Here is a 41,734-nt window from a genome sequence, read left to right as displayed (position 1 = left end):
GCGTCCGGGGGCGCGGCGCCGGCTAACCGGGGCGGCCGGCCCCGGCCGGGGCCGGCCGCGTCCCGCTCATCCAGCATCAGGTCAGCCTATGCGGGTACCGGTCAGCCCGCCGTGCCACCGACGCGACGCAGCAGCAACTCCTGGAGGTGGACCCGCGGTTCCTCGGCCGTGCCGGTACGCCGGCTCCAGGTGCCGTCCGCCGCCAGCTCGAACGCGTCCACGTCGGGGCTCATCGCGGCGGTCAGCACGTGGTCCAGCTCGGCCCGGGCGACGGGGTCGCTCACCCGCACCAGCGCCTCCACCCGGCGGTCCAGGTTGCGGTGCATCAGGTCGGCCGAGCCCATCCAGAACTCGGCGTCGCCGTCGTTGCCGAACCGGAAGATCCGGGAGTGCTCCAGGAACCGGCCCAGGATCGAGCGGACCCGGATGTTCTCCGACAGGCCGGGCACCCCCGGGCGCAGCGTGCACATGCCCCGGATCACCAGGTCCACGTGGACGCCGGCCCGGGAGGCCCGGTAGAGCGCGTCCGTGATCTTCTCGTCGACAAGCGAGTTCACCTTGATCTGCACGAGGCCGGGCATGCCCAGCCGGACGTGCGCGATCTCCCGCTCGATGCGTTCGATGAGGCCGCTGCGGATGCCCTGCGGCGCCACCAGCAGCCGGCGGTACGCGGTCTGCCGGCTGTAGCCGGTGAGGACGTTGAACAGGTCGGTCAGGTCGGCTCCGATCTCCGGGTCGGCGGTGAGCATGCCGAAGTCCTCGTAGAGCCGGGCGGTCTTCGGGTGGTAGTTGCCGGTGCCGATGTGGCAGTAGCGGCGGATCTGGTTGCCCTCCTGGCGTACCACCAGGGCGGTCTTGCAGTGCGTCTTGAGCCCGACCAGGCCGTAGACGACGTGGCAGCCGGCGCGCTCCAGCTTGCGCGCCCAGCCGATGTTGGCCACCTCGTCGAAGCGCGCCTTCAGCTCGACCAGCACCACCACCTGCTTGCCGGCGGCCGCCGCGTCGACGAGCGCGTCCACGATCGGGGAGTCGCCGCTGGTGCGGTAGAGGGTCTGCTTGATGGCCAGCACGTCCGGGTCCGCGGCGGCCTGCTCGATGAAGCGCTGCACGCTGGTGGCGAACGAGTGGTACGGGTGGTGGACCAGGATGTCGCCGTCGCGCAGGGTCGCGAAGACGCTGCGCGGCACCTCACCCTCGGTGAGGCGGGGGTGGGTGGCCGGCACGAACGGCGGATCCTTCAGGTCCGGCCGGTCGGCCTCGTCGTAGAGCTGCCAGAGCGCGGAGAGGTCGAGCAGGCCGGGCACCCGCAGCACCTCCTGGTCGTGCATGTCCAGCTCGCGGACGAGCAGCTCCAGCACGTGGTCGGAGACCGAGGCGGCCACCTCCAGCCGCACGGGCGGGCCGAACCGGCGCCGGGCCAGCTCCCGTTCCAGGGCCTGGAGCAGGTCCTCGTCGCGGTCCTCGTCGACCTCCACCTCGGCGTTGCGGGTGACGCGGAACAGGTGGCACTCGACCACCTGCATGCCGGAGAAGAGCTGCCCCAGGTGCACCGAGATCAGGTCCTCCACCGGCAGCATCCGCACGCCCGGCAGGTCGCGGTGCACCCGGACGAAGCGGGGCACGTTGTTCGGCACCTTCACCCGGGCGAAGAACTCCGAGCCGCCGTCCGGGTCGCGGACCGCCACCGCGAGGTTGAGCGACCGCCCGGAGATGTACGGGAAGGGGTGCGCCGGGTCCACCGCCAGCGGGGTCAGCACCGGGAAGATCTGCTCCCGGAAGTACGCGCGCAGCCGTTCCCGCTCGGGGTCGTCCAGGTCGGCCCAGCGCAGGATCCGGATGTCCTCGGCGGCCAGCTTCGGCAGCACCTCGTCGGTGAAGCAGGCCGAGTGCCGGGCCACCAGCGTCGCGGCCTTCCCGGCGACCAGTTCCAGCTGGGTGCGCAGCGGCATCCGGTCCCCGCCGCGTACCGGCAGGCCGGCCTGGAGCCGGCGCTTCAGCCCGGCGACCCGCACCATGTAGAACTCGTCGAGGTTGCTGGCGAAGATGGCCAGGAACTTGGCCCGCTCCAGCAGCGGCGTGCGCGGGTCCTCGGCGAGCGCCAACACCCGGGCGTTGAAGTCGAGCCAGGAGAGTTCCCGGTTGAGGAAGCGGTCCTCCGGCAGCGGCGGCGCCGCGGGGGGCTCGTCGACGAGGTCGGGCGCCGGCGCCTCGGCGGGCGGCGCCGCATCCAGCACCTCCTCCAGCCCGGCGGAGGCAGCCGCACCGCCGGCGTCGGCGGCGTCGGCCGAGCCGGTCGCTGCGGACCCTCCGCCCGGGGTCGCTGCGGACGCTCCGCCGAGGGTCGCGGCCGGCGCCGCCTCCGGGGCCGCGGCGGACGCCTCGCCGGGGGGCGCGACCGGTGCGGCCGGCGCCGCCTCCGGGGTCGCGGCCGGCGGGTCGGCGTGGAAGCGGCCGTCGGCGCCCCGGGACCGGGCGCCGTTGCGGGGGGCGGCCGGGTCGGTGGACGGTCGGTTGGCGGGGGGCTTGCGAGGGGTGCTCACCTGCCCATAATCACCCGGATGCGGTTAACGCAAAATGAACTTCGACCAGCCGCTCAGGCCATCGTCGGCAATGTCACCCGGACCACCGCGCCGGTGTCGTCGGTCTCGACACGCAACCGCTGGCCGAGGCGGAGCAGGCGCAGGCCGGAGGCGTCGAACGCCCGGGCCGGGAAGGCCAGCTCGGTGCCGTCGTCGAGGAGCAGCGTCCCACTGCGGGTCGCCGCGTCGTAGGTGGCCACCGTGCCCTGCATGACCCGCACGCTACACGCCCTCAGGCCGGGCAGCCGGCGGCGGCCAACGCGGCCGTGCGGGGCCCCAACCCGAGCCGGGCCGCCGCAGCCAGGTCGGCGGCGGTGTCCACGTCCCGGCGCAGGCTCGGCCAGTCCCCAGTGAGGGCGAGCGCCCCGCTCGCGGCGTGCGCGGCGGCGGAGCCGACCCCGAAGCGGGGATCCAGGGCGACGCCCGGCGGCGCGGCCAGCAGCACGGTGCCCTGGCCGGGGGCGTCGGCCACGTACCCGCGTACGCCCGGGGGCGCGGCCTGGGCCACCCGCAGCGCCGCCGCCAGCTCGGCCGGGCGCAACGCGGGCAGGTCGGCGGTGAGCCCGGCCACCCAGCCGCCGCCCGCGACCGACGCGCCGTGCCGGAAGGCGGCGTTCAGCCCGGCGCCGGGGGCGTCGGGCAGCGCCCGGGCGCCCGCGCGGCGGGCGGCCTCGGCCACCCGGGCGTCGTCGGTGACGACCAGCACCCCCGCCACCGCCGGGCAGGCCCGCACCGCGGCGACCGTGTCGGCGGCCAGGGCCAGCGCCAGTTCCTCGTGCGGTACGGCCGGCAGCGCCCCCCGCAGCCGGCTCTTCGCGGCGGCCAGGCGCTTCACGGGCACCACCACGGTCCACCTCGGCTGACTCACACCGCCATCCTGCCAGCCGTCCGGCGGTACCCTCTCTGGCCGGACCCGGGTCGAGCAGGCATGATTTCCGCTGCGGGCGTCACCGGGTGCGGATCCGGTGCGGGGCGGGGCGGCACGAGGAGGCGCGGTGACACGGCGGAGGCTGGGGTTCTGGCAATGGTTCGCCGTGGTGCTGGTCAAGCCGGTGATGACCGTCTGGACCCGGCGCACCTGGCGCGGCATGGAGCACCTGCGCGGCGACGGCGGCGTGATCATCGTGCCGAACCACATCTCGCACGCCGACCCGCTCGTCGCGGCCCACTTCGTCTACGACTCCGGCCGTTGGCCGCAGTTCCTCGGCAAGGCCAGCGTGTTCCGGGTTCCGGTGATCGGCTGGATCCTGCACCGGTGCCGGCAGATCCCGGTCGAGCGCGACACCGTGGACGCGGTGCGGTCGCTGGACCACCTCGTCGCCGCGCTCGCCCAGGGCGGCGCGGTGGTGATCTACCCGGAGGGCACCATCACCCGCGAACCGGAGCTGTGGCCGATGAAGGGCAAGACCGGCGCCGCCCGCCTCGCGCTCGCCACCGGGGCGCCGGTGGTCCCGCTCGTCATGTGGGGCCCGGAGCGCATCTTCGACCCGCGCCGGTCCCGGCTGGACCCGCGCCCCCGGATCCCGGTGACCGTGGTCGCCGGACCCCCCGTCGACCTGGGCCGATGGGCCGGGTCGACCCCGACGAAGGCCGTCCTCGAGGAGATGACCGACACCATCATGCTGCGCCTTCGTGACATGCTCACCGAGATCCGGGGCGGCACCCCGCCACCACTGTGGGAACGGACGGCGCGCCCCGCCGTCGATCGGCGGCGGCCGGGGGCGGCGGCGTGAGCGGGCACGTCGCGGTCCTGGGTGCCGGCTCGTGGGGCACCGCGTTCGCCAAGATCCTCGCCGACGCCGGGCGGGACGTCACCGTCTGGGCCCGCCGTCAGGCGGTCGCCGACACGATCCGGGCCGAGCGGCGCAACCCGGAGTACCTGCCGGACGTGCTGCTGCCGGCGCGGGTCACGGCGACGGGCGACGCCGCCGAGGCGATCACCGGGGCCGAGCAGGTGGTGCTGGCCGTACCGTCGCAGACGCTGCGCGGCAACCTGGCCGAGTGGACCGCGCACCTGCACCCGGACGCCACCCTGGTCTCGCTGATGAAGGGCATCGAGCTCGGCACCACCAGGCGGATGAGCGAGGTGATCGTGGAGACCGCCGGGGTGGCGGCGGACCGGGTGGTGGTGGTCTCCGGCCCCAACCTGGCCCCGGAGATCGCCGCCGAGCAGCCCGCCGCCACGGTGGTCGCCTGCACCGACGCCGACCGGGCGACGCTGGTGCAGCGCTCCATCACCACGCCCTACTTCCGCCCGTACACCAACGACGACGTGATCGGCTGCGAGCTGGGCGGCGCGGTCAAGAACGTGATCGCCCTGGCGTACGGCATCGCCGTGGCGATGGGGTTCGGCGACAACACCCGGGCCATGCTCGTCACCCGGGGACTGGCCGAGACGGCCCGGCTCGGGGTGGCCCTGGGCGCCGACCCGCTCACCTTCGCCGGCCTGGCGGGGATGGGCGACCTCGTCGCCTCCTGCTCGTCGCCGCTGGCCCGCAACCGCACCTTCGGCGAGCACCTGGGCCGGGGCGCGACCCTGGAGGAGGCCCGCGTCGCCACCCGGCAGACCGCCGAGGGCGTCAAGAGCGCGCTGGCCCTGCGCGACCTGGCGCGGGCGCACGCGGTGGAGATGCCGATCACCGAGCAGGTCGAGCTGGTCTGCCACGAGGGGATGGACCCTCGGCTCGCCGTCGAGGCGCTGATGAGCCGCACCACCAAGCCGGAGTGAGCGACGTGACCGAGCACCACGACGGCACCCGCTGCGTCCGCGCCGGCCTGCCCGAGCCGGCTCCCGGCCAGCCGTTCCTGCCCGGGCCGGTGTTCGCCGCGCCGTACCACCTGGACCCGTGGGCGGGGCCGGCGGCGGCGCCCGACGGCTACGGCCGGCCGGACAACCCCACCCGGCGGCTGCTGGAGGCGGCCGTCGGGGAGCTGGAGGGGGGCGACTGCCGGGTCTTCGCCAGCGGGCAGGCCGCGATCACCGGGCTGCTGCTGACGCTGCTGCGGCCGGGGGACACCGTGGTGCTCCCGTCGGACGGGTACTTCGCCGTCCGGGCCTTCGCCGCCGACACGCTGGAGGGCATCGGCGTACGGGTGCTCCTCGCCCCGACCGCCGGCCCGCACCCGGCCTTCGACGGCGTACGCCTGGTGCTGCTGGAGACCCCGGCCAACCCCGGCCTGGACGTCGCCGACGTGGCGGCGCTGGCCGCCCGGGCGCACGCCGCCGGCGCCCTGGTGGCGGTCGACAACACCACGGCGACGCCGCTCGGGCAGCGCCCGCTCGACCTGGGCGCCGACGTCGTGGTGGCCTCCGGGACGAAGGCCCTCACCGGGCACTCCGACCTGCTGCTGGGCTACGTCGCGACCCGCTCGCCCGAGCTGCGGGACGCGGTCACCGCCTGGCGGAACGTCACCGGGGCCGTGCCGGGCGCGTTCGACGCCTGGCTCGCGCACCGGTCGCTGGCCACCCTCGACCTGCGGCTGGCCCGGCAGACCGCGAACGCGCAGGCCCTCGCCGGGCTGCTCGCGAGGCGCGACGACGTGACCGGGCTGCGCTGGCCGGGGCTGCCCGGCGACCCGGCCCACCCGGTGGCGTCGGTCCAGATGCGGCGGATCCCCGGGGTGCTCTGCTTCGACCTCGGCGACGCCGGGCGGGTGGCGCGGTTCCTCGACGCCGCCCGGCTGGTGGCCGCGGCCACCTCCTTCGGTGGCCTGCACACCACCGCCGACCGGCGGGCCCAGTGGGGCGACGACACCCCGCCCGGCTTCGTCCGGCTCTCCTGCGGGGTCGAGGACGCCGTCGACCTGGTCGCCGACGTGACCGCCGCACTGGACGCCAGCCGCTGAGCACCGGACACCGGCCCGGAGGTGCGCCGTGACCGTCTTCTCCTTCCGCCCCGACCGGCCCGCCCTCGTGCACCGGCTGCGCGCCGCCGGCTGCGTCTACGCCGAGGACGAGGCGGAGTTGCTGATCGCCGCCGCCGACTCGGCCGAGGCGCTGGCCGACCTGGTCGACCGCCGGGTCGCCGGGCTGCCACTGGAGTACGTGCTCGGCTGGGCCGAGTTCTGCGGCGAACGGATCGCCGTCGACCCCGGCGTGTTCGTGCCGCGTGCGCGTACCGCCCTGCTGGTCGACGTCGCCGTCGCGGTGACCGGCCCGGCGGCGGCCGTGGTGGACCTGTGCTGCGGCTCCGGCGCCACCACCGTGGCGCTGGCCCGCCGGCTCGCGCCGCGCTGGCTGGCCGCCGCCGACGTGGACCCCGCCGCCGTCGCCTGCGCCCGGCGCAACCTGGCCCCGCTGGCCGTGCCGGTCTTCGAGGGCGACCTGTACGACCCGCTGCCGGCCCGCTGGCGGGGCCGGCTGGACCTGGTGCTGGCCAACGCCCCCTACGTGCCGACGGCGGCGGTGGCGCTGATGCCGCCGGAGGCGCGGCTGCACGAGGCGCCGGTGGCCCTCGACGGCGGGCCGGACGGCCTGGCGGTGCTGCGCCGCGTCGCCGAGGGCGCGGCGCGCTGGCTGGCCCCGGGCGGGCACCTGGTGGTCGAGGCGGGGGAGGCGCAGGTGGAGGCGCTCCGCGCGGCGCTGACCGCCGTGGGCCTGCACCCCACGGTGACCCGGGACGACGACCGGGACGCCACCGCCGTCTCGGCCCGCCGCCCGGGCTGACCCCCGTCCGTCGCCGCGGCCTGGCGGGGGCGGGGAAGGGGAACTAGCCTCACGGCAGGCGTGGCGGCGGAAGGCGGTTGTCGTGGGTGGTGCGGACGTGCCGGTGGTCGTCGGGCTGGACAACGGAGGGACCAGCAACAACGCCACGGTGCTCACCGTGGACGGCCGGTTCCTGGTGGACGGCCTGGTGGAGAACCCGAGCGAGGTGCGCGCCGGCCCGGCGGCGGCGATCGAGGCGCTGGCCCGCGCGTTCGACGGGGTGCTGGCGCTGACGGGGGTGCCCCGCACGTCGGTGCGCGCGGTCGGGCTGGACACGCCGGGGCCGGCGAGCGCCACCGGGGTGATCTCGTCGCGCGGGTCGACCAACTTCTCCCAGCCGGCCTGGCGCGGCTACGACGTGCGGACGGCCCTGGAACGGCGGCTCGGCCTGCCGGTGCTCTACCACAACGACGGCAACGCCGCCGCGCTCTACGCCCACCACGCGCACTTCGGCGCGGAGGCGATGCGCCGCTCGTCGGTGTCGGCCATCGTCGGCACGGGGCTGGGCGGCGGTGTGGTCGAGGCGGGCCGGGTGGTCGCCGGGGCGGCCGGGATGGCCGGCGAACTGGGGCACGTGCACATCCCGCTGACCGGGCTGCTCGGGCCGGACCAGCCGGTGCCCACGTGCGCCTGCGGCTTCGCCGGTGACGCCGAGAGCGTCGCCTCGCTGACCGCCATCGGGCGGAACCTGCTGCCGTACTGGCTGGGGCGCTTTCCGGAGCATCCGCTGGCCGCCGAGCCGCCGGAGCGGGCGGCGAAGCTGGTCCGGGGCTACGGCGAGCGCGGCGACGCGTTGGCCCGGGAGGTGTTCACCCAGCAGGCGATGGCGCTGGGTCGACTCTTCACCGTGGCGGCCAACTTCACCGATCCGCACGCGTACTTCGTCGGGGGCGGGGTGGTGGAGGCGGCCCCGGAGTTCCGGGACTGGTTCCTCGCGACGGTGCGGGAGCACACGGTGCTGCGGGAGGAGCAGGCCGCGTCGGCCACCTTCGCCCTGGTGCCCGAGCGGGACATGGCCGGCGCCCGGGGCGTGGCCATCGCGGCGCTGGAGGCGCTGCGCGCCGGCCCCGCACCCCGCCCGGTCGTCGCGGGCTGACCGCCCGACTTCCCGCCGGGCGACGGCCCCACCGGCTCCCATCGGTGGGACCGCCGCCGGCAGGGCACCGGCGCGACGGGTCAGCGGCCGCGCCGGCGTCCCCGGAGGGAGGGGTCAGTGTCCGGGCGGTGCCCCGACGAAGGCGGCCCAGGCGGCCGGCGGGAAGAGCAGCGCGGGGCCGGACGGGTCCTTGGAGTCGCGGACGGCGACCGTGCCCGGGACCACCGCCATCTCCACGCACGCCCCCTCGTCGCCGCTGCGGCTGCTCTTGCGCCACCGCGCCACGGCCAGCGCCGCGCTGATCGTCGGTGTCATGGTCCTACCGTCCCTTCAGTAGTTGGAGGAGCTGGTCGCGGCTGTCCGCCGGGCTGAGCGCGACGGTCCGCAGGTGCTCCATGATCTTGGTGCAGGTACGCAGGTCGCCCGGTCGGTCGAGGACCATCTGCCCGGCCACCGTCTCGACCGAGGCGATGATCGGGTCCTCCGGGTCTGCGAACTCCAGGATGTGCAGCGAGCCCCGGGTGCCCCGGTGGTAGCCGGCGGCGAGCGGGATCACCTGGACCGTGATGTTGGGCAGCTCGCCCATCTTGACCAGGTGGTGCAGCTGCGACTCCATCACCGAACGGTCGCCGACGGGCCGGAGCAGTGCGCCCTCGTCGATGATGGCGTCCAGGATCGGCGGCTGGTCACTGATGAGCCGCTGCTGCCGGTCGAGCCGGAACTGGACCCGCTGCTCCACCTCGTCGTCGCGCAGGGTGTGCGGGCCGCCGCGCATCACGCCCCGGACGTAGTCGGCGGTCTGCAACAGCCCCGGCACCACCGAGGGCTCGAAGTTGGCGATGCCGGTGGCCTCGGCCTCCAGCGCGATGAAGTCGATGGTGCGCCGGTCGAGCAGGTGCGAGTACGACACCCACCAGCCGGGTTTGCGCGCGTCCTTGGCGAGCTGCACGGCGGCGGCCACCTCGTCGGCACCGACCCCGTAGAGGGTGAGCAGGGCGCGCACGGTGGCGGGGCTGACCAGCGTCTGCGCGTTCTCGTAGCGGGACAGGGTGCTGCGGGTGCTGCTGATCTCGTCCGCCGCCGCCTCCAGCGTGAGGCCGGCGGCTTCCCGGTGGGTGCGCAGCGCGATGCCCAGTCGCCGGGCACGGGCGGTCTTCGGAGCCATGCATCGATCGTCGCACATCTTCCCGGGAACGTGTAGATGAGAGAACGTCGATGAGAGTTGCATTCATGGCTGTAGACATGCCAATCTGTCATCGCGTCCTCACTGCCGGTTGTCGTGGCGACGGCGGTGGTGAGCGACCGGAGGGGAAGGGGCGCGCGGCGATCGGGTTTCTCCCCCGTACCCGATCGCCGCGTGCCACGCCCCGTGGCCCGTCAGCCGGAAGGGACCCGACGTGCGTACTGCCCGACAGGCCCACGCCGACCGCCCCGGCGGGCACCGATGACGCGGTTCCTGGTGGTGCTCACCGACGTGCGGCCGGCCGAGGGCGCCGGACGCGACGAACGCAACTGCCCCGAGCGCCGCCGTCAGGTGGTCGGGGCGAGCAGCCGCGAGGCGGCGGACCGGATCGCGGGCGCGTTCATGGCGCTGGGCATGGTGCGGGCCGGCCGGCAGCGGGTCAAGGTGATCGCCATCGGCCGGCGGCACGCGCGCGGCTGACGCCGCCGAGAGCGGTGCGGTCGCGGGAGGCGGCCCCGCCGGGTGGGAGGGCCGCCCGGCAGGCGGCCCGGCCCGGCAGGCGGCCCGGCCCGGCAGGCGGCCCGGCCCGGCGGGAGGCGCGGCCCGGCGCCCCGCCGGGCCGTCCGGCGTCACAGCATCCTGCGCCGCTTCAGGTAGGCGACCAGGTCGTCGTAGACGCCCCCCTCGTTGGCGAACATCGCCACGTTGCGGGCGGTGGCCATCCACGGCTTCGTCGACGGCCGGACCTCCTTGACCGCCCGCTCCAGGTCCCGGTGCTCGATCATCCGCACCTCGCCGCTGCGTACCGAGTCGGCCATTGCGAACTCGGCGGCCGTCTCGCAGAGGTGGGCCAGGTCGGCGCCCGAGTAGTCCTCGGTGGCCGCCACGATCTTCCGCAGGTCGATCCCCGCGATCGGCCGCTCCCGCAGGTGGTACTCCAGGATGGCGCGGCGCGCCTCGGCGTCCGGCGGCAGCACCAGCACCACCCGGTCGAGCCGCCCGGGACGGCGCAGCGCCGGGTCGACGTCCCACGGGGTGTTGGTGGCGGCCAGCACGAAGACGCCCTCGTTGCTGCCCTCCATCCCGTCCAGCTCCGCCAGCAGCTGGTTGCCCAGCGTCCGCATCGAGCTGGAGCCGACCTGCGAGCGCTTGTGCCCCAGCGCGTCGACCTCGTCCAGGAAGAGCACGCAGGGCGCGTTGCGGCGGGCCGCCTGGAACAGCTCGTGCAGGTTGCGCTCCGAGTTGCCCATCCACATGTCCAGCACATCCACGATGGACAGCGAGATGAACTTCGCGCCCATCTCCCCGGCGACCGCCCGGGCCAGGAACGTCTTGCCGCAGCCGGGCGGGCCGTAGAGCATCAGGCCGCCGCGGAGGCTCTTGCCGTACATCCTGCGCAGCTCCGGGTTGCGCAACGGGCCGAGGAAGGCCAGCTCCAGGCGCTCCTTGACCGCCGACATGCCGCCCACGTCGGCCAGCCGGATGCCGGAGGCCTCCACGTCGTACACCCGGTCGGAGTGGCCGGCGACCGGCTCCGGCTCGTCGCCGGCGCGGGCGAACCGCGGCGGCACCACGTCGGCCAGTTCCTGCTCGTAGGCGGCGAGGGGATCCTGGTCGGCGGTCGTGGCGGAACCGCCGGGCCCGGCCGGTGCCGGGCGCTGCGCCGGCGGTCGCGGGTCCGCCGGGGGCGGCGTCGGCGGCGGGAGTACGGAGCCGCCCAGCGCTCGCTGCATCAGCGCCTGCGCCTGGCCGTTGCCCGGATCCCGGGCGAGGGCCTGCCCGACCTGCGCGATCGCCTCCCCGGCCCGGCCGGCGTCCAGCAGCAGCGCGGCGAGGTGCAGGCGCAGCGGCAGGTCGTCGGGGCGGGCGTCCAGGGCCGCCGTCAGGGACTCGATGAGGGGATCAGCGCTCATAGGACGTGCAGCGTAGTGGGCGTCCCGTGCCGTCACCGTCCCCGTACGGCCGGTTACGGAACGTATATCCTCTGTTGACCGGTTGCTGCGGCGGTCCGGCTGTCGCCGGGTATCGGCATCCGGCGCCCGCCACGCACAGTAAGGTCAACCGGGTGAGCGCCACGACCGGAGCAGTCGCGTACGAAGAGGTGACGCAGTGACCACCCCAGGCAGGACCCGCGTGGCGATCGTGTTCGGCGGCCGCAGCCCGGAGCACGGCATCTCCTGCGTGAGCGCCGGCAGCGTGCTCGGCGCCCTCGACCCGGACGAGTTCGAGGTGGTGCCGGTGGGCATCACCCGGGCCGGCCAGTGGGTGCTGACCAGCGGCGACCCCGGCCAGTTGGCGATCAACGCGCGCCGGCTGCCGGAGATCACCGCCGAGTCCGGCACCGACATCGTGCTGCGCGCCGACCCGACCGGCAACGGGCTCATGGTGCTCGACCCGACCGAGGGTCCCCGGGTGCTCGCCGACGTCGACGTGGTCTTCCCGGTGCTGCACGGCGCGTACGGCGAGGACGGCACCATCCAGGGCATGCTGGAGATGGCCGGCATCCCGTACGTCGGGGCGAACGTCTTCGCCTCCGCCGCCGCCATGGACAAGGAGTTCACCAAGAAGCTCTGCGCCGCCGAGGGCATCCCGGTGGGCCCGTACGCGGTGCTGCGTAACGGCATGACGCTGAGCGAGGCGGACAAGGAGCGGCTCGGCCTGCCGGTCTTCGTGAAGCCGTCCCGGGCCGGTTCGTCGTTCGGCATCAGCAAGGTCGACGACTGGGCCGACCTCGACGCGGCGGTCGCCACCGCCCGGCAGATCGACCCGAAGGTGCTCGTCGAGGGTGCGGTCGTCGGGCGCGAGATCGAGTGCGGCGTGCTGGAGGGCGAGGCCGGCGGCGCGCCGGAGGCGTCCGTGCTGGCCGAGGTCCGGGTGGTCGGGGACTACGACTTCTACGACTTCGAGGCGAAGTACATCGACTCCGAGTCCGCCTGCGAGTACGACATCCCCGCCGGCCTGCCGGAGCGGGTGACCCGCCAGGTCCGGGAGTGCGCCACCCGCGCCTTCACCGCGCTCGACTGCGCGGGCCTGGCCCGGGTCGACTTCTTCGTCACCCCGGAGCTGGACGTCTACCTCAACGAGATCAACACCATGCCGGGCTTCACCCCGACGTCGATGTTCCCGCGCATGTGGGCGGCGTCCGGGCTGGAGTACCCGAAGCTGGTCAACCGCCTCATCCGCACCGCCCTGCACCGCGGCGTCGGCCTGCACTGAGGTGTGAGGAAGGGCACCTTCCTCACGCCTGGTGCATGGGAAGGTGCCCTTCCTGACCGTTGCCGGCCCACGCGAGGCGGGCCAGGGCAGGGCGGGGATCAGGTCCGGCAGCCGCTGGGGGTGTCGGCGGCGGCGACGGAGGGCACCGAGGCCACGATCGTGTCCGAGACGGGGGCGACCCACTGCAACCCCTGCCCGTAGAAGTGCGGCACGCGGACCGTGACGGCGGTCTCCCGGTCCATGGTGGTGAGCACGGTGGCGTCGCGTTCCTCGCTGGCGTACCAGCAGACCCGGTTGACCGTCCAGACGTGGTCGGTGTCGTCGACGGCCGGCTTGGCCCCGCCGCAGGCGACGGTGACCGCCGGGTCGCCGTACGCGGCGTTCTGCTCCGGGCCGGCCGTGACCGGGCGCTGGGCGAGGTCGTTGACCGTGGGCGGCAACTGGGAGAGCAGGGCGCGGCAGACCGTGGCGGGCCGTTCGGCCAGCGTCGGCGCGGCCATCTCGACCGGGGCGGTGGAGCGCGGTCCGGCGCTCGTGGCGGTCGCGCTCGGCGTGGCGGCCGGCTCGGCCCGCTCGTCGGGGGAGAGTTGGGCGAACGCGAACGCGCCCACCAGCACGGTGACCGGCAGTGCGATCAGCGTGGCGACCAGCGCCGCGCCGCGCGTCGTGCGGTCGCGGGTCGGCCGGTCGGGGGCCACCTCGTCCGGCTGGGCGGAATCGGTCACGGGAGAGTCAGTGATCTTGTCCACTTACAGGCGCACCACCGAACACGTGAGGGTGCGGGTGATGCCGGGCACCATCTGCACCTTGCTGACGATGAGTTTGCCGAGCTCGTCGACGGTGTTCGCCTCGGTGAGCACGACCACGTCGTACGGCCCGGTGACGGCGTCGACGCGTACCACGCCGGCAAGGTCCGAGATGAGACCGGCCACGTCACGCGCCCGGCCGACCTCGGTCTGGATGAGGATGTACGCCTGTACCACGACTCGACCTCCGTCCGTCGCCGCCCTGGAGCGGCCCGAAGGGAGAAAGTACCTTACGGACCAGGTCTGATCCCTATCGGTGGTCAAGGAGAAGCGGTGAGCGAGCAGCACGGCGGAGGAGCGGCATGAGTGTCGCGGGGATCGGCGAGTTCGGCCTGATCGACCGGGTGACCGCCCGGTTGTCGTACGGATCGACGGTACTGCTGGGCCCGGGGGACGACGCGGCGGTGGTGGCCGCCCCGGACGGCCGGGTCGCGGCCTCGACCGACGTGCTGGTGGAGGGGCGGCACTTCCGGCGGGACTGGTCCAGCGCGCGTGACGTCGGCCACCGGGCGGCGGCGGCGAACCTGGCCGACATCGCCGCGATGGGGGCGCAGCCGACCGCGCTGCTGGTGGCGCTCTGCATGCCGCCCGAGCTGGATCCCGGGTGGGCCGAGGAGCTCGCCGACGGGCTGGCCGCCGAGGCGGCGAAGGTCGGCGCGAGCGTGGTGGGCGGGGACATGTCGGGCAGCCCGACGCTGACCATCGCGGTCACGGCTCTCGGCGACCTGGGCGGCCGGCCGCCGGTGACGCGCTCCGGCGCGCGGCCCGGTGACGTGCTGGCCCTGGCCGGCCGCATCGGGTACGCGGCGGCCGGGCTGACCGTGCTCTCCCGGGGCTTCCGTACGCCCCGGCTGCTGGTGGAGGCCTGCCGGCGGCCCGAGGTGCCGTACGCGGCGGGGCCGCACGCCGCCCGGCTCGGCGCCACCGCCATGATCGACGTGTCGGACGGGCTGCTCGCCGACGTCGGGCACGTGGCGAAGGCGAGCGGGGTCGCCGTGGACGTGCGCCGGGACGCCTTCGAGGTGCCCCGGCAGATGCGCGACGCCGCCCAGGCGCTCGGCGTCGACCCGTACTCCTGGCTCCTCGCCGGGGGCGAGGACCACGCGCTGGCCGCGACCTTCCCGTCGGCGGTGGCGCTGCCGGCCGACTGGCGGCCGATCGGGCGGGTGACGGAGGGCTCGGGTGTCACGGTCGACGGGCAGCCGTACGACGGACCCGCTGGCTGGGACCACTTTCGGTAAGGGCCGATCGGCGTCGTACCCTTTACTCCGTGAGTGAGATCGAGATTCGGGCCGAGCGCTTCGACTCGCCGGTGGCGCAGGGCCTGATCCGCGCCGCGCTGGCCGACCTGGGTGCCCGGTACGGCGGCAGCGGCGACGAGACCCCGGTCGACCCGGGCGAGTTCGTGCCGCCCGCCGGCGCCTTCCTCGTCGCCCACCTCGGCGGCGAGCCGGTCGGCTGCGGCGGCTGGCGCAGCCACGGTGACGAGGGCGACACCGCCGAGCTGAAGCGGATGTACACCGCGCCGGCGGCCCGGGGCCGGGGCGTGGCCCGGGCGGTGCTGGCGGCGGTGGAGCGCTCCGCGCGGGAGCACGGGCGCAAGCGGATCGTCCTGGAGTGCGGCGACAAGCAGCCGGAGGCCATCGCCATGTACACGGCGGCCGGTTACGAGCGCATCCCGAACTTCGGCTTCTACCGCGACGCCCCGGGCTGCATCTCCTTCGCCCGCACGCTCTGACCCGCCTCGCGCGTGCCCTGACCCGCCTCACGCACGCGCTGACCCGCCTCACGCGCCTTGAGCCGTCTCGCGCCGGGGTCGTCCGGGCCCCCGGCGCCGGTGCGCCGCATGCGCGGGCGGGCGCCGGAGATGGGGAGTCGCCGGACACGACAGAGCCGGCGGACCGCAAGGGCCCGCCGGCAATGACGAGTGTGGAGCTGGGGCCTACCGCGTCAGGCGCGGGTGACCTTGCCCGCCTTGATGCAGGAGGTGCAGACCTTCAACTTCTTGGTGTTGCCGCCACCGGCCGGGGTACGCACCGACTGGATGTTCGGGTTCCAGCGGCGGTTGGTCCGCCGGTGCGAGTGGGACACGTTGTGGCCGAAGCCCGGTCCCTTGCCACAGACGTCGCACACGCTAGCCACGGGATACTCCTGGGATTGAAACGTTCATGAGGTCGCCGCCAGGCGCAGCCCGGGCAACCTGGCCAGGTTACCCGATGACCCGGGGCCCGACCAACCGGCCCCGGACGCCGGCCCAGGGTGGGGGGCGTGACCGCGCGACGCGGTCCCGGTCGCCCGGCCCGCGCCCGCCCCCCGCGGCACCGCCGCACCGGGGGACACGCCACGAGGGTAGTGGGTGTCGCGCGGCTGCCGGACACGCCGTGGGAGTCGCGTGGACCCCGGCGCGTGTCGGTGCGCGCCAGTAGGCTTCTCGCCGTGCTGGACACCCTCGACGCCGCCGCGGTCCGCCGTTGGTGCGCGGGCGGGCTGGTCGCGCTCAAGCGCCACCAGGGCGAGATCGACGACCTGAACGTCTACCCGGTGCCCGACGGCGACACCGGCACCAACATGGTGCTCACCCTCACCTCGGCCCAGCAGGCGCTCGCGATGGACCTCGGCACCCTCCCGGAGGACGGGCCCACCGCGCACGGGCACGCGTTGCGGCTGATGGCCCGGGGCGCGCTGCTGGGCGCGCGGGGCAACTCGGGGGTGATCCTGTCGCAGATCCTGCGCGGCTTCGCCGACGCCGTCGCCGCCGCGCCCGCCGTGCGGGGGCGCGAGCTGGCCGCCGCCCTGCGCGACGGCACCGCCGCCGCCTACGCCGCGGTCGCCCGCCCGGTCGAGGGCACGCTGCTCAGCGTCGTCGCCGCGGCGGCGCACGCCGCCGAGCGGGCCGACAGCGACGACCTGCGGGCGGTCGTCCGGGCGGCGGCGGGCGGGGCGGCGCACGCGTTGGCGCGCACCCCCGAGCAGCTTCCGGCGCTGGCCCGGGCCGGCGTCGTGGACGCCGGCGGCCGGGGCCTGTGCCTGCTGCTCGACGCCCTGGTCGAGGTCGTGACCGGCGAGAGCCCCGAGCGTCCCGCGCCCGCGCCGCGCCCGGTCCGCCCGCCGGCCACCGCCGTGCGCGAGACCGGTTCCGAGGAGTACGCGTACGAGGTGCAGTTCCTGCTCGACGCCGGGCCGGAGGCGGTGGCCCGGCTGCGGGAGGAGCTGGCGGCCCTGGGCGACTCGCTGGTGGTCGTCGGCGACGGCAGCGCCGGCACGGGCACCTGGAACGTGCACGTGCACGTCAACGACGTGGGCGCGGCCATCGAGGCGGGCGTGGTGGCCGGCCGGCCGCACCGCATCTCGGTGACCCGCTTCGCCGACCAGCTCGCACCGGTGTCGCCCCCCACGGCGGCGGACGGGCGGGCCGCCGTGGTGGTGGCCGCCGGCGCGGGCATCGCCGAGCTGTTCGCCGGCGAGGGCGCGACGGTGGTGCCCGGCAACCCGTCGATCGGCGAGCTGCTGGACGCGATCCGCGCCACCGGGGCGGCCCGCGTGGTGGTGCTGCCCAACGATCCCGACACGCAGGCGGTGGCGAACGCCGCCGCCCGGGAGGCGCACGGGCTCGGCGTCAAGGTCAGCGTGGTGCCGACCCGCTCGCCGGTGCAGGCGCTGGCCGCCCTCGCCGTACGCGACCCGGGGCGGCGCTTCGCCGACGACGTGATCGCGATGGCCGAGGCGGCCGGCGCGTGCCGCTACGCCGAGGTCTGCTACGCCCGCCGCGAGGCGCTGACCGTGGCCGGCCCCTGCCGTCCCGGCGACGTGCTGGCGCTGGTCGAGGGGGAGGTGCACCTGATCGGGTCCGACCTGACCGACACCTGTGCCGCCATGGTCGACCGGATGCTCGGCGGCGGCGGTGAGCTGGTGACCCTGCTCTCGGGGGCGGATGCTCCCGACGGGCTGGCCGACGCGGTCCGCGAGCACGTCGGGCGGCGCTGGCCGTTCGTCGAGGTGCAGGCATATCCGGGCGGGCAGCCGCACTATCCGCTCCTGGTGGGGGTCGAATGACGTCCGAGCCGGCGACGATGGACACGCCGCTGAAGAAGCTGGTCGGCGAGAAGACCGCGAAGGCCCTCGCCGGGCACCTCGACCTGCACACCGCCGGCGACCTCGTCTACCACTTCCCGCGCCGCTACGACGAGCGCGGCGAGCACACCGACATCCGGTCGCTCGACGTCGGCGAGCAGGCCACCGTGCTGGCCCAGGTGCAGCGCACCGCCGTACGCCCCATGCGCCAGCGCCGGGGCAACCTGCTGGAGGTGACGGTCGGCGACGGCTCGGGCGGCACCCTGACCCTGACCTTCTTCGGCAACCAGGCCTGGCGCGAGCGCGAGCTGCGCCCCGGCCGCTGGGGGCTCTTCGCCGGCAAGGTCACCGAGTTCCGGGGCAAGCGGCAGCTCAACGGCCCGGAGTACGTCCTGCTCGGGGAGGGCGGCGACGGCGAGGCGGCGGCCAACGAGGAGATCGAGGAGTTCGCGGGCGCGCTGATCCCGGTCTACCCGGCCGCCGCGGCGGTGCCCACCTGGGTGATCGCCCGCTGCGTCCGGGTGGTGCTGGACACCTTCACCGCGCCGGACGACCCGCTGCCCGCGACTTTGCGGGCGAGCCGCAACCTGGGTGGCATCGACACGGCGCTGCGCGAGATCCACAGGCCGACCAGCAAGGAGGCGCTCTACCGAGCCCGGCACCGGCTGAAGTGGGACGAGGCCTTCGCCGTGCAGCTCACCCTGGTGCAGCGCAAGCACCGCGCCGCCGCCTCGCCGGCCCGGCCCCGCCCGGCGAAGCCCGGCGGCCTGCTCGACGCCTTCGACGCCCGGCTGCCCTACGAGCTGACGCCCGGCCAGCACGACGTGGGCGTGGAGATCGCGGCGGACCTGGCCACGGCCCACCCGATGCACCGGCTGCTCCAGGGCGAGGTCGGCTCCGGCAAGACGGTGGTCGCGCTGCGCGCGATGCTCCAGGTGGTCGACGCGGGCGGGCAGGCCGCGCTGCTGGCCCCGACCGAGGTGCTCGCCGCGCAGCACCACCGGGGCATCCTCGACCTGCTGGGGCCGCTCGGGCGGGCCGGCGAGCTGGGCGCGGCCGACGACGCCACCCGGGTCGAGCTGGTCACCGGCTCGCTGGGCGCGGCGGCCCGACGGCGGGCGCTGGCCGAGGTCGCCAGCGGCGCCGCCGGCATCGTGCTCGGCACCCACGCCCTGCTCTACGAGGGCGTCGACTTCGCCGACCTCGGCCTGGTGGTGGTCGACGAGCAGCACCGCTTCGGCGTGGAGCAGCGCGACGCGCTGCGCGCCAAGGCCGAGCAGCCGCCGCACGTGCTGGTGATGACGGCCACCCCGATCCCGCGCACGGTGGCGATGACCGTCTACGGCGACCTGGAGACCTCCACGCTCTCCCAGCTGCCGCAGGGCCGATCACCGATCGCCTCGCACGTGGTCCCGGTCGCCGAGAAGCCGGCCTTCCTGGACCGGGCCTGGCGCCGGGTGCGCGAGGAGGTGGCCGCCGGGCACCAGGCGTACGTCGTCTGCCCGCGCATCGGGGAGGGGCCGGCGAGCGAGGAGGAGCCGCCGCCGGAGGACGACAACGGGCGGCGGCCGCCGATGGCGGTCACCGAGGTGGCGCCGCTGCTCGCCGAGGGGCCGCTGCACGGCCTGCGCATCGGCGTGCTGCACGGCCGGCTGCCGGCCGACGAGAAGGACGCGGTGATGCGCTCCTTCGCGGCCGGCGATCTCGACGTGCTGGTCGCCACGACCGTGGTCGAGGTGGGCGTCAACGTGCCGAACGCGACCGTGATGATCGTGCTCGACGCCGACCGGTTCGGCGTCTCCCAGCTGCACCAGCTGCGCGGCCGGGTCGGCCGGGGCTCCGCCCCGGGGCTCTGCCTGCTGGTCACCGAGGCGCTGGAGGGCACGCCCGCGCGGGAGCGGCTCGACGCGGTGGCCTCCACCACCGACGGGTTCAAGCTCGCCGAGCTGGATCTGGAGCAGCGCCGGGAGGGCGACGTGCTGGGCGCCACCCAGTCGGGGCGCCGCTCGCACCTGCGGCTGCTCTCGCTGCTGCGCGACGCCGACCTGATCCGCGACGCCCGGGCCGAGGCGATCTCCCTGGTCGAGGAGGACCCGGAGCTGGCCCGGCATCCGGCGCTGGCCGCGTCGGTGGCGGCCCTGGTCGATGAGGAACGCGCCGAATACCTGGAGAAGGGCTGATCTAGGCTCCGAAGGATGTCGGCATCCTATTTAGACAGTGGCGTGCTCCTGCTGGCCCGGGGCGACGAGATCCTGACCGAACAGGTCGCCGGGGTGGCCGATCGGAGCACCGGTGTCCACTGCGCTCCCGGGACCCGGTTCCAGATCGCCTCGATCAGCAAGCAGATGGCCGCCGCGGCGGTGCTGTTGCTCGCCGAGCGGGGTGCGCTGAGCCTGTCCGATCCGGTCGTGCGCTGGCTGCCCGGCCCGCCGCCGGAATGGTCCGGCATCACGCTGCACCACCTGCTCACCCACACCTCGGGCCTGGGCCACTGGGAGCAGTACCCGGCGGTCGATCTCGCCGACCCGGCCGAGCCGGACGACCTGCTCCGCTCGTTCGCCGCGGTGCCGCCGCTGTTCCGGCCCGGAGCCGGGTGGCACTACAGCAGCCCCGGCTACGTGCTGTTGGCCCGGGCCGTCGAGCGCGCGGCCGACCGGCCGTACGCCGAGTTCCTCGCCGAGGAGGTCTTCGCGCCGCTGGGCATGACGGGCAGCTTCGCCGGTGCGGGCGACGGACGGCCGGACGTGGCGGTCGGACACGAGGGCGGCCGTCCGGTGCCGTCCTGGGACCTGGCGACCGTGAGCATGGGCGCGGGTGACGTCTGGTGCACCGGGACGGACCTGCTCACCTGGCTCGACGTGCCGCGTCGGGGCCAGCTGCTCGCCCCGGCCTCGGTGACGGCGATGACCGCTGCACACGCGCCCACCGGCCGGCCCGGGGAGGCGTACGGCTACGGGTTCTTCGTCGGCCCGCTGGCCGGCAGACGGGCGCTGCACCACTCGGGGGACAACGGCGGCTACAAGGCGTTCGCGGCCTGGCTGCCCGACTCGGACCAGCGGCTCGTGCTGCTGACCAACCAGGCCGAGGTCGACCCGGTCACGGTCACGTCGGTGCTCGGTCCCCCCGAGGCGCGTTGACCGTGCGTGGACGCCGACCGGGTGGCGGACGCGCCCTCGGTGCGGGCCGGCGGGGCCGACAGGTCGTGGCGGGTCCGCCCGTCGCCTCGGGTGCTTCGTCCACGGCCCGGGCGGTCGCGTAGCGTCGGGGCATGGGCAGGGAGCGACGGTGACCCGGATCGTGGCCGGAACCCTTGGTGGGCGGCGGATCGCCGCGCCGCCCGGCGCGGGCACCCGACCGACGTCGGACCGGGTGCGCGAGGCGCTGTTCAGCGCCGTGCAGGCCGAGGTCGACCTGGCCGGCGTCCGCTTCGCCGACCTCTACGCCGGCTCCGGGGCGGTCGGCCTGGAGGCCCTCTCCCGGGGGGCCGCGCACGTGCTGCTGGTGGAGTCCGACCCCCGGGCGGCCCGGGTGGTCCGGGAGAACGTGGCCACGTTGCGCGCCGCGCCGGCCGCCCGGCTGGTCACCGGCAAGGTCGCCACCGTGCTGGCGGCCGGCCCGGACGGCGACCCGTACGACGTGGTCTTCGCCGACCCGCCCTACGCGGTGCCGGACGCGGAGATCACGGCGATGCTCGTCGCGCTGGTCGACGGCGGCTGGCTGGCCCCGGACGCCCTGGTGGTGGTGGAGCGGTCCAGCCGCACGGGCCCCGTCGGGTGGGTGCAGGGCATCACCGGCGAGCGCAGCCGGCGCTACGGCGAGACGACCCTTTGGTACGGTCGCCGATCATGAGACGTGCGGTGTGTCCCGGCTCGTTCGATCCGGTCACCAACGGGCACCTCGACATCGTCGGCCGGGCGAGCCGGCTGTTCGACGAGGTGATCGTGGGCGTGCTGGTCAACCAGTCGAAGAGCGGCCTGTTCACCGTCGAGGAGCGGATCGACATGCTCCGCGAGGTGACCGCCTCCTACGAAAACGTCCGGGTCGAGTCGTTCCGCGGCCTGCTTGTCGACTTCTGTCGGGCGCAGCAGGCGAGCGTGCTGATCAAGGGCCTGCGGGCGGTCAGCGACTTCGACTACGAGTTGCAGATGGCGCAGATGAACATCGGCCTGGCCGGCGTCGAGACCCTGTTCATGCCGACCAATCCGCTCTACTCGTTCCTCTCCTCCAGCCTGGTCAAGGACGTGGCGAAGTGGGGCGGCGACATCTCCGCCCACGTGCCCGACCGGGTCCGCGAGGAGTTGAGCGCCCGGCTCGTCCCGCCGTCGCGCGACTGACCGCCCGGGGCCGCCACCCCCGCCGGCGCCGTGCCCGACGGGGGGACGGCGCCGTGGCGTATCGCGACGCGCCGGGCCGGGGTGAGCGGTGCGCTGTGGTCGGGGCGCGACATGATGTGTGCAGCGGGAAACCGGCCGTAGCCCGCATCATGTAGGTCGGCCCGACGAACGACAGGAGTGAGGTACCGGTGGACCCGCTCGATCGCATCGACGAACTGATCGCCATGGTGGAGCAGGCGCGCTCCGTCCCGATGTCGCGCAACAACTGCATGGTCGACCGGGGCGAGTTCATCGCGATCCTCGATGAGCTGCGCGCCGAACTCCCCGCCGACCTGCGTCGGGCCGCCGCGCTGCTGGACGAGCGGGACAAGATCATGGAGGCCGGCAAGCGCGAGGCCGACCGGATCATCAGCGAGGGTGAGGCGGAACACGCCCGGCTGGTCTCGGTGAACGAGATCACGGTCTCCGCCGAGCACGAGGGCGCGCGGATCATCGCGGAGGCCCGCGCCGAGGCGCAGCGCCTGCGCGAGGAGGTCGACGACTACGTCGACACCGCGCTTGCCAACTTCGAGCAGTTCCTCACCCGGGCGCTGGCCTCGATAGAGCGCGGGCGGGACAAGATGCACGCGCTACGCGAGATCGGCACCTTCGGTGGGGAGGAGGCGGACCGCCCGCTACCCTTCTGAGCGGCACCTCACCAGCCGGCAGATGGGGCGGGCGCCGCCCCCGGTTCGACGGTCCGGCGGTCGCCCAGGTAACCTTTTTTGTCGGCCTCTCACCGGCCGGAGTCTGACTATGCCCAAACACACGCCTTCGACACTCAACCCCAGGTCGCCGCTGGTCCTCGACACGAGGGAGCTGCCGCGCCGACCTGGTGCGTTGCGTACGGAAAAGCGGGTGGTGCCGGCACCGGCGGACCTCGGCGGCGAGATGATCGCCGTGCCGGAGGGCGCGGACCTCGACCTCGACCTGAGGTTGGAGTCGGTGTCCGAGGGCGTGCTCGTCTCCGGGACCGTCAGCGGTCGCGTCCGGGGCGAGTGCGGTCGCTGCCTTCGCGAGATCGACGACTCGCTGGTTGTGCGGATCCAGGAGCTGTACGCGTACGAGAACAGCACCACGGACACCACGACCGACGAGGACGAGGTGGGCCGGATGCAGGACGATCTGATCGACCTGGAGCCGGCGCTGCGGGACGCGGTGGTGCTCGCGCTGCCGACCAACCCGCTCTGCCGGGAGGACTGCCCAGGCCTGTGCCCCGAATGCGGGGTGCACTTGGACGATCTGCCGGCCGACCACAGTCACGAGCAGATCGACCCGCGTTGGGCGGGCCTGTCGCAACTGAACCGTAAAGAGGAGTAGGAACCGTGGCCGTCCCCAAGCGCAAGATGTCGCGCAGCAACACCCGCGCCCGCCGGGCGAACTGGAAGGCGACCGTGGTCGCGACCGTGGCCTGCCCCCAGTGCAAGTCGGCGAAGCTGCCCCACGCCGCCTGCTCCGTCTGCGGCACCTACAACGGCCGCCAGGTCCTCGAGGTCTGACCTGGACGCCGAGTGACGCCCCCGACCCCCGGTCGGGCGGCGCGCGCACCCTGGCAATCGCCCGGTGCCCCGGCTCCCTCCGACGCCGGCCGGCCTGTTCCGGCCGGCGTTCCGATGGAGCCGGGCACCGCGCGGATCGCCGTTGACCTCCTCGGCGGGGACGACGCTCCCGCCGTCGTGGTTGACGGCGCTCTGCGGGCCGTGCGCGCCGACCCGGACCTGCATCTGCTTCTCGTCGGCCCGGCCGAGGCCGCCGGCGAGGTGATCCGTGCCCTCGACCCGGCACAGCGTGCCCGGGTCACCGTGCGGCCGGTCCGCGCCGCCGTCGGCATGGCCGACCATCCCGTGGCCGCCCGTGCCGACAGCACCGTCCGCGCGGTGGTGCACGCCGTCCGCGACGGCGTCGCCGACGCGCTCGTCTCCGCCGGGTCCACCGGCGCCACCGTCACCGCCGTCGCGCTCGGCCTCGGCCGCTGGCCGGACGTGCGCCGTCCGGCGCTGATCGCCACCCTGCCGGCCGTCGCCGGCCCCGTGGTCCTGCTGGACGTCGGCGGCTCGCTGGAGCCACGCCCGGCCACCCTGGCCCGGCACGCCGTGCTCGGCGCCGCCTACGCGGCGGTGGCGCACGCCGTCGTCGCGCCCCGGGTGGGGCTGCTCTCGGTGGGCACCGAGGCGGGCAAGGGCGACCGCGCCCGCCGGCTCGCCGATCCCGTCCTCGCCGCCGCGTCGCTGCCCTGCGACGGGCGCTACGTCGGCCTCGTCGAGGGGTACGACGTCTCCCTCGGCACGCGCGCCGATGTGGTGGTCACCGACGGGTTCACCGGTAACGTGCTGCTCAAGGCGATCGAGGGCGCGTACGCGATGGCCGGCGGGCCCCCGTCCGGCGGCGGCGCCCCGCGCGCGGCGGCCCTGCTCGGGGTCGCCGGGACTGTCGTCGTCTGCCACGGCGCCGCCCGCGCCGAGGACGTCGCCGCGGGCATCGCGCTGGCCGCCCATCTCTGGCGACGACGCGCCACCGACCACGTCCGCGCGCTGCTCGACGGCGCCGAGGCGGGCGACCGCGAGGAACGCACCGACCGCTCCACCGACACCGAGGTACCCACATCATGAGCAACGACAAGCGGCGGCGGGCGTCCGTCGGTCACCTGGAAGCCGCGTTCGGCGTCAGCCTGGATCCGGAGCTGCTCCAGCGCGCGCTGACCCACCGCTCGTACGCGTACGAGAACGGCGGCCTGCCCACCAACGAGCGGTTGGAGTTCCTGGGCGACTCGGTGCTCGGCGTGGTGATCACCACCGCGCTCTTCCACAACCATCCCGACCTGCCCGAGGGGCAGCTGGCCAAGCTGCGGGCCAGCGTGGTCAACATGCGGGCCCTCGCCGACGTGGCCCGGGGCCTCGGCCCGGACGGGCTCGGCGCCTACCTGCTGCTCGGCAAGGGGGAGGAGACCACCGGCGGCCGGGACAAGGCGAGCATCCTCGCCGACACCCTGGAGGCGCTGCTCGGCGCGATCTACCTCCAGTACGGGCTGGACACGGCCGCCATCGTCATCCACCGGCTCTTCGACCCGCTGATGGCCGAGTCGGCCGGCCGGGGTGCGGCCCTGGACTGGAAGACCAGCCTCCAGGAGCTGACGGCGGCCCTCGGGCTCGGCGTCCCCGAGTACCGCATCGAGGGCACCGGCCCGGACCACCTCAAGACCTTCACCGCCTGGGTGGTCGTCGCCGGCAACCGCTACGGCGGGGCCGACGGGCGCAGCAAGAAGGAGGCCGAGCAGCGGGCCGCCGAGGCGGCCTGGCGGACGCTCACCGAGCAGGCGGAGCGGGAGCCGGTCGGGCCGGAGGGTCCGGTGCCCGGGGACGGGACGGCGCAGACCGCCGAGGCTGGCCTGGGTCGTGCCTGAGCTGCCGGAGGTCGAGACCGTCCGGCAGGGGCTGGCCCGGTGGGTCACCGGCCGGCGGATCTCCTCCGTCGAGGTGCGCCACCCCCGCGCGGTACGCCGGCACACCCCCGGCGGCGGGCACTTCGCCGACGTGCTGGCCGACCGGACGGTGCTGGACGTGCGCCGGCGCGGCAAGTACCTGTGGCTGCCGCTGGACAGCGGCGACGCCGTGATCGGGCACCTGGGCATGTCGGGTCAGCTGCTGGTGCAACCGGCCGACGCCCCCGACGAGACGCACCTGCGGGTCCGCTTCCGGTTCTCCGACGACGGTCCCGAGCTGCGCTTCGTCGACCAGCGCACGTTCGGCGGCCTGTCGGTCTCCGCGGGGGGCGCCGAGTTGCCGGCGGAGATCGCGCACATCGCGCGGGACCCGATGGACCCGCAGTTCTCCGACGCGGCGTTCGTCGCCGCGCTGCGCCGGCGGCGTACGGAGGTCAAGCGGGCGCTGCTGGACCAGACGCTGATCTCCGGCGTGGGCAACATCTACGCCGACGAGGCGCTGTGGCGGGCGAGGCTGCACGGCGCCCGCCCCACCGACGCGCTGACCGGCCCGGCCGCGCTGCGGCTGCTGGGCCACGTCCGGGACGTCCTCGGCGAGGCGATCAAGTCCGGCGGCACCAGCTTCGACGCCCTCTACGTCAACGTGAACGGGGAGAGCGGCTACTTCGACCGGGCGCTGAACGTCTACGGCCGGGAGGGCCTGCCGTGCCACCGGTGCGGCGCACCGGTGCGCCGCGAGGCGTTCATGAACCGTTCGTCGTACAGCTGCCCGCGCTGCCAGCCCCGCCCCCGGGCGGCCCTGCGGGGCTGACCCCGCGCGGTCTCCGGGGCACGGGCGGCGCGTTCGCCCGGCCCGGCCCGCGAGCAGGTGCCGGTGGTCAGGGCGCCGCGCAGGGGAGCCGCCACGCGTCGAGCCGGCGTTCCTTGCGGATCGAGGAGAGGCCGTAGCCCAGCGTGGTGACGCAGAAGTCCGTCGTCGAGCCGGCGTACTCCACGTGGAACACCGGCTTGCCCGCCTCGACGAACGGCAGCAGCCGGGCGCACTGGTCCAGCCGCACGCACTCCTCGTTGACGGCGAAGTCGAAGTCCGGAGCCAGGGCGGCCACCTGCCCCAGGTCGTTGATCAGGCCGGGGGAGAGGCTCAGCGAGCGGGCCAGTTCGGCCAGCCGGCGGTTGAACCGCAGTTGGTCGTCGAAGTCGAGCGGGAAGCCGGACCGGTGCGCGTACCCGTCGGCGTCGGCCAGGGCGACCGCCCCGAAGCCCTTGCCCCGGCAGAGCCGGAACCGGTCGGCCAGCACCGGCCGCAGGGTGTCCCACTGCCGTACGTCGAGCCAGCGGCCCTGCGGCCGGCGGGACGCGGCACCCCGCACGGCGGCCGGGAGGCGGTCCGCGTCCGGGTCGGTCGGCAGGACGGAACCGACGTGCACCTGGCAGACCAGCCGGCGGTCCCGGGAACGCAGCTCGGCGGTCTGCGCGGCGGTGGTGGCGACCGGGTCGAGCAGGAAGACGTCGGCGTCGACGGTGAGGTCCAGCACGCCGCTGAGCTGCCACTGCCACTGCCACCGGCCCGCCGACGCCGCCGGCCAGGCGGTCGGGGCACCGGGCGCGGCCAGGTCCGGCCGGCAGGCGGCGAGCACGCTCAGCAGGACGAGTGCGACACAGGCCGACAGGGCCCGGCGCAGGCCCCGCCCGACGGCGCGCGTACGCGGCCGGATCCGCATCGGCAGCTCCCGGGTCGCGGGCGGCGGCACACCGCCCGGAGCGGGTACGCCGTGTCGGCGTACCTCACCCGGTCAAACGAGTACGGCCCCGGCCGCGACTCGCGTTCAGCGCGGCGCGGCGAAGACCTGCGTCCAGTACGGCCCGTTGCTGCTGGCGACGCCGACGCCGATCTCGGTGAAGGCGCAGTTCAGGATGTTGGCCCGGTGCCCGGAGCTGTTCATCCAGGCGTCCATGACGGCGGCCGGCGTCTTCTGGTTCCAGGCGACGTTCTCGCCGTAGGTGCGCCAGGAGTAGCCGACCCGGTCCAGCCGGGTCCCGACGTTGCTGCCGTCGCTGCCCGTGTGCGACATGTTGCGGTGGTCGGCCTGGTCCTGGCTGTGCCGCTGGGCGGCGGTCGTCAGCTTGTCGTCGACGCTCACCGCGCCGCAGCCGGCCTTGGCGCGCTCGGCGTTGACCAGGGCGACCACCTGGCTGGCCTGGCTGCCGGACCCGCTGCTGACCGGGGCCTTCGTGCCGCCGCCGGCCGGCGCCGTGCTCCGTTCGGCGCTGCGCCGCGAGGGCGCGGTGGTACGCGACGGCGCCGGCGTCGGCCTGGTGCTCTTCGTGGCCGACGGGGTGGGCCTGGCGGTGGTCGGCGCGGTGCTCGGGGTGCCGCTCGGGGTGGGCGGGGCGAGCGCGTCGCCGGGTGCCGACTCGCCGCCCGGCAGCACCGGGGCGGCGGCGATCGTGTCGTCGACGGCGGTGGGGTCGGTCGCCGGGCCGTCGCCGGTCAGCGCGACCGCGCCGACGCCGAGGCTCACCACCAGCGTGGCGGCCGCGGCGGCACCGCCGATCACCAGCGGGCGGGGGAACCGGCGGCGGGGGCGGTGGCGGCCCTCGGCGATGGCCGGCGCCGTCGCGGCCGGGGCGGCCCGGAGCGCGGCGAGGTCGACGGGGGCGGTCGGGTCGTCGACCGGCCAGGCGCCGGCGGTCCGGTCCGCGGGGAAGGGACGCTCCGCCGGGTACGCCCCGTCCATCGGGCTGGCGGACCCGGCGGCCCAGCGGGGGTCCGGCTCGGCCTGCCAGCGGTCGGTGGGCTCGGGCCGCCAGGTCGCGGTCGCGTCGGTGGTCCGCGGCTGCCAGGTCCCGGCCGGCGCGGCGGGCTCGGGCTGCCAGCGGGCGGTCGGCTGGTCGCGGTGCCACTCGTCGGCGGGCTGCTCCGGGTCGTCCCCGAAGAGGTAGGCGGACCTCGGCTCCGGACGGTCGGTGAGCCAGGTCGGCGGCTCCTCGCCCAGCGGCTGCTCGCGGCGCCGGTCGGCGCCGTCCGGGTGGTTCGGGTCGGTCCAGCCGTACACGCCTCTGCCTCCAAGGGGTCGGTTGCGGGCCGGGGTGACGCTACGTGGCGGGCGTGAACAGCGGCAACGTGGCTAAGGAAGAGTTAAGGGGAAGCCGGACGGCAGGGTGGGGACTTCCCGGGATCCGAGGCGTAGAGTCAAGGTGTCCGGACAGAGTGTGTCCGCGCCTTGTGGCAGCCCCCCCCCCGGCAAGTGGACAGGTCGACGTGGAAATGATCTACGGCCTGCGAGAACTTGACGAAAGAGGGGGTGTCGGCTCAATATGTAGGTGTCGCCAGTCGCGCCCGGTCATGCCCAGAATCGTCTGGGGTGACAGCCGCGTACACATTTGGGCGCGCGTTGGCCGGCCCTTCCGGCAGCGCATATCAAGGAGTCAACATGGCTAAGGCCCTGTACGGCCACGTAGGTGCGGCGCCCGATCGGCGTCTGCTCGACGAGGTCACCCGACTGCGTACCACGGTTCGGGCTCTGGAGTTCGAGATCACGCGGCTGCGTGCCGAGAACGATCGGCTCGCGGCGGCTGCGGCGGAGGCGGACGATCTGCTTCGTCTGGCCGAGCCCGCGCTGACCTGATCTCCAGATCGCAAAACTGAATCGCATCACGCAAAAAGAGCGCGCCGACACTTCTGTGCCGGCGCGCAGCTCTGTCCGCACCCCTTTTCGCCGCACCAATTCGTGATCTTGTGCGGCCCGCCGCGACGATTCCCGTACGACTCCGGCCGACGGATGGGCCGCACCCGGGCGGGCCGGCCCGCGTCACCTGGGACGGACGCCCGGCGGTCGCCAGGCGGGTCGCGTGCCCGGCGGTTCCCGGTCCCGGGTTAGTCTGCGGGTTCACCCAGGTCCGCGTAGCCGGCGACGGTACGGCGGCCACCGGACGAGGATCGAGAAGGTGCATCTCAAGAGCCTGACGGTGAAGGGCTTCAAGTCCTTCGCCTCCGCGACGACGCTCAAGCTGGAGCCGGGGATCACCTGCGTGGTCGGCCCCAACGGCTCCGGCAAGTCCAACGTCGTCGACGCCATCGCCTGGGTGCTCGGCGAGCAGGGCGCCAAGGCGCTGCGCGGCGGCAAGATGGAGGACGTCATCTTCGCCGGCACCGCCGGCCGGGCCCCGCTGGGCCGGGCCGAGGTGACCCTCACGATCGACAACACCGACGGCGCGCTGCCGATCGAGTACACCGAGGTGTCGATCACCCGCCGGATGTTCCGCTCCGGCGAGAGCGAGTACGAGATCAACGGCGACACCTGCCGGCTGCTCGACATCCAGGAGCTGCTGTCGGACTCCGGCATCGGCCGGGAGATGCACATCATCGTCGGCCAGGGGCGACTCGACGGGATGCTGCACGCCAAGCCGGAGGACCGGCGGTCGTTCGTCGAGGAGGCGGCCGGCGTCCTCAAGCACCGCAAGCGCAAGGAGAAGGCGCTGCGGAAGCTCGACGCGATGCAGACGAACCTCAACCGGCTCACCGACCTCACCGCCGAGCTGCGCCGCCAGCTCAAGCCGCTGGGCCGGCAGGCGGAGGTGGCCCGCCGCGCCGCCGCCATCCAGGCCAACCTGCGCGACGCCCGGCTACGCCTGCTCGCCGACGACCTGGCCACCCTGCGCGCCACCCTGGACCGGGAGATCGCCGACGAGACCGCGGTGCGCGAGCGGCGCGAGCAGGTCGAGGCCGAACACAGCGAGGTGCAGGCGCGGCTGGCCGAGCTGGAGGCGGCCCTCGCCGAGGACGCGCCGCTGCTGGCCGCCGCCCAGGACACCTGGTACAAGCTCTCCGCCCTCTCCGAGCGGTTCCGCTCCATCGAGCAGCTCGCCCGGGAGCGGCTGCGACACCTCAGCGCCACCCCCGACGACGAGCGCCCCGGTCGCGACCCCGAGCAGTTGGAGGCCGAGGCCGAGCGGATCCGCGAGCAGGAGGAGGAGCTGCGCGGCGCGCTCACCGACGACCAGATCCGGCTGGCCGAGGCCGTCGAGCACCGCCAGGAGCTGGAGCGGCAGCTCGCCGCCGCCGAACGCGAGCTGGTCGCCGCGGCCAAGGCGATCGCCGACCGGCGGGAGGGCCTGGCCCGGCTGACCGGTCAGGTCAACAGCGCCCGCGCCCGGACCACCAGCGCCGGCGAGGAGATCGAGCGGCTCGCCACCGCGCACGCCGACGCGCTCGCGCGAGCCGATCAGGCCCAGGCCGAACTCGACGCGGTCGCCGAGCAGTCCACCGAGGCGGACCGGGACAACGCCGACCTCGACGCCCGGCACGCCGAGGCGGTCGCCGCCCAGGAGCGGGCGCAGGCCACCGTGCGGTCGCTGACCGACGCGGAGCGGGCGGCGGAGAAGGACGCCGCCACCTGGAAGGCCCGGGAGGAGGCGCTCGCCCTCGGCCTGCGCCGCAAGGACGGCGCGGGCGCGCTGCTGGCCCGCGCCGACGAGGTCCCGGGCCTGTTGGGCAGCCTGGCCGGGCTGCTCACGGTCGCGCCCGGGCAGGAGGCCGCGCTCGCCGCCGCGCTCGGCGGGCTCGCCGACGCGGTCGCGGTGAGCGGCGTCGACGAGGCGGTCGAGGCCATGCGGCTGCTGAAGATCTCCGACGCCGGTCGCGCCGGCCTGCTGGTCGGCAGCCCCGCCGGGCCGGGCATGGACGGGCCCGCCGACGCGCTGCGGCCGAAGCTGCCCGACGGCGCCCGCTGGGCGCCCGACCTGGTGGAGTGCTCCCCACAGCTCCGCCCGGCGGTGCACCGGGCGCTGCGCGACGTGGTGCTGGTCGACGATCTCGCCGCCGCGGCCGAGGTGGTCGCCGGCAACCCGGAGCTGCGCGCGGTCACCCCCGACGGCGACGTGGTCGGGGCGTACGCGGCGGCCGGCGGGTCCGCCAAGGCGCCCAGCTTCATCGAGGTGCAGGCCGCCGTCGAGGAGGCCCGGTCGAACCGGCTCGCCGCCGAGCAGACCGGCGCGGAGCTGCGCGAACAGCTCGTCGACGCCCGCGCCGAGGTGGCCGCCGCCAAGGAGACGGTGCAGCACGCCGCCGCCGCCAAGCGGGAGGCGGAGAGCCACCGCAACGCCGCCGCCCGCCGGCTGGCCGAGCTGGGCGCGGCGGCCCGCTCGGCGAAGGCGGAGACCGACCGGCTCGGCGAGTCCCGGGCCCGCGCGGAGGCCGCCCGGGAGCGGGACCTGCTCACCCTCGCGGAGTTGGAGGAACGGCTGCGGCTGGCCGAGGAGACCCCCGTCGACGCGGAACCCTCCACGGAGGACCGCGACCAGCTCGCCGCGATGGTGCCGCAGGCGCGGCAGAACGAGATGGAGGTCCGGCTCGCGGTGCGTACCGCCGAGGAGCGGGTCTCCTCGATCGCCGGCCGCGCGGACTCCCTGCGCCGGCAGGCCACCGCCGAGCGGGCCGCGCGGGAACGCGCGGCGGCGCGGCGGGCGGCGCGCACCCGGGGCGCGGGGATCGCCCGGGCCGTGGCGGGCGGGGCCCGGGAGGCCCTCACCCGGCTGGCCACCTCGATCGCCGCGGCCGAGGAGCACCGCGACGCCGTGGCGCGCGAGCGCGCCGCCCGCGAGGCCGAACTCCAGGAGGTACGCGGCGCGGCCAAGCGGCTCGGCGCGGAGCTGGAGCGGCTGACCAGCCAGGTGCACCGCGACGAGGTGGCCCGCGCCGAGCAGCGGCTGCGCATCGAGCAGCTGGAGGCGAAGGCCGCCGAGGACTTCGGCCTGGACGTGGAGACCCTCGTCGCCGAGTACGGCCCGACCCAGCCCGTCCCGCCCACCCAGGCCGACGTGGCGGCGGCCGAACGCGACGGCCAGCCGGTGCCCGAGCCGGTCCGCTACGAGCGGCCCGTGCAGGAGAAGCGGGCCGCCAAGGCGGAACGGGAACTGGCCCTGCTCGGCAAGGTGAACCCGCTGGCCCTGGAGGAGTTCGCCGCGCTGGAGGAGCGCTTCAAGTTCCTCTCCGAGCAGCTGGAGGACCTCAAGGCCACCCGCCGCGATCTGCTCACCGTGGTCAAGGACGTCGACGACCGGATCCTGGAGGTCTTCGCCAGCGCGTTCGCCGACACGGCCCGGGAGTTCCAGCAGGTCTTCACGGTGCTCTTTCCCGGTGGCGAGGGGCGGCTCGTGCTCACCGACCCCGACGACCTGCTCACCACAGGCATCGAGGTCGAGGCCCGCCCGCCGGGCAAGAAGATCAAGCGGCTGTCGCTGCTCTCCGGCGGCGAGCGTTCGCTGACGGCGGTGGCGATGCTGGTGGCCATCTTCCGGGCCCGGCCCAGCCCGTTCTACATCATGGACGAGGTCGAGGCGGCGCTCGACGACGTCAACCTGGGGCGGCTGATCACGCTGCTGGCCCAGTTGCGGGAGAAGAGCCAGCTCATCGTCATCACGCACCAGAAGCGGACGATGGAGGTCGCCGACGCCCTGTACGGCGTGACCATGCGCAACGGGGTGACCCAGGTGATCAGCCAACGGCTCAACCGGGCCGACGGGGACGAGCGGCGTGGCCGCGGCGAGGAGAACGAGTAGTGGGTCGGGAACGGGCGACGGCGCTCCTGGTGGACTTCGACGGCGTCCTGCGCCGGTGGGACCCGGCGGTGGCCGCCGGGGTGGAGCGGGAGTACGGCCTGTCCGACGGCGTACTCACCGAGATCGCCATGCAGTGGGGGCGGCTCCAGCCGGTGCTGACCGGCCGGGTCAGCCACGCCGACTGGATGGCCAGCGTGGCCGACGCGCTTGCCGACTCCGTGGGCGGCCCCGAGCGGGCCCGGGCCGCTGTGGAGCAGTGGCAGCGCTACCGGGGCGAGGTGGACCCCGAGGTGCTCGCCTTCGTCCGCGAGGCGCGGGCCGGCGGCATCCGCGTCGGGCTCGGCACGAACGCCACGGACCTGCTCGACGCCGACCTCGCCGCGCTCGACCTGACGGACGAGTTCGACGTGGTGGTCAACTCGTCCAGGGTCGGGGTGAACAAGCCGGCGAAGGAGTACTTCCAGGCGGCCTGCGCGGCGCTGGAGACCCCGGCGGCCCGGGTGCTCTTCCTCGACGACGAGGACTGGGCGATCCGGGGCGCCCGGGTCGCCGGCCTGTCGGCGCTGCGCTGGAGCGGCCCGGCCGACCTGCGCTACGCGCGGGCCGCCCTGGCGTACTGACCGGTCGCCGGCCCGCCCCGGCGGGGGCTACCGGAATGCGGGCCAGTGCTCCGGTCCTCAGGCCGGGGGTCAAGGTCGCTCGCGCTCATGCGCGGGTGGCCGATACCCGGCGGGACTGGCAGCACAAACTGTCTACGACGATCATCCGCGAGAACCAAGCGGTGTATGTCGAGGACTTGTGCGTGGTCGGTCTCGGCCGGACCCGGCTCGCCAAGAGTGTGCACGACGCCGGGTGGGCACAGTTCACCAGCATGCTGGAGTACAAGGCCGCGAGGTACGGGCGCACATTCGGCCGGGTGGACCGGTTCTTCCCGTCTACCCGCATGTGCTCACAGTGCGGCCGGGTCAACGAGAAGATGGCACTCAATGTTCGGATGTGGGACTGCCCCTGCGGGGCAGCCCACGATCGGGACGTCAACGCCGCCATCAACGTGCTCGCCGCCGGACAGGCGGAGAGTCGAAACGACCGTGGAGCGCGGGTAAGACCGGGACTCGTCCCGGCACCGCGCGGCGAAGCGGTAACCCACCCGGACGCCGCGTGTTCCACGCGCAGCGTGGAGGGAATCTCCGTCCTTTAGGGCGGAGAGGATGTCAATCGCCCGTGACGCCGTCGATGCGCTCGCGGATCAGGTCGGCGTGGCCGTTGTGCCGGGCGTACTCCTCGATCATGTGCACGTAGATCCAGCGCAGGTTGAACGTCCGGCGCTTCGGGCCGACCTCGGTGAAGGTCTCGTCGAGCGACCGGCCGGTGGCGGCGGCCCGGGCCAGCGCCACCTCCCGGTGGAAGGTGGCGAAGTCGGCCTCGGCGTCGGCGGCGCTGACGTCGTGGTCGGCGTCCGGGTCGTCGGGCGTGAAGTAGGGGTAGTCGACCTGCTGGCCGGCGAGGTTCTCCCGGAACCACCAGGCCTCCACCTCGGCCAGGTGCCGGACCAGGCCGAGCAGGGTGAGCCCGGAGGGCTCGACGCTTGGCGTCTTCAGTTGTTCGGCGGTCAGCCCGGCGCACTTGAGCAGCAGGGTCTGCCGGTGGTAGTCCAGCCAGCCCTCCAGCATGGTGCGCTCGTCGCCGACGTAGGGCTCGGGGGTCCGGGTGATCTCCGGTGCTCGCCAGGTCATGCCGGTCATCCTGGCTGGCACCTCCGACAACCGGCGAGCGGTTTATCGGGGCGGCGGCGCGTGGGTGGTGGCCCGCCCGTCGCGGGCGGGCGGGCCGGGGCGCGGCGGGAGGCTCACCCGCCGGAGGTCAGGCGCTGCCGCATGACCTCGCGCAGGTGGCCGTCGCTGGTGGTGCCCTCGATCGTCACCTCGGCCGTCCGGCGGGCGTGCACCAGCGTGGCGACCGCGTTGCCGAAGTACGGCCCGGCCAGCCGCTTCCAGCGGAACGGCGGGCGGCGTACGTCGGCGGTGCGGGCCAGCGCCCGGGTGGCCCCGGCCGGCCCGGACGACCAGCCCAGCTTCATCAGCGGGCGCATCCCGGCCGGGACCTGGTTGTGGATGGGCGAGCAGGTGAGCTGGTGCACCGGGGTGACCACGCTGCGGTCGTCGAACCGCGCCCGCGCCACGTACGAGTGGTGCACGTCGCCGGAGAGCACGCTGATCGACGCCGGTGGCGCGTACGCCGGGCCGGCCCCGACGCGCTCGCCGGGCTCGCCGGGGGTGCCGCTGCCGAGGCGGGCGAAGAGCGCGCCGAGCGCGTCGAAGGAGCGGCGGAAGGCGGCCCAGTGCTCCAGGTCCAGCCCCCGGCGCAGCTTCTCGGCCAGCCGGGCGACCCAGGGCCGCCGCGAGTCGGCCAGCTTCTCGTTCCACGCCTCCACGTGGTGGATGCCGGGCGGCAGCAGCCACGGCAGGGACGCGCCGACCACCAGGTGGTCGTAGACGCCGTGGGCCCGGTCGAGGAACCACGACCACTCGCCCGGGGGCAGCATCGCCCGCTGGCCCGGCTCCAGCACCCGGCTGCACCGGTTGTCGAGCATGACCAGCCGGGTCCGGCCCAGGTCCAGCGCGTAGCTCCACTGGTACTGCACGGCGCGCCACCGCTCGGTGTCGTGGGCGAGGTCGGCCTCGGTGTCGACCCGCTGCCCGAACTCGCGGAGCACGCCGGTGGCGTCCTCCGCCGCGACGACCTTGGCGTAGACCGGGTCGGCGGCGATCTCGTCGGGGGAGAGGTTGCCCAGGTGCTGGTAGACCCAGTACGAGGCGAGGCCGCTGGTGATCCGCTCCGCCCACCACGGCTGCTCGCGCATGTCGGAGCGCCAGGAGGCGGAGGTGTTCCAGTCGTCGATGACCTCGTGGTCGTCGAAGATCATCACGCTCGGCACGGTGGAGAAGAGCCAGCGGATCTCCGGGTCCCGCCAGGACTCCAGGTAGAGCTTCGTGTACTCGTCGAAGCTGACCACCTGGTCACCCGGCGCGCCCTTCGGCCGGCGGCGGCGCCGCTTCAGCAGCCGCCGGACCGTGGGCGACGTCACGTCCGCGTAGACCTGGTCGCCGAGGAGCACCAGCAGGTCGGGCACGTCGGTCGCAGCCGGGTCGGCCATGAGCCGTCGGGCGTACGCGTCGAGGGCGTCCGGGGGCAGCCGCCGGGTGGTGGCGTGCTGGGTGGTCTCCCGGCAGGAACCGAAGACCAACCGGACCGGCTGGTCGAGGTCGTCGGCCGCCCGGGTGCGGATCACGCTGGGCGGGAAGTTGCTCTTCGGCACCGGCCAGGCGACCTCGTCGTCGATCAGCACCTCGTAGGCGGTGGCGCTGTCGGGGGTGAGCCCCTCCACGACGACGAGCGCGTAATGGTGGTCGTACGCCGAGAAGGTGGGCGCGGTGCCGCCCGCGCCGTCGGCGGTACGGACGGTGACCACCGCGGGCGCGCTGGTCTCCACCCAGACGGTGGCCGTCGTGCCGACCACCCTGCGGAGCAACGGGCCGATGAGCAGGTGTGCCGCGGGCATGGTCGACCTCCAGATGAGCGGACTTCATCTTTACTACCCGGCCGGCGGTCGCACCACTGCTGGCTGTGATCGAGCCTACCGCCGGCCTCCGCGGACGCGGTCGGGAGCGGTGGCTGGGACAGCTCCGCCGGCATCTGACAGGATTCCGGCATGACCGAATACCTCCTCATCGCGCTCGCCCTGCTCGGCGTGCTGATCCTTGGCGGCATCGGGCTGGTCGTGCCGCGGTTGCGCCGGCGACCGGAGCCGCCGCTGCCGAAGACGGAGGTCGACACCCGGGCCGAGGAGGACCTGGCCGGCCCGCCGGTCCAGGCACCGGAGGCCGAGTTGTCCACCGGGATCCTGGTGGAGCCGCCGGTGGTGGAGGCCCCGGCACCGGTGCTGGAGGTCCCCGAGCCGACCGCCGGCCGGCTGGTCCGGCTGCGCTCCCGGCTGTCCCGCTCGCAGAACGTCTTCGGCAAGAGCCTGCTCGGCCTGCTCAGCCGCGACCACCTCGACGAGGACACGTGGGAGGAGATCGAGGACAGCCTGATCACCGCCGACGTCGGCGTCGACGCCACCCGCGACATCGTCGACCGGCTGCGCGAGCGGACCCGGGTCCTTGGCACCCGCTCCGGCGCCGAGCTGCGCGCCCTGCTCGCCGCCGAGCTGGTCAACGCGCTCGACCCGACCCTGGACCGGTCCCTGCGGACCGCGCCCAAGGAGGGCGTGCCGGCGGTCGTGCTGGTGGTCGGCGTCAACGGCGCGGGCAAGACCACCACCTGCGGCAAGATCGCCCGGGTGCTCGTCGCCGACGGCCGCAGCGTGCTGCTCGGCGCCGCCGACACCTTCCGGGCCGCCGCCGCGGACCAGCTGGAGACCTGGGGCGGTCGGGTCGGCGCGGAGACCGTGCGGGGCCCGGAGGCGGCCGACCCGGCCAGCGTGGCCTTCGACGCCGTCAAGCGGGGCATCGACACCGGCGTGGACACCGTGCTCATCGACACCGCCGGCCGGCTGCAGAACAAGATCGGCCTGATGGACGAGCTGGGCAAGGTCAAGCGGGTGGTGGAGAAGCACGGCCCGATCGACGAGACACTGCTGATCCTCGACGCCACCACCGGGCAGAACGGGCTGGAGCAGGCCCGGGTCTTCACCGAGGCGGTCAATGTGACCGGTGTCGTGCTCAGCAAGCTCGACGGCACCGCCAAGGGCGGCATCGTGATCGCCGTGCAGCGCAAGCTGGGCATCCCGGTCAAGCTGGTCGGGCTCGGCGAGGGCAAGGACGACCTGGCCCCGTTCGACCCCGCCCAGTTCGTCGACGCGCTGCTCGGTACCGAGCCGCTCGCCCGGGACGCGTAACCTCGCAGTGACGACCGACGATCGCGCCTACGCCGGGTGGCGCGACCCCAGCCACCCGTCGACGGGCCTCGGGAGACCGTACGTGACTTCGCAGGAGATCCCGCTGCACGGCGGGAACGTCAGCACCGTCGTCCGGGTCGGCGACACGGTCCGGCGCAACGCCGGGCCGTGGACGCCCTCGGTGCACGCCCTGCTGCGCCACCTGGAGTACGTCGGGTTCACCGGCGCCCCCCGCGCGCTCGGCATGGACGAGCGCAACCGGGAGGTCCTGTCGTACCTGGAGGGGGAGTGCGGGGAGTACCCGCTGGCCCCGCACTGGGTCACCGACGAGGCGCTGGTGACCGTCGCCACCATGCTCCGGATGTTCCACGACGCCCAGTACGGCTTCGTCCCGCCGCCGGGGGCGGTGTGGCGCTCGTTCGGACCGCCGCCGCCGGACACCGAGGTGATCTGCCACCACGACGCCGCCCCGCACAACGTCATCTGGCGGCCCGACGGCACCCTGGGGCTGATCGACTTCGACCTCGCCTCGCCCGGCGCCCGGATCTACGACGTGGCGTACGCGGCCTGGACCTGGGTGCCGATCTTCTCCGACCGGGACTCGATCACGCTCGGCTGGAAGCACCCCGACCGGCCGCGCCGGCTGCGCCTCTTCGCCGACGCGTACGGGCTCATCCCCCGGGACCGGCACCGGCTGATCCGGACCATCCGCAAGCGGATCGTGGACCACGTGGAGGGCATCCGCCGGATGGCCGCCGCCGGTGAGCCGGCCTTCGTCCGGATCGTGCACAAGGGGCACCTGCGCCGGCCGATGCGGGACCTGCGGCTGCTCGACTACGAGCGCAACGCCCTGGAGTACGCGCTGCGCTGAGCGGTCCGTGCTGTCGGCCGCGCCGGCCGGCGGTGAGCTTCTCTTCACACGTCCGAAACAACCCGTCACCGTTCGGAAATCGACGGGTGACGCTGGGGGAAACAGGAAGCGAGCAGGCTTCCGCCCATCCGGCGTACGGGCGACGCTGCCCCGGAAGCCGGGAAGGAGGGAACTTCACCTTTAGGAGGCCAGCGTGCCTGAGGCACCCACGCTCGATTCCGGCAACACCGTGTGGTTGCTGGTGTCGACGGCGCTCGTGCTGCTCATGACGCCCGGACTGGCGCTGTTCTACGGCGGCCTCAACCGGTCCAAGGGTGTACTGAACATGATGATGATGAGCTTCTCCGCGATCGGGCTCATCTCTGTCTTGTGGTGGTTCTACGGTTTCAGCATCGCCTTCGGTAGCGATGTCAACGGGCTCTGGGGCGACCCGGGCGCCTACCTCGGCACCAAGACCTTCCTCGCCGAGACCGACCTCTGGGGCGCGACGGCGGAGAACCCGAGCGGCATCGGCGTGCCGCTCTACGTGTTCATGGCCTTCCAGATGATGTTCGCCGTGATCACCGTCGCGCTGATCAGCGGCGCGATCTCCGACCGGGCGAAGTTCGCCGGCTGGCTGCTCTTCGCGTTCGGCTGGGCGACGCTTGTCTACTTCCCGGTCGCGCACTGGGTGTGGGGCGGCGGCATCATCGGCGGCGACCTGCACGCGCTCGACTTCGCCGGCGGCACCGCGGTGCACATCAACGCCGGCGCGGCGGCCCTGGCCCTGGTGCTGGTGCTGGGCAAGCGGCTCGGCTGGCCCCGGGAGGGCATGAAGCCGCACAACATCCCGCTCGTCGCGCTCGGCGCCGGGCTGCTCTGGTTCGGCTGGTTCGGCTTCAACGCCGGTTCCGAGCTCACCGTCGACTCGGTCGCCGGCCTGGCCTTCATCAACACCCAGCTCGCCACGGCCGCCGCCGTGCTCGGCTGGATCGTCGTCGAATGGATCAAGGACAGGAAGCCGACCCTGGTCGGCGCCTCGTCCGGCGCCATCGCCGGCCTGGTCGCCATCACCCCGGCCTGCGGCTTCATCGCCCCCTGGGCGGCGGTGCTGCTCGGTCTCGTCGCCGGGGCGGTCTGCGCGCTGGCGATCAGCCTCAAGTACAAGCTCGGCTACGACGACTCGCTCGACGTGGTCGGCGTGCACTTCGTCGGCGGCTGGATCGGCTCGCTCTGGCTCGGTCTCTTCGCCACCAACTCGGTAAACGGCGCGATCAGCGACGTGATCGGCGCCTCCGACGGGCTCTTCTACGGCGGCGGGGTGACCCAGCTCGGCCGGCAGGCCCTGGCCGGCCTGATCGTCACCGTCTGGTCCTTCGCGGTGGCCTGGGTGCTCGCCTTCGGCATCGAGAAGACGATCGGCTTCCGCCTGCGGGCCGAGGACGAGGTCGGCGGCATCGACATCGCCGAGCACGCCGAGAGCGGCTACGACCTGTCGCCGGCCGCCGGCAGCGGCGGGGGCAGCGCGTTCGCGATGGCCGGGCTGACCGGCGCCAGGCCGGCGACGGAGCCGGCGGCAGCGCCTGCCGAGCCCACCGTGCCTGCCGCGGCTGCCGAGCCGGCCGAGCCGGCCGCCGGGTCCGCCGCCGAGAAGGTCGCCCGTTAACGTTCCTGGGATGGAGGGGTTGGACATGAAGCTGGTGACCGCGGTCATCAAGCCGTACCAGCTGGACGCGGTGAAGGAGGCCCTGCACGCCCTCGGCGTGGCCGGCCTGACCGTCAGCGAGGTCCAGGGCTACGGGCGGCAGAAGGGGCACACCGAGGTCTACCGGGGTGCCGAGTACACGGTCGAGTTCCTGCCCAAGATCCGGGTGGAGGTGCTCACCGACGAGATCGACGTCGACAAGATCGTGGACGCCGTCGTCGGCGCCGCCCGGACCGGCAAGATCGGCGACGGGAAGGTCTGGGTGACCGCCGTCGAGGAGGTCGTCCGGGTCCGTACCGGCGAGCGCGGCCTCGACGCGCTCTGACCGGCCACCCACCGACATGACCTCGTCGACCAGGAAGAACGCGTCGGGACACACCGGCAACGATGCCGCCGCCCTCCTGGTCGACGAGGTCGTCGGCGTCGACGGCGGCATCGGGGCGACGGCGCGGGCCGCGCGGGCCGACGCGTACGACCGGTGGCTGCGCGGGCTGCTCCCGCAGCGGCCCGGGGTGGCGCTGATCGCCGTCGGCGGGCTGGGCCGCCGGCAGTGCGCGCCGCACGGCGACCTCGACCTCGTCCTGCTGCACGCCGGGGTGCCCGGCGTGGACGAGCTGGCCGCCTCGGTCTGGTATCCCGTGTGGGACGCCGGACTGCGGCTGGACCACTCCGTCCGGACCGTCGCCGAGGCGCTCTCCGTCGCGCAGGACGACGTGAAGGTGGCCCTCGGGCTGCTCGACGCGCGGCTGGTCGCCGGGGACGCCGCGCTCGCGGACACCCTCGTCCGCACCGCCGCCGACCACTGGCGGCGCACCGCCGTACGCCAGCTCCCGGCGCTGCGCGAGATCACCGCCGCCCGCTGGGCCGCCCACGGCGAGCTGGCGTTCCTGCTGGAGGGCGACCTGAAGGAGGCGGCCGGCGGGCTGCGCGACGTGGGCATCCTGCGGGCGATCGCCACCGCCGGGATCACCGACGCGCTGCGCCCCGCCGTCCGCGCCGCGCACCTGCGGCTGCTCGACACCCGGGACGCGCTGCACCGGCAGGCCGGCCGCCGGGTCGACCGGCTGGTCGCCCAGGAGCGCGACGGCGTCGCCGCGCTGCTCGGGCTCCGGCAGTCACCGGCTGGCGGGTCCGACACCCCGGGCCCGCTTCCGCCGCACGCCCCAGGCCCGCTTCCACCCGGCGCCCCGCGCCCGCTTTCGCCGCACGCCCCGGGCCCGCTCCCACCCGGCGCGTCCGGCGGCGCGTCGCGGG

The 41,734-nt window shown here is 74.5% G+C and carries 41 protein-coding genes and 1 pseudogene; 29 read left to right on the top strand and 13 right to left on the bottom strand.

The window, feature by feature from the left end:
• Positions 1–101: 101 nt before the first annotated feature.
• From AB0B83_RS19780 to cofC, 3 genes are read right to left on the bottom strand one after another with little or no spacing between them, the layout of a single operon-like run.
• Positions 102–2,540: an RNA degradosome polyphosphate kinase gene (locus AB0B83_RS19780; protein WP_357579409.1), complete on the bottom strand. Its 2,439-nt coding sequence runs from the start codon at positions 2,538–2,540 to the stop codon at positions 102–104.
• Between the two features lie 53 nt (positions 2,541–2,593).
• Positions 2,594–2,791, bottom strand: a complete 198-nt coding sequence (locus tag AB0B83_RS19775; RefSeq protein WP_192581542.1) for a cold-shock protein — start codon at positions 2,789–2,791, stop codon at positions 2,594–2,596.
• 20 nt (positions 2,792–2,811) lie between these two features.
• Entirely contained in the window at positions 2,812–3,447 is a 636-nt protein-coding gene (gene cofC, locus AB0B83_RS19770) for a 2-phospho-L-lactate guanylyltransferase (RefSeq protein WP_357579408.1), read from the bottom strand.
• Between the two features lie 127 nt (positions 3,448–3,574).
• Between cofC and AB0B83_RS19765 the strand changes: the two genes are divergently transcribed.
• The 5 genes from AB0B83_RS19765 (at position 3,575) to AB0B83_RS19745 (ending at position 8,380) form a co-directional block, all read left to right on the top strand.
• Complete coding sequence (locus AB0B83_RS19765) at positions 3,575–4,312, top strand: lysophospholipid acyltransferase family protein (protein WP_357579407.1); 738 nt, start codon at positions 3,575–3,577, stop codon at positions 4,310–4,312.
• The gene (locus AB0B83_RS19760) at positions 4,309–5,307 is read left to right on the top strand and encodes an NAD(P)H-dependent glycerol-3-phosphate dehydrogenase (RefSeq protein ID WP_357579406.1); all 999 of its coding nucleotides are present in this window, start codon (positions 4,309–4,311) and stop codon (positions 5,305–5,307) included. Before AB0B83_RS19765 ends, AB0B83_RS19760 begins: the two co-directional genes overlap by 4 nt.
• Positions 5,304–6,425 carry a cystathionine gamma-lyase gene (locus AB0B83_RS19755; RefSeq protein WP_357579405.1) on the top strand — a complete coding sequence of 374 codons (1,122 nt, stop codon included), beginning with the start codon at positions 5,304–5,306 and terminating at the stop codon, positions 6,423–6,425. The genes AB0B83_RS19760 and AB0B83_RS19755 overlap by 4 nt, the downstream gene beginning before the upstream one ends.
• 28 nt (positions 6,426–6,453) lie before the next feature.
• Entirely contained in the window at positions 6,454–7,245 is a 792-nt protein-coding gene (locus tag AB0B83_RS19750; RefSeq protein WP_357579404.1) for a putative protein N(5)-glutamine methyltransferase, read from the top strand.
• A gap of 82 nt (positions 7,246–7,327) precedes the next feature.
• Positions 7,328–8,380, top strand: a complete 1,053-nt coding sequence (locus AB0B83_RS19745; protein WP_357579403.1) for an ROK family protein — start codon at positions 7,328–7,330, stop codon at positions 8,378–8,380.
• Between the two features lie 114 nt (positions 8,381–8,494).
• Here AB0B83_RS19745 and AB0B83_RS19740 read toward each other — a convergent pair whose 3' ends face one another.
• Complete coding sequence (locus AB0B83_RS19740; RefSeq protein WP_121396135.1) at positions 8,495–8,695, bottom strand: DUF397 domain-containing protein; 201 nt, start codon at positions 8,693–8,695, stop codon at positions 8,495–8,497.
• Between the two features lie 4 nt (positions 8,696–8,699).
• Positions 8,700–9,545 carry a helix-turn-helix transcriptional regulator gene (locus tag AB0B83_RS19735; protein WP_121396134.1) on the bottom strand — a complete coding sequence of 282 codons (846 nt, stop codon included), beginning with the start codon at positions 9,543–9,545 and terminating at the stop codon, positions 8,700–8,702.
• 279 nt (positions 9,546–9,824) lie between these two features.
• On the opposite strand from AB0B83_RS19735, the gene AB0B83_RS19730 reads away from it, so the two are divergent.
• Positions 9,825–10,043 (top strand): hypothetical protein, encoded by a 219-nt coding sequence (locus AB0B83_RS19730; RefSeq protein ID WP_121396133.1) that lies wholly within the window; start codon positions 9,825–9,827, stop codon positions 10,041–10,043.
• Between the two features lie 149 nt (positions 10,044–10,192).
• Here AB0B83_RS19730 and AB0B83_RS19725 read toward each other — a convergent pair whose 3' ends face one another.
• Complete coding sequence (locus AB0B83_RS19725) at positions 10,193–11,476, bottom strand: ATP-binding protein (protein WP_357579402.1); 1,284 nt, start codon at positions 11,474–11,476, stop codon at positions 10,193–10,195.
• Between the two features lie 196 nt (positions 11,477–11,672).
• Here AB0B83_RS19725 and AB0B83_RS19720 point away from each other — a divergent pair, with 196 nt between their 5' ends.
• Positions 11,673–12,779: a D-alanine--D-alanine ligase family protein gene (locus AB0B83_RS19720; RefSeq protein WP_357579401.1), complete on the top strand. Its 1,107-nt coding sequence runs from the start codon at positions 11,673–11,675 to the stop codon at positions 12,777–12,779.
• A 98-nt stretch (positions 12,780–12,877) separates the two neighbouring features.
• On the opposite strand, the gene AB0B83_RS19715 is transcribed toward AB0B83_RS19720, so the two are convergent.
• Positions 12,878–13,528, bottom strand: coding sequence for a DUF3515 family protein (locus tag AB0B83_RS19715; protein WP_357579400.1), 651 nt, complete (start codon positions 13,526–13,528; stop codon positions 12,878–12,880).
• On the bottom strand, positions 13,529–13,762 hold the full coding sequence (locus tag AB0B83_RS19710; RefSeq protein ID WP_089001579.1) for an Lrp/AsnC ligand binding domain-containing protein: 234 nt from the start codon (positions 13,760–13,762) through the stop codon (positions 13,529–13,531).
• Positions 13,763–13,887: 125 nt separating this feature from the next.
• Here AB0B83_RS19710 and AB0B83_RS19705 point away from each other — a divergent pair, with 125 nt between their 5' ends.
• Positions 13,888–14,826 carry a thiamine-phosphate kinase gene (locus tag AB0B83_RS19705; RefSeq protein ID WP_357579399.1) on the top strand — a complete coding sequence of 313 codons (939 nt, stop codon included), beginning with the start codon at positions 13,888–13,890 and terminating at the stop codon, positions 14,824–14,826.
• Between the two features lie 29 nt (positions 14,827–14,855).
• On the top strand, positions 14,856–15,323 hold the full coding sequence (locus AB0B83_RS19700; protein ID WP_357579398.1) for a GNAT family N-acetyltransferase: 468 nt from the start codon (positions 14,856–14,858) through the stop codon (positions 15,321–15,323).
• 212 nt (positions 15,324–15,535) lie between these two features.
• On the opposite strand, the gene rpmB is transcribed toward AB0B83_RS19700, so the two are convergent.
• The gene (gene rpmB, locus AB0B83_RS19695; protein WP_011905179.1) at positions 15,536–15,727 is read right to left on the bottom strand and encodes a 50S ribosomal protein L28; all 192 of its coding nucleotides are present in this window, start codon (positions 15,725–15,727) and stop codon (positions 15,536–15,538) included.
• Positions 15,728–16,021: 294 nt separating this feature from the next.
• On the opposite strand from rpmB, the gene AB0B83_RS19690 reads away from it, so the two are divergent.
• The 11 genes from AB0B83_RS19690 (at position 16,022) to mutM (ending at position 26,279) form a co-directional block, all read left to right on the top strand.
• A complete protein-coding gene (locus AB0B83_RS19690) occupies positions 16,022–17,638 on the top strand; it encodes a DAK2 domain-containing protein (protein WP_357579397.1) in 1,617 nt (538 codons plus the stop codon).
• Entirely contained in the window at positions 17,635–19,836 is a 2,202-nt protein-coding gene (gene recG / locus AB0B83_RS19685) for an ATP-dependent DNA helicase RecG (RefSeq protein ID WP_357579396.1), read from the top strand. The genes AB0B83_RS19690 and recG overlap by 4 nt, the downstream gene beginning before the upstream one ends.
• Positions 19,837–19,851: 15 nt before the next feature.
• Positions 19,852–20,793: a serine hydrolase domain-containing protein gene (locus AB0B83_RS19680; protein ID WP_357579395.1), complete on the top strand. Its 942-nt coding sequence runs from the start codon at positions 19,852–19,854 to the stop codon at positions 20,791–20,793.
• A gap of 148 nt (positions 20,794–20,941) precedes the next feature.
• Positions 20,942–21,505 carry a 16S rRNA (guanine(966)-N(2))-methyltransferase RsmD gene (gene rsmD, locus AB0B83_RS19675; RefSeq protein ID WP_311410967.1) on the top strand — a complete coding sequence of 188 codons (564 nt, stop codon included), beginning with the start codon at positions 20,942–20,944 and terminating at the stop codon, positions 21,503–21,505.
• On the top strand, positions 21,502–21,990 hold the full coding sequence (coaD, locus tag AB0B83_RS19670) for a pantetheine-phosphate adenylyltransferase (protein ID WP_334609348.1): 489 nt from the start codon (positions 21,502–21,504) through the stop codon (positions 21,988–21,990). Before rsmD ends, coaD begins: the two co-directional genes overlap by 4 nt.
• A gap of 188 nt (positions 21,991–22,178) precedes the next feature.
• Positions 22,179–22,676: a hypothetical protein gene (locus AB0B83_RS19665; RefSeq protein ID WP_132232640.1), complete on the top strand. Its 498-nt coding sequence runs from the start codon at positions 22,179–22,181 to the stop codon at positions 22,674–22,676.
• A gap of 109 nt (positions 22,677–22,785) precedes the next feature.
• Positions 22,786–23,349: a DUF177 domain-containing protein gene (locus tag AB0B83_RS19660; protein ID WP_357579394.1), complete on the top strand. Its 564-nt coding sequence runs from the start codon at positions 22,786–22,788 to the stop codon at positions 23,347–23,349.
• A 5-nt stretch (positions 23,350–23,354) separates the two neighbouring features.
• Positions 23,355–23,528, top strand: a complete 174-nt coding sequence (gene rpmF, locus AB0B83_RS19655; RefSeq protein ID WP_018786309.1) for a 50S ribosomal protein L32 — start codon at positions 23,355–23,357, stop codon at positions 23,526–23,528.
• Positions 23,529–23,642: 114 nt separating this feature from the next.
• Positions 23,643–24,638: a phosphate acyltransferase PlsX gene (locus AB0B83_RS19650; RefSeq protein ID WP_357579393.1), complete on the top strand. Its 996-nt coding sequence runs from the start codon at positions 23,643–23,645 to the stop codon at positions 24,636–24,638.
• A complete protein-coding gene (rnc, locus tag AB0B83_RS19645) occupies positions 24,635–25,429 on the top strand; it encodes a ribonuclease III (RefSeq protein ID WP_357579392.1) in 795 nt (264 codons plus the stop codon). Before AB0B83_RS19650 ends, rnc begins: the two co-directional genes overlap by 4 nt.
• Entirely contained in the window at positions 25,422–26,279 is an 858-nt protein-coding gene (mutM, locus tag AB0B83_RS19640; RefSeq protein ID WP_357579391.1) for a bifunctional DNA-formamidopyrimidine glycosylase/DNA-(apurinic or apyrimidinic site) lyase, read from the top strand. The genes rnc and mutM overlap by 8 nt, the downstream gene beginning before the upstream one ends.
• Positions 26,280–26,346: 67 nt before the next feature.
• On the opposite strand, the gene AB0B83_RS19635 is transcribed toward mutM, so the two are convergent.
• Together AB0B83_RS19635 and AB0B83_RS19630 are read right to left on the bottom strand one after the other, a co-directional pair.
• Positions 26,347–27,189 (bottom strand): endo alpha-1,4 polygalactosaminidase, encoded by an 843-nt coding sequence (locus tag AB0B83_RS19635; protein ID WP_357579390.1) that lies wholly within the window; start codon positions 27,187–27,189, stop codon positions 26,347–26,349.
• 105 nt (positions 27,190–27,294) lie between these two features.
• The gene (locus AB0B83_RS19630) at positions 27,295–28,524 is read right to left on the bottom strand and encodes a CAP domain-containing protein (RefSeq protein ID WP_357579389.1); all 1,230 of its coding nucleotides are present in this window, start codon (positions 28,522–28,524) and stop codon (positions 27,295–27,297) included.
• A 378-nt stretch (positions 28,525–28,902) separates the two neighbouring features.
• Here AB0B83_RS19630 and AB0B83_RS19625 point away from each other — a divergent pair, with 378 nt between their 5' ends.
• From AB0B83_RS19625 to AB0B83_RS19610, 4 genes are all read left to right on the top strand, one after another.
• Positions 28,903–29,097, top strand: a complete 195-nt coding sequence (locus tag AB0B83_RS19625; RefSeq protein ID WP_091621030.1) for a hypothetical protein — start codon at positions 28,903–28,905, stop codon at positions 29,095–29,097.
• Positions 29,098–29,416: 319 nt separating this feature from the next.
• On the top strand, positions 29,417–33,028 hold the full coding sequence (gene smc / locus AB0B83_RS19620; protein ID WP_357579388.1) for a chromosome segregation protein SMC: 3,612 nt from the start codon (positions 29,417–29,419) through the stop codon (positions 33,026–33,028).
• Positions 33,028–33,648 (top strand): HAD-IA family hydrolase, encoded by a 621-nt coding sequence (locus AB0B83_RS19615; RefSeq protein WP_132232656.1) that lies wholly within the window; start codon positions 33,028–33,030, stop codon positions 33,646–33,648. Before smc ends, AB0B83_RS19615 begins: the two co-directional genes overlap by 1 nt.
• Positions 33,649–33,743: 95 nt before the next feature.
• On the top strand, positions 33,744–34,226 hold the full coding sequence (locus tag AB0B83_RS19610) for a transposase (protein WP_357579387.1): 483 nt from the start codon (positions 33,744–33,746) through the stop codon (positions 34,224–34,226).
• Positions 34,227–34,239: 13 nt separating this feature from the next.
• Here the strand turns inward: AB0B83_RS19610 and AB0B83_RS19605 are convergent, their stop codons facing one another.
• Both AB0B83_RS19605 and AB0B83_RS19600 read right to left on the bottom strand, forming a co-directional pair.
• Positions 34,240–34,761, bottom strand: coding sequence for a DinB family protein (locus AB0B83_RS19605; RefSeq protein WP_357579386.1), 522 nt, complete (start codon positions 34,759–34,761; stop codon positions 34,240–34,242).
• Between the two features lie 113 nt (positions 34,762–34,874).
• On the bottom strand, positions 34,875–36,587 hold the full coding sequence (locus AB0B83_RS19600) for an alkaline phosphatase D family protein (protein ID WP_357579385.1): 1,713 nt from the start codon (positions 36,585–36,587) through the stop codon (positions 34,875–34,877).
• 150 nt (positions 36,588–36,737) lie between these two features.
• Between AB0B83_RS19600 and ftsY the strand changes: the two genes are divergently transcribed.
• From ftsY to AB0B83_RS19575, 5 genes and pseudogenes are all read left to right on the top strand, one after another.
• On the top strand, positions 36,738–37,925 hold the full coding sequence (gene ftsY / locus AB0B83_RS19595) for a signal recognition particle-docking protein FtsY (protein ID WP_357579384.1): 1,188 nt from the start codon (positions 36,738–36,740) through the stop codon (positions 37,923–37,925).
• Between the two features lie 7 nt (positions 37,926–37,932).
• On the top strand, positions 37,933–38,796 hold the full coding sequence (locus AB0B83_RS19590) for an aminoglycoside phosphotransferase family protein (RefSeq protein WP_192581443.1): 864 nt from the start codon (positions 37,933–37,935) through the stop codon (positions 38,794–38,796).
• A 193-nt stretch (positions 38,797–38,989) separates the two neighbouring features.
• Positions 38,990–40,441, top strand: coding sequence for an ammonium transporter (locus tag AB0B83_RS19585; protein ID WP_357579383.1), 1,452 nt, complete (start codon positions 38,990–38,992; stop codon positions 40,439–40,441).
• A gap of 25 nt (positions 40,442–40,466) precedes the next feature.
• Positions 40,467–40,805: a P-II family nitrogen regulator gene (locus tag AB0B83_RS19580; protein WP_176733926.1), complete on the top strand. Its 339-nt coding sequence runs from the start codon at positions 40,467–40,469 to the stop codon at positions 40,803–40,805.
• Between the two features lie 16 nt (positions 40,806–40,821).
• Positions 40,822–41,734: pseudogene (locus tag AB0B83_RS19575) on the top strand (hypothetical protein); the annotation flags it as partial.

Origin of the sequence: Micromonospora sp. NPDC049060 (genome assembly GCF_040649055.1) — a bacterium.
Lineage (GTDB): Bacteria > Actinomycetota > Actinomycetes > Mycobacteriales > Micromonosporaceae > Micromonospora > Micromonospora reichwaldensis.
Note: the sequence above shows the minus strand (reverse complement) of the source record. Positions and strands in the feature narration are given on the sequence as shown.

Excerpts from the sequence above, each read along its gene's own strand:
- AB0B83_RS19740 (WP_121396135.1), bottom strand. The coding sequence starts at position 8,695 with ATGACACCGACGATCAGCGCGGCGCTGGCCGTGGCGCGGTGGCGCAAG.
- AB0B83_RS19725 (WP_357579402.1), bottom strand. The coding sequence starts at position 11,476 with ATGAGCGCTGATCCCCTCATCGAGTCCCTGACGGCGGCCCTGGACGCC.
- AB0B83_RS19730 (WP_121396133.1), top strand. The coding sequence starts at position 9,825 with ATGACGCGGTTCCTGGTGGTGCTCACCGACGTGCGGCCGGCCGAGGGC.
- rnc (WP_357579392.1), top strand. The coding sequence starts at position 24,635 with ATGAGCAACGACAAGCGGCGGCGGGCGTCCGTCGGTCACCTGGAAGCC.
- AB0B83_RS19600 (WP_357579385.1), bottom strand. The coding sequence starts at position 36,587 with ATGCCCGCGGCACACCTGCTCATCGGCCCGTTGCTCCGCAGGGTGGTC.
- coaD (WP_334609348.1), top strand. The coding sequence starts at position 21,502 with ATGAGACGTGCGGTGTGTCCCGGCTCGTTCGATCCGGTCACCAACGGG.
- AB0B83_RS19605 (WP_357579386.1), bottom strand. The coding sequence starts at position 34,761 with ATGACCTGGCGAGCACCGGAGATCACCCGGACCCCCGAGCCCTACGTC.
- AB0B83_RS19680 (WP_357579395.1), top strand. The coding sequence starts at position 19,852 with ATGTCGGCATCCTATTTAGACAGTGGCGTGCTCCTGCTGGCCCGGGGC.
- ftsY (WP_357579384.1), top strand. The coding sequence starts at position 36,738 with ATGACCGAATACCTCCTCATCGCGCTCGCCCTGCTCGGCGTGCTGATC.
- AB0B83_RS19650 (WP_357579393.1), top strand. The coding sequence starts at position 23,643 with ATGGAGCCGGGCACCGCGCGGATCGCCGTTGACCTCCTCGGCGGGGAC.
- AB0B83_RS19775 (WP_192581542.1), bottom strand. The coding sequence starts at position 2,791 with ATGCAGGGCACGGTGGCCACCTACGACGCGGCGACCCGCAGTGGGACG.
- recG (WP_357579396.1), top strand. The coding sequence starts at position 17,635 with ATGACGTCCGAGCCGGCGACGATGGACACGCCGCTGAAGAAGCTGGTC.
- AB0B83_RS19635 (WP_357579390.1), bottom strand. The coding sequence starts at position 27,189 with ATGCGGATCCGGCCGCGTACGCGCGCCGTCGGGCGGGGCCTGCGCCGG.
- AB0B83_RS19580 (WP_176733926.1), top strand. The coding sequence starts at position 40,467 with ATGAAGCTGGTGACCGCGGTCATCAAGCCGTACCAGCTGGACGCGGTG.
- AB0B83_RS19660 (WP_357579394.1), top strand. The coding sequence starts at position 22,786 with ATGCCCAAACACACGCCTTCGACACTCAACCCCAGGTCGCCGCTGGTC.
- AB0B83_RS19735 (WP_121396134.1), bottom strand. The coding sequence starts at position 9,545 with ATGGCTCCGAAGACCGCCCGTGCCCGGCGACTGGGCATCGCGCTGCGC.
- AB0B83_RS19705 (WP_357579399.1), top strand. The coding sequence starts at position 13,888 with ATGAGTGTCGCGGGGATCGGCGAGTTCGGCCTGATCGACCGGGTGACC.
- AB0B83_RS19625 (WP_091621030.1), top strand. The coding sequence starts at position 28,903 with ATGGCTAAGGCCCTGTACGGCCACGTAGGTGCGGCGCCCGATCGGCGT.